Source organism: Aneurinibacillus terranovensis DSM 18919 (assembly GCF_000430625.1).
In the GTDB taxonomy this organism is placed as follows: Bacteria; Bacillota; Bacilli; order Aneurinibacillales; family Aneurinibacillaceae; genus Aneurinibacillus_B; species Aneurinibacillus_B terranovensis.
This window is the reverse complement of record NZ_AUMJ01000015.1, coordinates 115343-171607: the sequence shown is the minus strand read 5'-3', so window position 1 is coordinate 171607 and position 56265 is coordinate 115343. Positions and strand designations below refer to the sequence as shown.

At 46.7% G+C, this 56265-nt stretch carries 56 protein-coding genes, 1 other RNA gene, 1 pseudogene and 1 other annotated feature (1 of these 59 running past the window's edge); of the genes and pseudogenes, 8 read left to right on the top strand and 50 right to left on the bottom strand.

The window, feature by feature from the left end; translation table 11 throughout:
• Positions 1 to 62 precede the first annotated feature (62 nt).
• The 10 genes from H525_RS0103040 to H525_RS0102995 all read right to left on the bottom strand — a co-directional run bounded on the left by H525_RS0103040 (position 63) and on the right by H525_RS0102995 (position 7675).
• Complete coding sequence (locus H525_RS0103040; protein ID WP_027414978.1) at positions 63 to 308, bottom strand: alpha/beta fold hydrolase; 246 nt, start codon at positions 306 to 308, stop codon at positions 63 to 65.
• A 69-nt stretch (positions 309 to 377) separates the two neighbouring features.
• Positions 378 to 815 (bottom strand): GlcG/HbpS family heme-binding protein, encoded by a 438-nt coding sequence (locus H525_RS0103035; protein WP_281172569.1) that lies wholly within the window; start codon positions 813 to 815, stop codon positions 378 to 380.
• Positions 799 to 1119: a 2Fe-2S iron-sulfur cluster-binding protein gene (locus H525_RS0103030; RefSeq protein ID WP_081413193.1), complete on the bottom strand. Its 321-nt coding sequence runs from the start codon at positions 1117 to 1119 to the stop codon at positions 799 to 801. Before H525_RS0103030 ends, H525_RS0103035 begins: the two co-directional genes overlap by 17 nt.
• A 41-nt stretch (positions 1120 to 1160) precedes the next feature.
• Positions 1161 to 2072 (bottom strand): catechol 2,3-dioxygenase, encoded by a 912-nt coding sequence (locus H525_RS0103025; protein ID WP_027414975.1) that lies wholly within the window; start codon positions 2070 to 2072, stop codon positions 1161 to 1163.
• 246 nt (positions 2073 to 2318) lie between these two features.
• A complete protein-coding gene (locus tag H525_RS0103020; protein ID WP_027414974.1) occupies positions 2319 to 2513 on the bottom strand; it encodes a 4-oxalocrotonate tautomerase in 195 nt (64 codons plus the stop codon).
• 22 nt (positions 2514 to 2535) lie between these two features.
• Positions 2536 to 3321 (bottom strand): 2-keto-4-pentenoate hydratase, encoded by a 786-nt coding sequence (locus tag H525_RS0103015; protein ID WP_027414973.1) that lies wholly within the window; start codon positions 3319 to 3321, stop codon positions 2536 to 2538.
• Positions 3322 to 3336: 15 nt separating this feature from the next.
• Positions 3337 to 4365: a 4-hydroxy-2-oxovalerate aldolase gene (gene dmpG, locus H525_RS0103010; protein ID WP_027414972.1), complete on the bottom strand. Its 1029-nt coding sequence runs from the start codon at positions 4363 to 4365 to the stop codon at positions 3337 to 3339.
• Between the two features lie 13 nt (positions 4366 to 4378).
• Complete coding sequence (locus H525_RS0103005; protein WP_027414971.1) at positions 4379 to 5263, bottom strand: acetaldehyde dehydrogenase (acetylating); 885 nt, start codon at positions 5261 to 5263, stop codon at positions 4379 to 4381.
• Between the two features lie 114 nt (positions 5264 to 5377).
• Positions 5378 to 6187: a 2-keto-4-pentenoate hydratase gene (locus H525_RS0103000; protein ID WP_425387635.1), complete on the bottom strand. Its 810-nt coding sequence runs from the start codon at positions 6185 to 6187 to the stop codon at positions 5378 to 5380.
• 12 nt (positions 6188 to 6199) lie between these two features.
• A complete protein-coding gene (locus tag H525_RS0102995) occupies positions 6200 to 7675 on the bottom strand; it encodes an aldehyde dehydrogenase (protein WP_027414969.1) in 1476 nt (491 codons plus the stop codon).
• Between the two features lie 265 nt (positions 7676 to 7940).
• Between H525_RS0102995 and H525_RS0102990 the strand changes: the two genes are divergently transcribed.
• Entirely contained in the window at positions 7941 to 8741 is an 801-nt protein-coding gene (locus tag H525_RS0102990) for an IclR family transcriptional regulator (protein ID WP_027414968.1), read from the top strand.
• 204 nt (positions 8742 to 8945) lie between these two features.
• Here H525_RS0102990 and H525_RS22595 read toward each other — a convergent pair whose 3' ends face one another.
• The 5 genes from H525_RS22595 to H525_RS0102965 form a co-directional block, all read right to left on the bottom strand.
• The gene (locus H525_RS22595; protein ID WP_051330759.1) at positions 8946 to 9521 is read right to left on the bottom strand and encodes a ferric reductase-like transmembrane domain-containing protein; all 576 of its coding nucleotides are present in this window, start codon (positions 9519 to 9521) and stop codon (positions 8946 to 8948) included.
• Positions 9509 to 10462 (bottom strand): FAD:protein FMN transferase, encoded by a 954-nt coding sequence (locus tag H525_RS22590; RefSeq protein WP_051330758.1) that lies wholly within the window; start codon positions 10460 to 10462, stop codon positions 9509 to 9511. The genes H525_RS22595 and H525_RS22590 overlap by 13 nt, the downstream gene beginning before the upstream one ends.
• Before the next feature lie 16 nt (positions 10463 to 10478).
• Positions 10479 to 10895 carry a hypothetical protein gene (locus H525_RS27760; RefSeq protein ID WP_027414967.1) on the bottom strand — a complete coding sequence of 139 codons (417 nt, stop codon included), beginning with the start codon at positions 10893 to 10895 and terminating at the stop codon, positions 10479 to 10481.
• Positions 10896 to 10998: 103 nt separating this feature from the next.
• Positions 10999 to 12336: a sensor histidine kinase gene (locus H525_RS0102970; protein WP_027414966.1), complete on the bottom strand. Its 1338-nt coding sequence runs from the start codon at positions 12334 to 12336 to the stop codon at positions 10999 to 11001.
• On the bottom strand, positions 12329 to 13009 hold the full coding sequence (locus H525_RS0102965; RefSeq protein ID WP_027414965.1) for a response regulator transcription factor: 681 nt from the start codon (positions 13007 to 13009) through the stop codon (positions 12329 to 12331). Before H525_RS0102965 ends, H525_RS0102970 begins: the two co-directional genes overlap by 8 nt.
• 231 nt (positions 13010 to 13240) lie before the next feature.
• On the opposite strand from H525_RS0102965, the gene H525_RS0102960 reads away from it, so the two are divergent.
• The 4 genes from H525_RS0102960 (at position 13241) to H525_RS0102945 (ending at position 18683) form a co-directional block, all read left to right on the top strand.
• A complete protein-coding gene (locus tag H525_RS0102960; RefSeq protein ID WP_081413195.1) occupies positions 13241 to 14761 on the top strand; it encodes an FMN-binding glutamate synthase family protein in 1521 nt (506 codons plus the stop codon).
• 155 nt (positions 14762 to 14916) lie between these two features.
• Positions 14917 to 16446 (top strand): spore germination protein, encoded by a 1530-nt coding sequence (locus tag H525_RS0102955; RefSeq protein ID WP_027414963.1) that lies wholly within the window; start codon positions 14917 to 14919, stop codon positions 16444 to 16446.
• Positions 16443 to 17546 carry a GerAB/ArcD/ProY family transporter gene (locus H525_RS0102950; RefSeq protein ID WP_027414962.1) on the top strand — a complete coding sequence of 368 codons (1104 nt, stop codon included), beginning with the start codon at positions 16443 to 16445 and terminating at the stop codon, positions 17544 to 17546. Before H525_RS0102955 ends, H525_RS0102950 begins: the two co-directional genes overlap by 4 nt.
• Positions 17547 to 18683, top strand: coding sequence for a Ger(x)C family spore germination protein (locus H525_RS0102945; RefSeq protein WP_027414961.1), 1137 nt, complete (start codon positions 17547 to 17549; stop codon positions 18681 to 18683). It abuts the gene before it with no gap.
• A gap of 128 nt (positions 18684 to 18811) precedes the next feature.
• On the opposite strand, the gene hemQ is transcribed toward H525_RS0102945, so the two are convergent.
• From hemQ to mltG, 7 genes and pseudogenes are all read right to left on the bottom strand, one after another.
• Positions 18812 to 19555, bottom strand: a complete 744-nt coding sequence (gene hemQ / locus H525_RS0102940) for a hydrogen peroxide-dependent heme synthase (RefSeq protein WP_027414960.1) — start codon at positions 19553 to 19555, stop codon at positions 18812 to 18814.
• Positions 19556 to 19709: 154 nt separating this feature from the next.
• Entirely contained in the window at positions 19710 to 21521 is a 1812-nt protein-coding gene (locus tag H525_RS0102935) for a peptidoglycan D,D-transpeptidase FtsI family protein (protein ID WP_035099721.1), read from the bottom strand.
• Between the two features lie 72 nt (positions 21522 to 21593).
• Positions 21594 to 21689, bottom strand: a pseudogene (locus H525_RS26900) (uridine kinase); the annotation flags it as partial.
• An 83-nt stretch (positions 21690 to 21772) separates the two neighbouring features.
• A complete protein-coding gene (locus tag H525_RS0102930; protein WP_245590384.1) occupies positions 21773 to 23053 on the bottom strand; it encodes a peptidase U32 family protein in 1281 nt (426 codons plus the stop codon).
• A 12-nt stretch (positions 23054 to 23065) separates the two neighbouring features.
• Positions 23066 to 23992 carry a peptidase U32 family protein gene (locus H525_RS0102925; RefSeq protein WP_027414957.1) on the bottom strand — a complete coding sequence of 309 codons (927 nt, stop codon included), beginning with the start codon at positions 23990 to 23992 and terminating at the stop codon, positions 23066 to 23068.
• The gene (locus H525_RS0102920; RefSeq protein WP_027414956.1) at positions 23989 to 24630 is read right to left on the bottom strand and encodes an O-methyltransferase; all 642 of its coding nucleotides are present in this window, start codon (positions 24628 to 24630) and stop codon (positions 23989 to 23991) included. Before H525_RS0102920 ends, H525_RS0102925 begins: the two co-directional genes overlap by 4 nt.
• Positions 24631 to 24690: 60 nt before the next feature.
• Positions 24691 to 25755, bottom strand: coding sequence for an endolytic transglycosylase MltG (mltG, locus tag H525_RS0102915; protein WP_027414955.1), 1065 nt, complete (start codon positions 25753 to 25755; stop codon positions 24691 to 24693).
• Between the two features lie 420 nt (positions 25756 to 26175).
• Between mltG and H525_RS25320 the strand changes: the two genes are divergently transcribed.
• The gene (locus H525_RS25320) at positions 26176 to 26868 is read left to right on the top strand and encodes a BsuPI-related putative proteinase inhibitor (RefSeq protein ID WP_051330757.1); all 693 of its coding nucleotides are present in this window, start codon (positions 26176 to 26178) and stop codon (positions 26866 to 26868) included.
• 346 nt (positions 26869 to 27214) lie between these two features.
• On the opposite strand, the gene H525_RS0102905 is transcribed toward H525_RS25320, so the two are convergent.
• The 24 genes from H525_RS0102905 to recJ all read right to left on the bottom strand — a co-directional run bounded on the left by H525_RS0102905 (position 27215) and on the right by recJ (position 51105).
• Entirely contained in the window at positions 27215 to 27499 is a 285-nt protein-coding gene (locus H525_RS0102905; RefSeq protein ID WP_027414954.1) for a DUF1292 domain-containing protein, read from the bottom strand.
• A 9-nt stretch (positions 27500 to 27508) separates the two neighbouring features.
• Complete coding sequence (ruvX, locus tag H525_RS0102900) at positions 27509 to 27919, bottom strand: Holliday junction resolvase RuvX (protein WP_027414953.1); 411 nt, start codon at positions 27917 to 27919, stop codon at positions 27509 to 27511.
• 50 nt (positions 27920 to 27969) lie between these two features.
• Positions 27970 to 28230: an IreB family regulatory phosphoprotein gene (locus H525_RS0102895; RefSeq protein WP_027414952.1), complete on the bottom strand. Its 261-nt coding sequence runs from the start codon at positions 28228 to 28230 to the stop codon at positions 27970 to 27972.
• A gap of 83 nt (positions 28231 to 28313) precedes the next feature.
• On the bottom strand, positions 28314 to 30950 hold the full coding sequence (gene alaS / locus H525_RS0102890) for an alanine--tRNA ligase (RefSeq protein WP_027414951.1): 2637 nt from the start codon (positions 30948 to 30950) through the stop codon (positions 28314 to 28316).
• A gap of 336 nt (positions 30951 to 31286) precedes the next feature.
• Entirely contained in the window at positions 31287 to 32363 is a 1077-nt protein-coding gene (locus H525_RS0102885) for an AI-2E family transporter (protein WP_035099719.1), read from the bottom strand.
• Between the two features lie 60 nt (positions 32364 to 32423).
• Positions 32424 to 33602: a trans-sulfuration enzyme family protein gene (locus H525_RS0102880; RefSeq protein ID WP_027414949.1), complete on the bottom strand. Its 1179-nt coding sequence runs from the start codon at positions 33600 to 33602 to the stop codon at positions 32424 to 32426.
• 169 nt (positions 33603 to 33771) lie between these two features.
• On the bottom strand, positions 33772 to 33975 hold the full coding sequence (locus H525_RS0102875) for a hypothetical protein (RefSeq protein ID WP_027414948.1): 204 nt from the start codon (positions 33973 to 33975) through the stop codon (positions 33772 to 33774).
• Between the two features lie 14 nt (positions 33976 to 33989).
• On the bottom strand, positions 33990 to 34193 hold the full coding sequence (locus tag H525_RS0102870) for a hypothetical protein (protein WP_027414947.1): 204 nt from the start codon (positions 34191 to 34193) through the stop codon (positions 33990 to 33992).
• Positions 34194 to 34243: 50 nt separating this feature from the next.
• Entirely contained in the window at positions 34244 to 34393 is a 150-nt protein-coding gene (locus tag H525_RS29255; RefSeq protein WP_211236957.1) for a hypothetical protein, read from the bottom strand.
• 119 nt (positions 34394 to 34512) lie between these two features.
• On the bottom strand, positions 34513 to 35178 hold the full coding sequence (locus tag H525_RS0102865) for a tetratricopeptide repeat protein (RefSeq protein ID WP_027414946.1): 666 nt from the start codon (positions 35176 to 35178) through the stop codon (positions 34513 to 34515).
• Between the two features lie 36 nt (positions 35179 to 35214).
• Positions 35215 to 36363 (bottom strand): cysteine desulfurase family protein, encoded by a 1149-nt coding sequence (locus H525_RS0102860; protein ID WP_027414945.1) that lies wholly within the window; start codon positions 36361 to 36363, stop codon positions 35215 to 35217.
• A 23-nt stretch (positions 36364 to 36386) separates the two neighbouring features.
• The gene (cymR, locus tag H525_RS0102855) at positions 36387 to 36806 is read right to left on the bottom strand and encodes a cysteine metabolism transcriptional regulator CymR (protein WP_027414944.1); all 420 of its coding nucleotides are present in this window, start codon (positions 36804 to 36806) and stop codon (positions 36387 to 36389) included.
• A 76-nt stretch (positions 36807 to 36882) separates the two neighbouring features.
• Positions 36883 to 37002 carry a hypothetical protein gene (locus H525_RS29250; protein WP_483756929.1) on the bottom strand — a complete coding sequence of 40 codons (120 nt, stop codon included), beginning with the start codon at positions 37000 to 37002 and terminating at the stop codon, positions 36883 to 36885.
• An 85-nt stretch (positions 37003 to 37087) separates the two neighbouring features.
• Positions 37088 to 38425 (bottom strand): AAA family ATPase, encoded by a 1338-nt coding sequence (locus tag H525_RS0102850; protein WP_027414943.1) that lies wholly within the window; start codon positions 38423 to 38425, stop codon positions 37088 to 37090.
• A gap of 81 nt (positions 38426 to 38506) precedes the next feature.
• Entirely contained in the window at positions 38507 to 39274 is a 768-nt protein-coding gene (locus H525_RS0102845) for a tRNA threonylcarbamoyladenosine dehydratase (RefSeq protein WP_027414942.1), read from the bottom strand.
• Between the two features lie 355 nt (positions 39275 to 39629).
• Positions 39630 to 39813: non-coding RNA, 6S RNA (ssrS, locus tag H525_RS25980), on the bottom strand.
• Between the two features lie 81 nt (positions 39814 to 39894).
• Positions 39895 to 41679, bottom strand: a complete 1785-nt coding sequence (gene aspS / locus H525_RS0102840) for an aspartate--tRNA ligase (protein ID WP_027414941.1) — start codon at positions 41677 to 41679, stop codon at positions 39895 to 39897.
• An 11-nt stretch (positions 41680 to 41690) separates the two neighbouring features.
• Positions 41691 to 42962 carry a histidine--tRNA ligase gene (gene hisS, locus H525_RS0102835; protein ID WP_027414940.1) on the bottom strand — a complete coding sequence of 424 codons (1272 nt, stop codon included), beginning with the start codon at positions 42960 to 42962 and terminating at the stop codon, positions 41691 to 41693.
• 70 nt (positions 42963 to 43032) lie between these two features.
• Positions 43033 to 43251 (bottom strand) — a binding site (T-box leader).
• Positions 43252 to 43271: 20 nt separating this feature from the next.
• Complete coding sequence (locus H525_RS0102825; protein WP_027414938.1) at positions 43272 to 44858, bottom strand: coproporphyrinogen III oxidase; 1587 nt, start codon at positions 44856 to 44858, stop codon at positions 43272 to 43274.
• A 233-nt stretch (positions 44859 to 45091) separates the two neighbouring features.
• Positions 45092 to 45265 (bottom strand): hypothetical protein, encoded by a 174-nt coding sequence (locus H525_RS27860; RefSeq protein WP_169728838.1) that lies wholly within the window; start codon positions 45263 to 45265, stop codon positions 45092 to 45094.
• Positions 45266 to 45355: 90 nt separating this feature from the next.
• Positions 45356 to 45796 carry a D-aminoacyl-tRNA deacylase gene (gene dtd / locus H525_RS0102815; RefSeq protein WP_027414937.1) on the bottom strand — a complete coding sequence of 147 codons (441 nt, stop codon included), beginning with the start codon at positions 45794 to 45796 and terminating at the stop codon, positions 45356 to 45358.
• Between the two features lie 99 nt (positions 45797 to 45895).
• Positions 45896 to 48085 carry a RelA/SpoT family protein gene (locus H525_RS0102810; RefSeq protein ID WP_027414936.1) on the bottom strand — a complete coding sequence of 730 codons (2190 nt, stop codon included), beginning with the start codon at positions 48083 to 48085 and terminating at the stop codon, positions 45896 to 45898.
• A gap of 157 nt (positions 48086 to 48242) precedes the next feature.
• Positions 48243 to 48758 (bottom strand): adenine phosphoribosyltransferase, encoded by a 516-nt coding sequence (locus H525_RS0102805; RefSeq protein ID WP_027414935.1) that lies wholly within the window; start codon positions 48756 to 48758, stop codon positions 48243 to 48245.
• A complete protein-coding gene (recJ, locus tag H525_RS0102800) occupies positions 48748 to 51105 on the bottom strand; it encodes a single-stranded-DNA-specific exonuclease RecJ (protein WP_027414934.1) in 2358 nt (785 codons plus the stop codon). Before recJ ends, H525_RS0102805 begins: the two co-directional genes overlap by 11 nt.
• Positions 51106 to 51210: 105 nt before the next feature.
• Here recJ and H525_RS26890 point away from each other — a divergent pair, with 105 nt between their 5' ends.
• Positions 51211 to 51426 (top strand): hypothetical protein, encoded by a 216-nt coding sequence (locus H525_RS26890; protein ID WP_155837091.1) that lies wholly within the window; start codon positions 51211 to 51213, stop codon positions 51424 to 51426.
• A 28-nt stretch (positions 51427 to 51454) separates the two neighbouring features.
• Here the strand turns inward: H525_RS26890 and secF are convergent, their stop codons facing one another.
• From secF to H525_RS0102790, 3 genes are all read right to left on the bottom strand, one after another.
• A complete protein-coding gene (gene secF, locus H525_RS27970; protein WP_051330756.1) occupies positions 51455 to 52363 on the bottom strand; it encodes a protein translocase subunit SecF in 909 nt (302 codons plus the stop codon).
• Positions 52353 to 53594, bottom strand: a complete 1242-nt coding sequence (gene secD / locus H525_RS27965) for a protein translocase subunit SecD (RefSeq protein WP_211236955.1) — start codon at positions 53592 to 53594, stop codon at positions 52353 to 52355. Before secD ends, secF begins: the two co-directional genes overlap by 11 nt.
• A gap of 163 nt (positions 53595 to 53757) precedes the next feature.
• Complete coding sequence (locus tag H525_RS0102790) at positions 53758 to 54006, bottom strand: post-transcriptional regulator (RefSeq protein WP_027414933.1); 249 nt, start codon at positions 54004 to 54006, stop codon at positions 53758 to 53760.
• Between the two features lie 100 nt (positions 54007 to 54106).
• Between H525_RS0102790 and spoVB the strand changes: the two genes are divergently transcribed.
• Entirely contained in the window at positions 54107 to 55681 is a 1575-nt protein-coding gene (spoVB, locus tag H525_RS0102785) for a stage V sporulation protein B (protein WP_027414932.1), read from the top strand.
• A 69-nt stretch (positions 55682 to 55750) separates the two neighbouring features.
• Here spoVB and corA read toward each other — a convergent pair whose 3' ends face one another.
• Positions 55751 to 56265: the 3' portion of a magnesium/cobalt transporter CorA gene (corA, locus tag H525_RS0102780; RefSeq protein WP_027414931.1), read on the bottom strand. It continues 457 nt past the right edge of the window; the window shows 515 of its 972 coding nt (coding positions 458-972); the start codon falls outside the window, past its right edge; it ends in the stop codon at positions 55751 to 55753.

Sequence of the window (56265 nt, the reverse complement as noted above, 5' to 3'; positions counted from 1 at the left end):
AACGTTCGGCACACCCCCGTGAGTTTTTCTCAGGTGACCAATGGAAGAAAGTATATGTTGCTTTAACACTGTAAAGCAACATATACTTTCCTTAACGATAAAAAATAAATGACCTGATCGCTAAACTCCTTTGTTTTCTCAATTTGTGTCCAATGGCCGCATTGAGAAAAAACATGCAATTCCACGTTTGGCAACAACTGAGCCATTTTCAAGCTGGTTTCTTGTAAAGGAATCACTTGATCCTCTCTGCCATGATGAACGATGTGTAGGGCTAAAGCACCACCTATTGAATTTCCAATAATGGACACGCTTCGATATACTTCCCCTTTTCAATCATGTAAAATCACCTCATCCCTTTTACACCGACACAGACGTGTTTACTGTCGGTTCAGCATCTCGGTTAAAACGGTAAGAGCAGTTTCAGCACACAAAATATCTTCTTCCTCACTGCCTCCAGAGACACCAATTCCTCCAACGAGATGGTCATCGATATACATTGGCACTCCACCACCAAATATGGTTAACCTCCGGGTGTGTACTATCCCGTGTAAAAGAGAGGGTTCATTTTGAATCATTGGGTACCATTCTGAAGTGGAGATACCAAACGCCGAAGCTGTATAAGCTTTGTTCCGGGAAATTTCCAAGCTTAATAGCGGCGCTCCATCCATACGTATAAATCCTTTCAAGTTTCCTCCATCGTCCACAATGGATACATTTACTCTAACTCCCAGGTCCTCTGCTTTTTGGCAGGCCGCATTCAGCATGTTCATAACAATTTGCTGGGTAATAACTGGTTTCTCATAAAATACATTCAACCTCAGGTTTCCTCCTCCCATCTTCCGTTGAAAAGTCAATCGTCACGTCTGATATCGGCCGGGCCTGGCATGCCAACACGTACCCGGCACCCCGCTCATCATCCGAAAGCGCCGATTTCGCATACATACCGTGCTCTACCTGTCCATCGACGATCAAAATTTTACATACACCGCACCCGCCGCCTTTGCAACCGACCATTACCGGCAGACCTGCAGCGGAAGCAGCATCCAGTAACGTTCGATGAGCGGGAGCTGTTGCTTCTCTTGCCTCGCCGCGTACATATATTTTGTATATATCCATCATTCAGCCTCCGCTTCTATCAAAACTGGTGAGATATGGTCCTTCTACGAATTCACCTTCATGAAGCGTTCGTTTAATTCTCGCTCAAAGTAGAAAATAGCTTTGCCAATTGATTCTTCCGTCCACGTGATCGTAGGGAAGTCCGGGTACGTAATGTAGCCACCAGCGAACACTTCATTGCGGTTGCCTGATGGATCGAAAAAGTAGATGGTCGTACCACGTGTAATACCGTGGCGCGTCGGTCCAATGTCAATCATGACATCGTTTTTCACCATGATGTCGGCGGCTTTTCGCAGTTCCACCCATTCATCAAGGAAGAAAGCAACGTGGTGCAAGCGTCCGTTTGGTCCTTTAACAAACGCGATGTCATGCGCGGTGTTCGTCTTAAACAGCCACGTGGCGAGTTTCACTTCCATTTTGTCATCAACAAGTTGCTCGCTCATATGGAAGTCGAACACGTCCGTAAATAGACGGGTTGCAGCCTCAATATCTTCCCCTGCCACCAACAGATGGTCTAAACGCGGCGGTGCTATGCCCACAAGATGATCCGGCCACGGGTCCGGATTAACAGACGGCATGCCATTGCCAACGACTTCGATTTCGTGATACAATTCAACCCAGTGTTCTGTCGGTAATTGGAACCGAATCGCTTCACCTTCTGCGATGCGCGTGCCTTTCGGAACACGTTTCACGGCCACTCCATAGTCGATTAATTTTTTTTCGTACAGATCAAGATCTTGAGCAAATTCGCATTTGAACGCCATATGCTCCAGACCGGCTATGTCCGCTTTTTCGAGGATAACGCTATGATGATCATACTCATCCCACGCTTTCAGATAGACATGATTTTCGTCGCGGGCCGTTTCGATTAACCCGAGTACATTCTTATAATAAAACACTGATTTTTCCCAATTTGGTACACGAATTTGAACGCGGCCTAAACGCATGATTGCCATATAACTTCCCCCTTTTAATTTTAAATCCCTAGTAGCCATACCCAAGTTAGTAAACGCTTTCTTAATTTTGTATGTTCGGTCAACAAAGTATAGTAGTTTCACTACATTCTGATTATGCCTGTACAATTATTACTACAATTAATATTGAATTTTCTATTATTTCAATACAGCAGTATAGGTTGAAAATCCTATCAAAAAGGAAACCGAATTTTTTGGAACCGAAGTTAAAATGCTTCTCAGGTATGATTATCTACCTGATATCTCTGATACAGGGATTCCACCAATACCCCAGTGAGTTTTCGGAACCTCCGTTACAATAACGCGAACGTTTTCCTTGGGAGCAGCAAGTGTCATACTTACTACTTCCGTTACATTCTGTATTAGTTCCTTCACTTTCTCTTCAGGGCGGCCCTGTAGAATCTGAATATTGACAAGCGGCATTTTACTCACCTCTAATTAACATCTATTCTGTCACTTTAAAACCAACTTCACCCAATCCATCAAGTTTTGCTGTAACGGTATCTCCAACGGCCAACATAACGGCCCCCGTTATACCTCCAGTTAAAATAATATCTCCGGCTTTGAGTTTTTCCCCCTTTCTTCCAAGCATGTTAGCCAGCATGGCAACCGAGTTAGCCGGGTGGCCTACTACGGCAGCCCCCGCTCCTAAATCCTTGATTTCCCCATTAATGGACAGCGTGACCCCCACCAGATCCAGCTCTAAGTTTCCAGGTCGTGTTAGCCGACTGCCAAACACCACTCTTGAAGAGGAAGCATTATCCGCAATCACATCCGGCAGTGTAAATTTAAAATTCTCGTAACGACTATCGATAATTTCAAGAGCCGGCAGAACATATTCGGTTGCAGCAAGCACCTGAGCTCCTGTAATACCCGGGCCTTCTATATCCCTTCCTAAAACAAAAGCAATTTCCGCTTCAACTTTAGGGTGAATCAGATCCCCCATAGAAACGGCTCCGCCTTCAGAGACCACCATATAATCAAATATGTAGCCATAGATAGGCTCTTCAACATTCATCTGTTTCATTTTGGCTTGGCTTGTCAAACCCATTTTCGGCCCGACAATTCGATGTCCCTGTTTGCGTTTCAGCGCAACCAGTTCTTTCAACACACAATAAGCTTCCTCAACCGTCATATCTGGATAATCCGCTGTGATTCGAAGAACTTCCCTCTTATCCATTTCAGCCTTGTGCAAAAACTCGGCCGTGGATTTAACGTTTAAAACACCCATTTTTGCATCCTCCCTTTAGCGGACAACTGATTCAAGCTTTTTCTTTGCGATTTCTGCCGCTACATCCATGATCATATCTTCTTGACCGCCTACGACTTTTCGCTTTCCAAGTTCAATCAGGATATCCCGGGAATCAATATGGAACCGCTTAGCAGCCCGCCTGGCATGAAGCAGAAAGCTGGAATATACCCCGGCATAACCTAAGACAAGACTATCCCTTGTGATCTCCTGTGGAACCTGAAGAATCTGCGCCACAATGTCTTCCGCCAGGTCCATCATCTTATAAAGATCAACCCCTGTGTAGATTCCCAGCCGTTCCAAAACGGCAATGAGTACTTCCGTTTGCGTATTTCCGGCCCCTGCCCCTAAACAACGAACACTGCCATCAATCCGCGTAGCTCCTTCTTCAATAGCAACCAGCGTATTCGCCATCGCCAGGGACAAATTGTTATGACCATGGAAACCAATATGAACACCCACATTTTGCCGCAGAGTACGAATTCTCTCCTTTACTTCATGAGGCAGCAAGGCTCCCGCAGAGTCCACAACATAAACCGTATCCGCTCCGTAACTTTCCATCAGCTTGGCCTGTTCCACGAGTTTTCCAACCGGAGCCATGTGGGCCATCATGAGAAAGCCAACCGTTTCCAACCCAAGTTCCTTAGAAAAAGCAATATGCTGGGCGGAAACATCTGCCTCTGTTACGTGAGTAGCAATCCGAGCCATTTTAGCTCCAAGATCGGCAGCCTGTTTTAGTTCTTTCATGGTCCCGACACCAGGCAGCAGCAATACAGCTACTTTTGCCTGCTCACAAACAGATACTGCTGTTTCAATCAATTCCAGTTCATTTGTGCGGGATAATCCATACTGTAAGGAAGAACCAGCCAGACCATCGCCGTGTGCAACCTCGATATAAGGCACTTGGGCTTCATCTAAAGCCTTCGCCACTTTTAGCACTTGATCTACGGTATATTGATGGGCAATAGCATGACTCCCGTCACGTAAGGCCACTTCGGTAATATAGATTTCACGTTCTTTATTCATAGATACTCCTCCTTTACACCGTTTGTTTAGCCAACTGGTGTTTGGCGAACTCTTCTGCAACCTTTACGGCCGCAGCGGTCATAATGTCAAGATTTCCAGAATACTTCGGCAAATAATCTCCTACACCTTCTACCTCCAGAAATACCGTAATCCTGTTCCCGTCAAAGATCGGCTCCGTGCGCAAACGGTATCCGGGCACATAAGACTGTACCGTTTCTACCATCTCTTGTATCGAGCGAGCAATGGCACCTTCGTCCATACTTTCTTCTTCCACTAAGGCATGCACCGTGTCTCTCATAAGAATGGGCGGTTCGGCCGGGTTTAAAATGATAATGGCCTTCCCCTTTTTGGCCCCCCCGATGACTTCGATGCCGCGGGCTGTCGTTTGTGTAAATTCATCGATGTTTGCACGTGTTCCCGGTCCCGCACTTTTACTGGAGATCGTCGCTACGATTTCGGCATAGCTGACGGCACTCACCCGATGAATCGCATGGACAATCGGGATGGTCGCCTGTCCACCGCACGTTATGAGGTTAACATTATCCTCCTCGATATGTTGACCCAGATTAACGGGAGGAACGACCAAGGATCCGACAGCAGCAGGTGTTAGGTCAAGCACTTTTTTTTCTGCTTCCCTTAATAATTTGGCATGACGAATGTGCGCTTTTGCAGAGGTTGCATCAAATACAATGTCAGCAAGCTCCGGGCGTTCAAGAAACCCCTCAATTCCTGTATCAATCACATCATATCCACGTTCTTTCGCACGATGCAAACCGTCTGAGTCTGGATCGATCCCTATCATTGCGGTTAATTGTAAAACACTGGAACGTTCCAACTTCATCATTAAATCCGTACCGATATTTCCAGAGCCAAGAATGGCTGCTTTAACTTTGGACATCACTATTCACACCTCACCTATCCTCATATTTATCTAACGTTCTAAAGAAAACTTGGCTACGTCAAGCCAAAGGCGCAGGCGATAGCCTTAGTTGCACTTATGCGTGCAGGAAAGTTATACTTTCCTATACGCCTTGGAAAAGCGCACATTCACTTCGCCCAGATGAGCAAACCGTGCCTGAAAGAGATCCCCCGGTTCAGCATTCACTGCGGCAGAAAGAGCACCTGAGAGAATCACTTCTCCCGCCTTCAAGGTAATTCCAAACTCGGATAGCTTATTGGCCAACCAGGCAACACAAGTAGCTGGATGGCCTAAGGCCGCTGCCCCGACCCCCGTGTTTATGATTTCGCCATTTTTGTAAAGAACCATTCCTACCTGAGCCAGGTCGAGTTGGTCAACGGAAAGAGGCTTTCCACCAAGCAGATAAAGTCCGGAGGAAGCATTATCAGCAATCGTATCTTGCAATTTAATTTTCCAGTCTGCCACCCGGCTATCTACAATTTCCAGGGCCGGAAGCACATAATCCGTAGCTTGCAATACATCCATAGCCTTCACTCTCGGTCCCACCAAATCTTTTTTTAGTATAAAAGCAATTTCTGCTTCCACTTTCGGTTGGAGAACCCGGTTCCATGGGATGATTCCTCCATTTTCAATTACCATATCATCCAGCAGGTGACCGTAATCCGGTTGATCCACACCCAACAAATTCTGCATGGCTAAAGAAGTTAACCCAATTTTTTTCCCTACGATATGCTGACCGGCTTCCAGTCTCTTTTGAATGGTAAGCAATTGAACTTGATACGCTTCCTCGGTAGTGATAGCCGGATCAAGTTCGGTGAGAGGTGAAACTCCTTGGCGTTTTATCTCTGCCTGGGCAAGATGCTCAGAAAATCTTCCTGCTTTTTCAACATTTATTGAATTCAAAGCGGCTCCCTCCTATAACTTGATACAAATATTCGTTAATTCACTATAGAATTCGAAGCTGTGCACTCCACCTTCACGCCCAATGCCGCTTTGTTTCATCCCACCAAATGGGGTTCGCAAATCCCGCAGGAACCAAGTATTTACCCAAATAATCCCCGCTTCAATTTGCCCGGCGACACGGTGAGCACGGCGCAAATCATTCGTCCAAAGGGAAGCGCTCAATCCATAATGCGTATCATTTGCCTGTGCAATCACTTCTTCTTCCGTATCAAAAGGAATAATGGTAACAACCGGTCCAAAAATTTCTTCGCGGACGACCCGGCAGGTGCGGTCCAATCCTACGATAATCGTCGGTTCAAGATAGTATCCTTTATTCAAACCTTCCGGACGCTTACCACCGATTAAGATTTGTCCGCCTTCCTCTTGTGCCAGTTGAATATAACTGGTTACGCGCTCGTAATGTTCCTCTGAAATGAGTGCGCCTACTTTTGTTTTTGGATCAAACGGATCTCCCACAACCATTTCTTTTGTTTTTTCCACAAATTTTTCCAGGAATTTGTCGTAGGCAGCGCGCTCAACATAGATTCGTGAACCACACATACATACTTCACCCTGGTTAACAAAACTAGATTTAAGTGTGGTTTCAATGACTTCATCCAAGTCTGAATCCGCAAAAATAATGTTGGGATTTTTGCCTCCAAGTTCATAAGAGAGCCTCTTTAATGTTTTTGCGGCAGCTTGCATGATAATTTTCCCTGTGGTTGTTTCTCCCGTAAAGGAAATCGCGTCTACATCCGGATGCTCCGTTAAAGCAGAGCCAGCAGAATCAGGACCAAACCCGTGCACAATATTGACCACTCCATCGGGCACACCGGCGTCGCGGCAAATTTCACCAAGGAGTGTAGCCGTCATCGGCGTTAATTCAGCTGGCTTGATCACGGCGGTATTCCCGGCTGCCAGGCAGGGTGCTAATTTCCAGGTCAACAATAAAAGGGGAAGGTTCCATGGGTTAATCAACGCTACAACACCGACTGGGCGGCGAATCGCATAATTGATTGCCTGGTCATCCGTTTGATAAGCCTCGGTACCTAAACCTCTTAAGTAGTCGGCAAAGAAATGAAAATTATAGGCAGCACGCGGAATATCGAGCGAGTTTGAGAGCCAAAGAGGTTTTCCGGTATCCAGCGATTCCAGATGAGCCAATTCATCCTTCCTCTCAAGGATGATATCTCCTATGCGCCGAATCACAGCAATACGGTTACTGGTAGACATCTTTTTCCACGGTCCCTTTAAAGCTTTTTTTGCTGCAGCTACAGCCAGATCAATTTCTTCTTGCCCTCCCTCAGAAACCTTACCGAGAATTTCTTCAGTTGCTGGATTAATGTTATCAAATGTTTTTCCGTTGTTTGAGGTCACGTATTTTCCGTCAATAAAATGATTACAATCAAAAGCCTTTACCTTGCTCTTCAATTCGGATTGTGCCTGCATGAAATCGATCCTCCTTTTTATTCGAAAATGTAAATAAGTTTCAAAATATGGTATTTTCAAACTTGTTTAGATTTATATTAAATTAGAAAGAGTTTCTCATACAACACCTATGTTCTCCTATACACAACACATTAAAAATTTTTTTTAGACCATTAAACTTATAGTTGTATTCTATTTATTTTGAATATGTGCTAAGCTAAAAATGTTCTTCTCAGAGGATTGATATTCTTGTATGAGTAACAAATAAAAGGGGATCACTTTCTATATGGAAAATAATAAGAAAAAAGATTATACGCTCTCTTCTGTAAAAAATGCTCTTCTTCTTTTACGCAGCTTTTCTATTGATGAGCCGGAAAAAAAAGTAACCGATTTAGCCTCTTCCTTAGGATTAGGAAAAAGTACGGTTAGTCGTTTATTAGCCACTCTTGCTAGCGAAGGATTTGTTATCAAAGATCCGGAGACGCAAAAATATCGATTAGGACTTTCCATTCTTAATTTAAATACCATCATAACTTCAAACTTGGAAGTAAATCGGGAATCACAGCCTATTCTTCAGAAGCTAGTCCATGAAATTGGAGAGACGGCACATATTGCTGTTTTGGAGGGAACAGATGTTGTCTATTTAAATAAAGTAGAATGCAAACATCCTGTTCAAATTTTATCTCATGTTGGGAGAAGAAATCCCCTGCACTGTACGAGTTCCGGGAAAGTCATCCTTGCTTATCAGGAGAAAGAGTTGATCGAACAATTCATTGAAAAAGGGCTTGAAAAGTATACCGCTCAAACGATAACCAATCCTGAAGATTTTCGAACCGTATTAAACAAAATAAAAGATCAAGGGTATGCGATCAGCATAGAGGAAATTCGAGAAGGAGTGGCGTCGATTGCCGTACCAATCCGGGACTATACGGGAAAAGTTGTTTATGCCCTTAGCGTTATCGGCCCTATTCATCGAATGAATCCGTACAACAGTTCGATGATTGCGAAAATAAAAAGTGCTGCTAAAGAAATCTCAGATAGGCTGGGTTACCTGGAAAGATTGAACCCCGACTTGGCAAGGGCCTAATCGACTTTTTCCCTTTCTTTGCAATGGTAATCGAATGTGAAAAGCAGAAAGAGCAAACAGAGCCGCCAATCCAATAATCATACACGGTTCCGGCTTTGGTGATTTCGTTCTTATTTTCCAATTCGGTTGACGTGATGCCAAGAATACAAACTCCCCCAAAAGCAATGAGCGCAAAAATCATAGAGGACGGTAAAAAGAGCGTTTCTACCCGCGGGCAGAAACGCTCTTTTTTGCTTGAAGCGAGATATTTACACGGAACACAACGAGAATAGCCACTACCGCACCGGTAACAAGATACATGCCGAGGATCCACTCACTTTGGGAATCGGTTCCCATTAACAGGCCATGAAAAAGTGCCGCCAAGTATCCGGGAAATGAAAGAAAATGAATCATTCGCCACATTTTTTTGCCAATCCTTTTCATGAGGTCCGAAGAAAGGATAAGGACAAACATAACATAGAATGTGAAAATACCCAGCGCTGTCTCTATCGGTTTGTAGTGGGTAGAAAACGGAACGAAAATATCTCGTAGTGTGTACCCTACATACTGATCAAACAACAGCAGCAGACCATGTGTCATTCCAAACAGCAGGCCGATCCAGCTTCCATTCGCATGAAAAACAGCAAGTGCCCCTCTTGCCTTTGGCGGCAGCAGCTTCATACTTTGCATAATGCCAGCAACTGTCGCAAAAAACAACAGCAGATAAGCCGTAAGCCCTGCAGCACGTGACGCATCCCAGACCGGTATCCAAGAGCCGATCGTTGCCATTATATTTTCCACTGTAAATCCTCCTCTATCCAGCGTAACCCCATTTCATACGCAGCTTCGTTTGCAAATCGTTTGCCGTGCTTCTCAACGGCGATAACGCCCAAATCAGGCTGTCGGCAAGCCAGCCAGTGCTTCGCTTCTTTTGTACCCAGAACAAGCAGGCACTTGGCATATACTTCGGCCGTTGTTACATCGGGAGCTATAACCGTTACCTGAACGAGATCAGAGGCCGTCGGCTTTCCGGTTCGCGGATCAAGAATATGGTGTTGGGTTGTTCCGGCAGCATCTGTCCAGCGGCGCTTTCTTGTGCTGCTTGTGGCGACACCGGCACAGCCGGATAAGGTAAAACGGGCCAGATTCCGTTCCGGTTCCATTGGATTAGCAACTGTAATTTCCCATCCGCTCCCGCCGTCCTCGTCCCAAGCGACAATATCTCCCCCTGCATTAATCAATCCTCTGGTTATCCCATCTTCTTTAAGCCAACCGCTGATCTTTTGAACGGACCAGCCCTTTGCAATTCCGCCGAAGTCAAGAAAAACACCCGGGGAAAGAGTCACACTTTTCATCATCCGGTTAAACTGAACCGGATGATTTATATCCCTCTGCTTTCTTTGAAGGATTCGGCTATAGATTTGTGCTTCTCCAACAGCCGGGGAAAGTTCTTCAAAGGTTCGATCATACCCCAGACGTCTGATTTCTTCGCCTAAAAATGGCGAAAAAAGCCCATCCGTTTCCCTGTAATACGCCTCCGCCATTCGCAGCACGGTATACAAAAGAGCTGATGGCACGAATGGCTTTCCTCCACTCTGGTTCAACCGGGATAATTCACTGGTGGCCCGAAAGCGGCTGAGTTTATCCTCCACGTACTGAACCCATGATTCCACCTGCTGCTGCTCACGCTGCGGAAGATGCATGGTCCAGAACACTGTGTTCATTGCTTTAAAGGAATGCATTCCATCAGCCTCCTCTTTACGAGGCATGCGTCCGGGCAGCACGATGATGGGTTTTCTTTTTATGATGAAGCGTCGTCGTCTCCGATCCGGTGCTCCCGGACTGGGCGACAGAGGCTGACTGGCTGCCGGAGGAAACACTCGTGCTTCCATCTGTTACGGTTTCATGAGGTTTCTGCTGACCTGCTGCGTCCAGGTTACCCTTAGGTGCTTGGTTAGCCGCTACAGCCTGCCACTCACTTTGTATGACGTCTCCATGCTGCCCCTGTTTAGATGTTGCCGCTTGATTGGTTCCTGTATTATCGACGACAGCTGCCTTCAGATCGGCTGCCGCTTTTTTCTCCGCGTCTGCCTTTCCAGCCAAACCGATAAATCCGGTAAAGGACGCTACACTTGTAAGTCCCATGACCCATTTAACCCAAGCATTTTTCGCCATCCAAAAGCCTCCTTATCTTTTACATATCATCAGGATACCGACTATGTCTGAAAAAAAGCTGAAAACCGGGTGACCTCTTTCTATCCCGTTTCTTTTTCCATGGCTATGTTTCTTTAATGGGTAGAAGTACAGTAAATACACTGCCTTTCCCTAGCATACTATCTAACTGAATCGATCCTTTATGCGCCTTCACAATCCAACTGGCAATCGAAAGTCCCAGTCCCGTTCCGCCCATCTCCCGTGAACGGCCTTTGTCTACACGATAAAACCGATCAAAAATCCGGGCTTTATTTTCGAGGGAAATCCCAACGCCTGTATCTATCACATCAATTCGAACCTTTCGATTTTTTTCTTTCCCCTGCTCACTTACGCGCAGTGTTACGCTTCCCCCTTCCGGTGTATATTTACTTGCATTATCCAGCAAAATATATAGCAACTGTATAACCCTTTCACGATCGGCATACACGATGAGTTCATCCGGTGCCTCATAGGCAAAATGCTGTTTACGTTTAGCAAGCAATGTTTCAAACGAACGGGCAGTTTGTTGTGCGACCGCTGCCGCATCAAACGATTCATAGGCAAGTTCAATAACTCCCGAGTCGGCTCGTGCCAGTGTTAGCAAATACCCAACTAATCTAGTCATCCATTTCAGTTCGTCTTTCATATCATCCATAACTTGAAGGGAAAACTCTGACGCTTTTCCTTTTTCTTCCGTCTCTAATACCTCAAGCGAAGACTGTAAAATAGTAAGTGGTGTCCGCAACTCATGCGAAGCATTATCCACAAATTCACGCTGCCTCGTAAATGAACGCATAATCGGCTGCATCGCCCGATCCGACATGTAAAGGCCCAGCAAAGAAGATATAAATAAAAAGGCCACCGCTACCATGGTCAAAATCGTCACCGTTCGCTTAAGGGCCTGATGCTGTTCAGTAACATCAACCCCTACATAAACGCCTCCCTGATACCGATTGCCAGCATACAATGAACGCCCCGCCATCATAATATACATCGGGTTGCCATCCACCGTAAAAGTTTTCAAACTAATTTCGTCCTGCTTGGGTCTCCATCCCTGAACCTCCTTCACAATCGAGCCGCGCAGCTGGGGTAGCCCCTCATCACCTTTGATTACTTTTCCATTTGCATCCACAACATAATAAAAGAAGTAACGATATTTTTTGTAATAAATAGATGCCTTCACTTCATCATCATGATCATGATTCCTGCCGGCACTTATTCCCTTGTGGTAGTTTCCGGCATTTATAATATCCTTCGCATGATCGTTAAATTCCTCAGCGACAAGTCCCCGTACATTTGCGCGACTGTCTTCGTAAATCATAAACGACAACAAAAAATAGCTTGTTAAAATAAACGAAAGCAAAAACAAAATCATTAAGCCTGTAAATAAAATGGTCAACCGATTGCGCGTTTTCTTAAACATAATCGGCCTCTACTTTATACCCAATCCCCCGAACATTTTGAATTAACTTGCGCTCACCTGGGCGATCGATCTTTTTGCGCAGCAAACGAACCAGAGCATCGAGCGCATTGCTTGTTACTTCTGCATCATATCCCCAGATACGCTCTAAAATCACATCGCGTCGAATAATTTGTCCACGATTGCGTGCCAGCAATTCAAACAACTGATATTCGCGGGGAGTTAATTGAATTTCTTCTCCATTACGATGAATGGTATGCTCTGTGCAACGAATAACCAGATTATCAAGCTGAATCACATCATCCTGTATCGGTGTCTGGCTGCGCCTTGTCAATGCCCGCATACGTGCAAACAACTCTGCAAATTCAAACGGTTTGACGATATAATCGTCGGCCCCCGCATCGAGCCCTTTTACCCGATCATCTAATGCATCGCGGGCGGTTAGCAGTAAAATCGCACCCTGATACCCATCTCGACGCAGTCTGTGGCAAATGCTGACTCCATCTTCTTGCGGCATCATCCAATCCAAAATCAACAAATCGTACGCGGTACCAACCGCATAGTCATACACATCTTCGCCTGTTGTTAACCAATCCACCACATGTTTCTCTTTTTTCAGCATATGTGAAATTAATTTCCCAAGCTTCCGATCATCTTCTGCTAATAAGACATACATTTAAACAATTTCCTCCCTCCTCCTTCCTACTATAGCGATGATTTGTAAAAATTAAATGAAATCTCAAATTGTGATGAATGAGAACCATGTTCTTGATACCAAGAATGGGGGGAGACTTACGTAGAAGGTAACTTCTTCGTCCGTATAAAAATGAAAATAAACGGAAAAATAATCTATGCCCTCCCATGTAATCAATTTCTATATACCTTCAACAAAAAGAGGTAGCGTATGATGAAAAACAACGTAATTTCGTTTTTGATTGGATCTTTTACCGCCGCATTTATAGCAATTATTTGTGCAGGAGTATTTTTCCTTATTTTTTCAAGGCCTTTAATTAAATGGATCGTTGGTCGTTTCATAAAACGATTAATGTCAGATCGTTACCCTGAAAATATATGGGAAATGGTTTCTGCAATGACGAAGATCAATCCTCGAATGGTGGTGGAAAATAGCCTACGTGCTAGTATGGGAAAGATCATCGAAAGACCGTTTGGCAGTCCGCGTAAATTTCTTAATTTTGATGGACTGATTTTTTCACCTGCTCAATTAGCCATCTTACCCGCGCATGAGAATGAACCTGTTAATATGAAGGTTACTATCGGAACGAAGGCAAAAAAACCGTTATGTCTAGATATTCCTTTGACGGTGGGAGCGATGGGATATGGGATCGGGGTAAGTGAAAAGCTAAGAATAGCCATCGCAAAGGGAACGGCTGCCGTAGGTACAGCAACCAATTCTGGAGAAGGCGGGTTTTTACCAGAGGATCGGGCATTAGCCAAATATTATATCCTTCAGTATAATTCAGCTCATTGGTCGAAAGAACCTGAGATTCTCAAACAGGCCGATGCGATTGAAATTCACATTGGACAAGGAGCCACGGCAGGTTCTGCAAGCTTTATTCCACCTGAATTTATGGAAGGGAAAGCTCGAGAAATTTTACAGGTTCCACCAGGAGGGACCGTTGTGATTCCTTCTCGGCACAAGGAAATCAATAAACCGAAAGACCTTAAAAATCTTGTACAAAATCTTCGTAAAGTAACGGGTGGGGTTCCCATTGGAGTTAAGATTTGTGCCAGTGCCAAACTGGAGGCCGATTTGGAAGTTGCTATACAGGGAGGAGTTGATTTTATTAGTATCGATGGCGGTCAAGCCGGAACAAAAGGAGGCCCTCCCATTTTGGAAGATGATTTTGGTCTCCCTACGATTTATGCCTTGTCCCGGGCCGTCCACTATCTTGAGAAACGGGGAGTAAAAGACAGGATTAGCCTTTTGATTGGTGGAGGTTTTGTGAATCCGGGAGAATGTCTAAAAGCCCTTGCCTTAGGTGCAGATGCTGTTTTTATGGGAACAGCTATATTATGGGCAATGACCCATGTTCAAGTAACAAAGGCCATTCCTTGGGAACCACCCACGCAACTTGTTTCTTACCCTGGTAATATGGCAGACGAATTCAATGAAGAAGAAGCAGCAAAATATTTGGAAAACTTTTTTACTTCTTGCATCGAAGAAATGAAGGTTGCCATTCGAGCCCTTGGGAAAAATTCATTGCGTCAAGTAAATAGGGACGATTTAGTTGCCCTGGACGAATGGACGAGTAAAGTAACGAAAGTTCAACTTGCTTATGAACCTTATGAACCCACAAAGTGCAAAAAAACGGAAGAAGCCGTTGAATCTGTTAAAAACCATGAATCCATTCCTGTACGCCAAAAACGTATCACAAAAAGGGTTAAAAAATGGTTCTCCTTTTTCTAAAATAAAACATCATATTTATTGTTCCTACTGTGAACAATCTTATAACCAAAAAAAGTAAAAACTATTTTCCCTATTCATTCCAGGAAAAAGTATATTTCTTCACCCAATCTCTCATAATAAACCGTAGAAAACACAACCGAAAAAAGGGTGAACGTATGGGCTTTTTTCATGATTGGTTAAAAGGCAGGAAGGCATTTTCTACACAGGAACAGGTTGATAATGTATTAAATGGAATGATTTCCTCTTCTCATTCTACAAATTTACATCACTTGTCCATGCTGTTTAGTGAAATTCCAGAACTGATTACACGGACGTTTCAATTAAAAACAGGACAGGAAGCAGCGCTTGTGTATATGGAGGGACTGGTTGATAAAAAGGCCATTACTATGGATATTCTTCGCCCACTTTTGTTTCAGGAATTGAATGAAAATGATTTCTGGGAGTCTGCTGTGTCGATTGGCCACATCAAAAAGGTTCAGAAATGGTCGGAGATTGAACAAGCCCTCCTTAATGGAAAAAGTATTCTGTTTATGGATGGCCAGTTAACCGCGTTGGAGATGGAAACACAAGGGTGGCCACAGCGGGGGATTGAGGAACCAAAGGTAGAATCATCGTTAAAAAGCTCGCACCAGGGGTTTACGGAAACAGCTAGCCAAAACATTGCGCTAATCCGTCGTTATATTCCAAGCCGTGAATTAAAAGTAAGGGAATTTACCGTTGGGGAGCGGGCGAGTGCCAAGATTTCCATGCTTTATCTGGCCGATGTAACGAATGAAGACGTCATCCAGGAAATGGCGTGTCGAATCAAGTCGCTCAAAGTCGATGCCATCCTCAGCACCGGTGGGCTGAAAGAACTCATTGAAGATAACCCGTATACCCCTTTTCCCCAGCTTTCTATAACGGAACGTCCGGATACAGCTGCTTTCAAGCTCCTTGAGGGACGAGTGGCTGTTGTCGTGGACCGTTCACCAGGTGTACTGCTTGGACCGATGACCTTTTCGACTTTTTTTCGCACCATGGATGATTACGGTGTGAGATCGGTCGCTGTTTCTTTTATCCGTCTCCTTCGTTTTATGTCATTTTTTATTGCGATTTTTACCCCTGCTCTTTATATCGCCATGATTTCCTTTCATTATGAAGTCGTTCCGCTTAAATTGCTTCTAACGCTCGGGGAGTCAAGGGAAAAAGTTCCTTTTCCTCCTATCTTTGAAGCGCTGGAAATGGAAGTGGTGCTAGAAATGCTACGGGAAGCAGGCGTTCGGCTTCCTGCGCCTATTGGACAGACCATCGGAACGGTAGGCGGTATTGTCATTGGCCAAGCAGCGGTTCAGGCCGGGCTTGTCAGTAATGTCATGGTTATTGTCGTATCGATAACGGCGATTGCTTCTTTTATTATTCCTGACTTGGAAATGTCGGCGGGGATTCGGCTCCTTCGTTTTCCGATGATGCTCATCGCCTCCGTGTTCGGCATGGTTGGGATTATGATTGGAATGATGGTGGTGATTATTCACTTACTTTCTTTAGAATCACTCGGCGTTCCGTATAGCAGCCCCATTTCACCCCTGCACATTTCGGATATGAAGGATACGTTTATTCGTTTACCACTACGGCTCATGAAGAAACGGCCATTATCTGTTCGTCCCAGACAGTTGAAAAGGCAGGGAAACAAGGAGGAAGGTGGATGATAAATAAACAAGATGGAAAGAATGAGATCTCCTTATTGCAATATATTCTGACCATTAACGGTGTTCAGGTCGGGTTCGGCTTGCTTACGTTTCCGCGGGGATTGGAACAGGTGGCAGGTACAGACGGTTGGATCTCGATTATTATCGGGTGGGCGATGACCACGCTGGTCAGCCTATGCATTGTACGGGTCATGGCCAAACATCCAGGGGATACCTTGCTTGATTTGTTAACACGCTATACGGGGAAATGGATGGGAAAAGCAGGGATGGTGATCTGGATTTTATATTATTTACTTGCGTCTACATCCTTATATATTTCAGTCATCCTTGTTATTCGAACGTGGATTTTGCCGAAAACCCCAGGCTATGCACTCATGCTTTTATTTATCATTCCAACGTATATGTTGATTCGCGGTGGGGTCCGGATCTTTTGCCGGTATGCCGTCTTTGTCTTTTTCTTTACGCTTTGGATGCCGTTCTTGTTAACCATACCCATTAAAGATAGCCATTGGGTGTACCTGCTCCCTGTTTTAAAAGAAGGATGGATGCCGGTTTTATCTGCAGTGAAAGAAACGATAGTCGCTTATCTTGGATTTGAATTCGCCTTTATCCTTTATCCCTATCTTAATAATAAACAAAACGCAGCAAAAGGAATTGTCATTGCCAATACCATTACATTGATCGTTTATCTTCAAATTACGCTTGTTTGTTTCTTGTATTTTAGCCCGAATGAAATTTCAGAATATATCTACCCCACACTTTTCCTTCTTAAACCGATTCATTTCTCGTTTCTTGAACGATTTGAAATTGTCTTTTTGTCGTTCTATCTTTTTATTTTTTCAAGACCAAGTATTTCGTACCTTTTTTCTGCTATGTATGGGATTAACCAACTCGTTAATAAGAAAAGTTGGCTATTACCCACCTACATTTTGTTGCCTTTAATGGTTGTGGTTCTACTTTTCTATACACCTTCTTCTGAGCAGGCGAATGATATGAGGGAATGGTGGGGATTCATTGGTTATTTCGTTGCCTATGCCTTTCCAGTTGTTTTTCTGTTGTACATAACAGGTTATACGTATTGGCAGAGGAGGAAGGGATAGATGATACGGTGTGCTACATTCATCCTGGCTTGTTTTCTGTTACTCATCCTGCCGGGTTGCTGGGATCAGCTTGAACTTGAGAAGCAAACACTATCGCTCATTTACGGGTACGACATAGATGGGGATGATCAATTGATTATTTATCAAATGAGCCCTGAGTTTAATAAGAATGCCAAAAAAAAATACGAAGTTTATGGATCAAAAGTGTATACAACCAGGCAGGCCAAAGAAGTGTTTGACAGCTCAAGCAACGGTATTATTTCTACAGGGAAAGTACAGGTGCTCTTATTTAGCGAAAAAATGTTAAAAAAAGAAGGCGCAATGCCTTATATCGATGTGGTTTATCGCGATCCAAAAAATTCGGGCACTATGCGTGTGGTCGCTGTGGAGGGATCGGTTTCTTCCATTATGAACAGTGAGTTTAAAGATAAGCCCATGCTTCCCGAATATATGACTAACGTAATCGATACAAACAAAGAATACAATCATACAGCTTTTACGATCCTTCAGGAATTTCATAGGCAATCCTTTGGTAAGGGAATCACGCCGGCGATCTCAGAAATAAAAAAAGGAAAAAAAGCTCTTGTTGTGACCGGTTCCGCACTCTTAACGAATCGAGGAATCTATAAGATGTCATTAAATCGCCGAGAAAGTGCACTACTTCTCATGCTGCAGAAGAAAGCAAATTTCCCGGTTTCCCTTACCATGCGTCTGCCCTCTGTGCCATTTAAAAAGATAGATTCCCTTAAAAACATAAAAGGGACAGATTATGTAACGGTGAATGTTGCGAGCATGAACCTTGACCTTTCAACCCACTATAATGAAAATCATTTTGTCTTTGATGTCAAGATGAAGCTGAATGTTAGGCTCGCCGAGCGTACATTTGATATGGATATGAAAAAAAATAAAGAGAAATTATCCGCAATCATTACTGAACAGATTGGCAGGGAGTTAAATGGTCTAATCAAGAAGGTTCAGAAACAGCAACTTGATCCGTTTGGATTCGGGGAGTATGCACGTGCGTTCAGGTATGAGCAGTGGAAAAAGGTTGAGGATAACTGGCCAAATGAGTTTTCGAAGGCGACCGTAACGGTAACCCCAACTGTAAAAATTGTGGACCATGGTGTAATTGAGTAAAGATAGACACAAGGGACTTAAGTTTTGACGATAGTCTTTGTTGCACTTATACGTGTGAGAAGGGTTTACTTTCTCATACGCTCAAAGAAGACTCACGGAAACTTACACCGTGAGTCTTCTTTATTGACTTATACGGATAAATAATCGGCGAGACGGCCTTCCGTTAAACGATTGCCGACAATAAACGTACCGAACTCGCCAAAGCGTGCGCTCGCTTCATCGAATCTCATTTCATATACGAGTTTTTTAAAAACTACCGGATCATCCGCAAACAGGGTAACGCCCCACTCCCAGTCGTCAAATCCGACCGACCCTGTAATAATTTGTGTGACACGGCCCGCATAGCTACGTCCAATCATCCCATGGCTGCGCATCATGCCGCGGCGTTCTTCCATAGAAAGCATATACCAGTTGTCGTTTCCTTCCCGCTTCTTATTCATCGGATAGAAACAAACATGCTTTGTCTTAGGCAGGATTGGTTTGAGACGCGCCTGAATAGCCGGGTCTTCCTCTGGATTTGCCGCCTGGGAAACGTAGCTGCTCAACTCCACAACAGACACATAGGAATAACTTTGCACGGTAAAGGAAGCGAAAAACGTTTTATTAAACGCGGTTTCTACTGCATCCAGCTCTTCCAGAGTAGGGCGCATATGAATGATTGCAATATCCGCTTTATGGCCGACAATGGAGAACATCGAGGTGCTTCCCTGTTTGTTTTCTTCCGTTTTCGCCCACTGGCGGGTGAATTCCATTAATTCGTCCACTGCTTCCTTGCGGTCAGCTTCCGACAATGATGTCCAGGACGCCCAATCTATCGAACGAAAGTCATGCAAGGCATACCAGCCTTCCAGTGTATTTACAGCTTCACTCATTTCGTCATCTCCTTATGTATATATCTTTTTCCACCTGTTATTTTTATGGCAAATTCATTATACCAAATATGGGGAGAAAAACGCAGAACTGATCCACCGATCTTTGTCTAAATCGGGTCATTTTACAAAATAACCACAGTGAAAAACTGACTTCCTACTTGTGTTCGGCCAGGAAATTAACAAGCGAACCGAACATTTTCGTCGCCTGGCTGCTGCCCGTTGTCGGCTGGTCCTCGGCCACAATGGCAATCGCATATTTCGGATTTTCCCGCGGTGTAAATCCGACAAACCATTGATTGTTTCTCTGTTCGCCTCCCACCATGGTCTGGGCGGTTCCGCTCTTCCCCGCAACCGTCCATTTGCAGGACTTAAGGTTGGTTGCGGTTCCGTCGTCCACCACTTTTTCCATAAACCGGCGAAGCGTACGCGCGGTCTGCGGCGAAATTTCAGCACCGTCCAGCGGCCGGTCTTCAAAGCGGTAGAAGGAGGTTCCATTTTGATAATTGATGGACTGAACGATACGTACCTTTTCCTTCTTACCGTCCGCGGCAATAGTGGCAGCCATATTCGCAGCCTGAAGCGGGGTGATTTGCACATCCCGCTGTCCAATTCCTGTCTGCATCAGCACGCCTTCATCATTGGCCGGTGTGCCGGGAACGAATATTTGACCGGCGTCCTCCTGGTCAAACTGGTGGAAATTTCCCATTTTAAAAAACGGCATCTTTTCCCAGCCATTCGGCTGGACGAGGCCCAGGTTAAGCGCGTACTGCTGAAGCTTTTGCGCTCCCACCTTTTTGGCGACTTCACCAAACGTAATGTTGCACGATTGGGCAAATGCGTCCTCAAAACTAATATCGCCGTGCCCTCCTTCCTTCCAGCAGGAAAACCCGTATTTACCATACTTCCCCTGGCAGAAGAAGTGGTCCGTTGGCTTAACGAGCCCTTCTTCCAAAGCTGCTGCGGCCACGACGATTTTAAAAACCGAACCGGGGGCCATTTGTTTGAGGGCCTGGTTTTGCCAGCCTGCTTTGTTTTTATCGGGAGCATTGGGTGAAAAATTCGGCCGGGAGACCATCCCCAGCACTTCCCGGGTATTTATATCCAGAATGACCGCCGCCCCTTTTTTAACCGGTGATTGGTCGAAAATCTCCTCCGTTTTTTTCTGGATAGATGAATCCAGCGTGGTTGTAATCGAGAGCGGATAATAGGAATTCTGCGGCTCCTGAAGGCGGATGTCCAACCCTCCCAACGGGTTACCGTTACCATCAACATAGTAGGAGACAGATTTCTCCCCGATCCCGCCGAGGAACGCTTGAAACGTTCGCTCTAATCCGGTAATTCCTATTTTGCTCGACTCGCGCAGCGTTCCGCTCTTTAATTCACTCTGGTACAATTTTTTGATCAACTCTGGATTTTGTCCAATAAAACCAATCACTTGGTTGGCGGTACCGTTTTCAGGGTATCGGTCGGCGACAGGCAGAGGAATCACACCCGGAAGGTTAAGGCTTTTAATTTCTTTGATCTCGTTTTTATTCAACACAAGATTTTTTCCATCCGGGCTCTTCCAGAAGCCGGCATGCTTGACATTGGAAAGTGTGCGGGACACTTCCTGCCGGTCAATGTCCAGAATCGACGCCAGCTTTTCTATCTTACTTTGATCTCCCAGGGAATACCTGACAAACGGAAACACAGCCAATCCCGTATATTCTTCACCGGTTAAGGGGAGTTCATTTCTGTCATAAATCATCCCGCGACTCGTGTTCAGAACAAGTTTTTCACGTCGCTGTTCAATCGCATTCTCCACCAGATCAATATGATGGGATGAAAAGGAGCGGGTGGTAAATACCTGAATCCAGGCTAAGCGCGTCACAATACCGGCATATAAAAATGTAAAAAATAATAAAGCCCAAAAAATACGGCGCTTTTTCTTTTTCAGCGGCTGATTAGGCTGATTGGTCTCAGACATGAGTAAAGCCCCTTTCCACGGCAGACGGTATGTCACAAGTCTTGCCGTTTAGAAAGGGGCTTTATACGTGCACTATAAAGTGGTGAGGATCGTATTGATTTTCGTTGTCAGCAGGTCAATCGCCACCCGGTTGTGCCCGCCTTCCGGGACAATGATATCCGCATAACGTGCTGGCAGAGTAAACCGTTGTCAAAGGCCACCGTGGTTTTTCCGGAACCGGTTCCTAGCCACCCCAATCACTACAGGCTTACTCATTTTACGATTTTACCCTTCCTCATCATATCATTCGGAGATACCGGCTTGTCCACACGCAATTTCACCGTCATCATAGCATGGGGAGCCGAGCTAATGGCTTCCCCTTTATCGTTCCACATTTCCTTTACAACCATAGAAAAGCGCTCCATCGTAGGCCCGAAGAACTCTACGGTATCGCCTATACTGAATTTATTGCGCTGCTGGATGGTCGCTACCTGACTTGGTGCATCATAGTCTGTCACAAGTCCGGCGAAATCATACAGAGGGATGTCCTCATTTTCAACAAATAACTGGTCTTTTTCCGTCGGTACGCCATAGAAAAATCCAGTGGTTAATGAACGGTGGGATGCCTTCCAAATCTCTTCCATCCATTCCGGATTCATCGCGTAATGGTCAGGGTCGGCGCAGAAAGCATCGACTGCGCGGCGATATTGATTGGTCACCGTAGCGACATAGTGAATGCTTTTCATCCGGCCTTCAATTTTGAAGCTGTCTACCCCCGCCCGGATCATATCCGGCAGATATTCGAGCATACACATATCTTTAGAGCTCATGGTAAACGATTCACCGGATTCACCGGTCCCTTCGTTTCTCTCGTCCTTCGGCAACTGTTCAAATAAATCATACTTCCAGCGGCAGGACTGTGAACAGCCCCCGCGATTGGAATCGCGCGCTGTAAAATGGTTGGACAGCACGCAGCGGCCGGAATAAGAAATGCACATCGCCCCATGGACAAACGCTTCGATCTCCACATCGACATGCCGCTTGATTTCCCGGATTTCTTGCAGGGATACTTCGCGCGCCAGCACGATCCGGCTCAACCCTTCTTCTTTCCAGAACTGCACACTCTGCCAGTTCGTTGTTGAAGCCTGCGTGCTCAGATGCAGCTCAAGGCCCGGCGCCGCCTGTTTGGTCCGCTCAATTAAGGCCGGGTCCGCCACAATAATCGCGTCAATACCAACGCGCTCCAGGTTCCGCATAAAATCATCCACCTGTGTCAAGTCTTCATTGTGGGCGATAATATTCGTCGCCACATACACTTTCGAACCGAACGAGTGGGCAAACTCGGCCGCTTCCTGCATTTCTTCAAACGAGAAATTATCCGCATTGGCGCGCAGGCCGAGGCTTTGCCCGCCGATATAAACCGCATCCGCCCCGTAACGGACGGCAAACTTTAATTTTTCAAGGTTCCCCGCTGGCGCCAGTACTTCGGGTTTGTGCAGAAGAGGGCCGCGCGGGGTCATAATTTGATTGGATAAGATGCCTGTATTACTCATTCCTGTCACCTCTTAATAAACTTGCTCTTTGAAGAAAAATCCGGTCGTCAACGGCTGTTCTTCCGGATGGAACGTACGGATTTCTTCCATCAGACCTCCAGCAACCTGCGCATACTCATCAGGGTTTTCGAAATAAGCATCAATCGCCCGGCGGTACACCGATACCATCCGCACATTATACGCCGCGTCCTTCATGATGCTTTCAATTTTCAGACTGTCAATTCCGGCCTCCATCAGCTCGTCCAGGTTCTCCAGGATGCAGGTGTCTTCAGCGCTCATGACATGCGTACCGTTGTAGTCTTCATAGATGGGATAACGCATGTCCTCCCTTTTTTCCTCGGTAATGGACATCCTGCGGTCAAGTCCGGCATTCGCATCTTCCATCCCCTGAAACTGCCGGTAATTCGTCACAAGATCGCGCCGCGAATGAAAAATACAGGTAAGCCCCTGTACCTGAACCTGAATTTCTATATCAGCATTTTCTTTGATTTCAAGAATCGCATCCATATTTAATTCCCTGGCCAGATACGCCCGGACGGCTCCTTTACGCCCCCAATAGTTAATGGTTTCAACATTGGTCGTCAATGTCTCGGCATTCCAGTGGAGCTTTACCTCCGGCGCCACCTGGCGCGCGGTCATTAAAACAGCCGGGTCACCGAATACGATGGCGTCCACCCCGCAATCCGCCAGAGCCTTCAAATAATCCGAAAGTTCTTTTAGATCATCGTTGTGTAAAAGAGCATTGACGGAAACATAAATGTTAACATGGTGGCTGTGCGCTTCCCGCACAGCTTCAGCAATTTCATTCAGCGAAAAATTACCCGGCAGCCGGAGGCCAAATCGCTCATGCCCAATATTCACCGCATCGGCACCGGCGTGGATAACCTGCAGCAGTTCATCCAGGCTGCCGGCGGTGCAAAGTAATTCCGGTTTTTTCACGTTCGTCCCCCCCGTTTTAAGCTTACAGCAAGCCCGTCCCCGATAGGTATAAAAGAAGTTTCCAAGCCTTTGTGGCGGGCGAGAAATTGATTGAAATCACGCATTCTAGCAACCATGGAACGTTTTTTGCGGGAGACTTCTTCTTCCGCCACCATGCCCTGATAAAAAACATTATCACAAACAAGCAGACCGCCATGGATAAGTGAAGGCATATACCGGTCAAAAAATAGTTGGTATTGGCCCTTGGCCGCATCCATAAAAATAAAATCAAACGCATGTTCACCGGGCAGTCCGTCCCGCGCATCCTGATGATGGACGGTAACCCGTTCACTTACACCGGCGCGGACAAAATTGCGCGCAGCCCGTTCCACCATAGTTTCGGAGATTTCAATGGAAGTGATGTGAGCATCAGGTGCAGACTGCGCAAGCCAAATTGTTGAATAGCCAATGGCCATGCCAATTTCAAGAATGCGTTTGGGCCGATGCATCTGCAGCAGAAAATGAATGAACTGAATGCTTGGCAGTTGAATAATTGGAATATGTTCTTCCGCTGCTTCCTGTTCCAATTGCTGCAGCAGTTCGCCCCTTTCCGGAATTAATGTATGCAGATACTCATTTATTTTTTCGGCGGTAATCAATGACTTCACTCCAGTTTTCTTTTAAACTTCTTAATAATAACATAGCCACTGTTTAAAAATCTATTTTTGATTATGTCTGCTTTTTGTGATGTTTTTCAAGTGGTCACTAAAGGTAACGGCAAAATAATGTTCACCCGTTCCGTCCTGTTTCGCCACATAATAAAGAAAATGGCTCATTTGCGGATTTGCGACCGCGTCGATAGAGGGTTCCCCGGGATTGGCGATTGGTCCCGGCGGCAATCCTTTGATTTTATACGTATTATAAGGGCTGTCCAGTTTCAAATCGCTAAAGGTCACCCGTTGTTTTTGCTTCTTGAATACATACTGCAGCGTGGCATCCGCCTGCAGCGGCATTCCCTTCGCCAGACGATTGTAGAATACTTCTGCGACCTCCGGGCGTTCCTTATCGACGCGCACCTCACGTTCCACAATCGAAGCCAATGTTAATGCCTGATGAATGCTAAGATGATGCTGTTTAAATTTCACATCCCACTCCGTCTTCCATACCTTTTCCGTCTGTTGGAGCATCTCATCGATGATTTGGTGTTCCGTCATCCCCTTCTCAAATTCGTATGTGTCAGGGAATAAATACCCTTCCAACCGGTGTTTGATTCTCGGATCCGCCGGAATGCCTTTTACAATATCCTCAGTAAAAGTCCCCTTATCGACTTCCTGAAGAAAACGGTTTTTGTTTACCAGCCCCTTATTTGCGAGCCTGTCCGCTATTTGTTCCACCGTATACCCTTCAGGGATAGTAACCTGATACGTATCTTTATAGATTTCGCCTTTGGTCAATGTAAGAATGATAGCATCGGTCGTTTCCCCTACGGTCAATTTATATTTTCCCGCTTTAATTTGAGAGCCAATCCCTTTTAGTTTAGCGTATAAGCCGAACATTCCAGCGCTTCTAATCAGCTTATTTTCTTCTAATATTTTTCCCACTGCTCTCGTAGAGGAATTGGGGGGAATTACGACAATTTTCTCTTTTCCTTTTTCTATTTCGACAGGTTGGAGACCCGTCCAACCGTAATAAACAGCCCCTCCGCCGATGATAAGCAGCAAAGCGATAAAAAGGATTAAAAAACGAGACTTACGTTGGAAAGCCCTCTCTCGTTGGTAGGCCATACAGCAGCTCCTTTCTTTTAGTAAACTACCAATTTAACACCCGTCCTATTATACAACAAAATGAGAAAAAAAAAGACTGCCGTCAAATGACCGCAGCTAAGGGAATGAGTTGGGGTTTAACTATGATGAATGGTAGGTGAGAGAGAGTCTTACAAAATAAGGATGGATTATCCACTAGAAAATATGTGATTTTTTTCACATGATTTTCTTACTTTTATTTTACCAAGCTTATTACAAAAAGCAAAGAGTAAATCACTATTTTCTCCCTGAAAATTCGACAACATTCACATGATAGACATAATGATGCACGTTTGAGATGGTATATACGTTTTATGCTCTTGTCTATCAACTTTTTTGTTAGAAATTCCGTCTGTAACTATAACTACTGGTAGAACTCACGAATGAAGGAGGAAAAGTCCCATGAAGGGAAACGCACTCAAACACATAGTGCTGGGAATGACGATTGGTCTGACAGTGGCCGGCGGAACCGCTTATGGGGCAGGTACATTACGATCTATCGAAGTGAGTATGGAGCCGATTTTTTTAGTGGTAAACGGGCAAACTGTCGTCGACGGTACAAAAACCTCAACTTTTTTCAACGGAAAAACCGACGTGCCGCTATCGTTGAACTATGAAGGGACAACATATGTACCGCTTCGGTTCATTGGTGAAGCAGTCGGAAAAAATGTAAAGTGGGAGAATGCAACAAATACCATTACACTAACTGACAAGCCTGACAACTCTGGCAACTCGCCTTCAAATCCTGCAAAACCGCCGATCATTGCCGGGGAGTTGGCTGCCTCGCTAAAAATAGACAATGGACAGTTTGTTTTTACGGTAAAAAATCAAACGGAACAGGTCAAAACCTTTTTATTGCACGTAGGACACCCGTTTGACTATCTAATCAACAATGAAGCGGGAGAAAAGGTCCTGCAGTATAGCGACGGAAAAATGTTTGCGCAGTCCATTGTAGAAAAAACGTTAAAGCAAGGCGAGGAAATGACGTTTACCGAACCTATCCCACAATTAAAACCGGGTACCTACACGGTGGACTTCTGGATGTATCCTCCCGAATTAAATATGAAAAGTTCGCTCTGTTTTCAGGTGAAGTGAACTCGGAAGTATGCGAATGGAATGGTCCGTTTTTATTTTTTGCAAAGTTTTCCCTTGCAGGGAAGGATGAACTGTCCGCGTTGTCTCCTCTTTTTTTAAAACACGGACACCCCAAGCTTCCACGCAAGGGAATACCCCGCAAAAAATAAAAATGCTCCATTTCATTGCCTGCCACATTCGGTGGATCACACGTTTCGTCAAACTCAGCATCGCAGGTGGAGTTAAGAAAGCAGGCAAGTCCGACGATAAAATCAAAAAAACAGCCCGTAATCACATAAAAAATGCAAGTGATACGAGCTATTTTTCAAAAGGGCTAATTCGGGGTTTAGGTTAGGCTTTTTTTTGCTTAATCGTCTTCCTTTTCAAGTTCATCCATAATGGTTTCAAAGGTTGCCTCAACCTGCTCCCATTCTTCATCGGATTCGATCGGATGAAGAGTGTCCGTCCCGTCATAACGAAGGAAGTGCACTTCATATTCTTCTTCCTCTTCCTGATCCACAGGCACAAGACAGAGGTACGTACGATCTTCGATTTCGAAAATGTACATAACGGTAAAATCTATATCCTGACCGCTTTCTTCATCCGTCAGGGTGATGACTTCTCCAACATCAATCTCATTTTCCAATTCCATAAAGCCCTCCTATTTTTTAGCGTCCAGGTAATTCTGCAAAATCATTACCGCCGCCATTTTATCGATGACCTGTTTTCTTTTTTTGCGGCTTACGTCGGCGGAAATCAGCATCCGCTCTGCCGCCATTGTCGTTAAACGTTCATCCCACATTCTGACCGGCAGATCCGTCCTTTGCCGGAGGGAACGGGCGAAAGCCTCACACGCCTGCCCGCGCGGTCCGATACTGCCGTTCATGTTCTTGGGAAGCCCCACAACGATTTCTTCAATATCATACTCTTTAATCAGTTCTTCTAAGCGGCCAAAATCTTTATTTTTTCCTTCCCGCCGGATCGTTTCAATGCCCTGTGCCGTCCAGCCCATCTCATCGCTGACGGCCACACCTATTGTTTTTTCCCCGACGTCAAGTCCCATTATTCTCATTATTCTCCTACCTTAACCTGAGTAAACACAATCCGAAATCAACATATACCTTAACGATGCTGACGAAGATAAGACCGGACAAGTTCCTCAATTAGTTCATCGCGTTCAAGCTTGCGAATCAATGTGCGTGCGTTATTGTGACGGGGAATATAGGCCGGATCGCCGGAGATCAGATATCCAACGATTTGGTTAATCGGATTATATCCCTTCTCTTCAAGCGCTGTATAGACGGTGAGCAGCACTTCTTGAGCTTCTATTTCCACATCATCCTGTTTAAAGTTAAACTTCATCGTATGATCCATGGAACTCAATGTCCAGCACCTCTTTCCAAGGTTCTTATCCTCATGTAATTCGCCACTTCTATGTTGAATTCCTTTTTCGCATAGAGAAAAAGTTAAAGTTGAGTCTGCACCCATTCATTCGTAAATGCTAGCGCATCGGACAATTCGGCCGCATTTTTTCCGCCCGCCTGAGCCATATCCGGCCGGCCGCCGCCACCGCCACCGCAGCGGGTTGCCACTTCTTTTACTAACTTACCGGCATGTAACCCTTTTTTAACCAGATCGGCGGTTACTCCGGCGACAATGTTTACCTTGTCCTCTTTTACCGACCCGAGTACGACAACAGCGGAACCGAGTTTATTTTTTAAATCATCGACCATATTACGCAGGTTATCCATATCCACACCGTTCACTTTTGCCGCAAGCACTTTAACACCGGCAACTTCATTCACCTGATCGGTTAACGTGGAAGCCTCCATATGGCTTAACTTGGCACGGAGAGATTCATTTTCACGCTCTTTTTCCTTCATTTCCAGCTTCAATGTTTCAATGCGCTGCGGAACATTTGTAATGGTCGTTTTCAGTTCATTGGCTACCGACTTCAATGTGGACAACTGCTGGTTCAAATATTTATATGCCATCCGGCCGGTAACCGCCTCAATGCGGCGTGTGCCCGCACCGATTCCCGTTTCGCTTACAATTTTAAACAAACCGATTTCTGCCGTATTGTTTACGTGACAGCCTCCGCACAGTTCAAGGCTGTAGTCGCCTACTTTTACAACGCGAACAACGTCGCCATATTTTTCCCCGAACAACGCCATGGCCCCCATAGCTTTTGCTTCCTGCAGCGATTTATGCATAATCGAAACATCAATATTACGCCAGATTTGTTCGTTTACAATCGATTCAATACGATCCAGTTCTTCATCTGTTATCGCACCGAAGTGTGAAAAGTCAAAGCGTAAACGCTCCGGAGCCACAAGGGAACCAGCCTGATTAACATGGGAGCCGAGCACATCCTTTAACGCCTGGTGAAGCAGGTGGGTACCGGTATGGTTCTTTACAATGTCCGTACGGGCTGCACGATTGACAACAGCCTCCACCTTATCGCCTACTTTTAAGGTTCCCGATTCCACTTTAATGGTAGAAATATGCTGCCCATTGGGCCCTTTTTGCGTATCAAACACCGTAGCCTGCATTTTTCCGGCTTCTAGTAAGCCTTTATCCGCAACCTGTCCGCCGGATTCCGCGTAGAACGGAGTACGGTCGAGAATCACCTGGCATTCCGTTCCAGCTCCTACCATATCAACCGATTCGTTCTCGTGAATCAGAGCCACGACCCTCGCGCTCGTTACAATCTCCGTGTACCCGACGAATTCGCTCTTAACTTTGATGTCACCCAAGACTCCGCCCTGCACCTGCATGCTTCCTTCATCATGGCGTGCAGCCCGCGCCCGCGCGCGCTGTTCTTCCATCGCCGCATCAAAGCCTTCACGGTCCACCGTCATTTCCTGTTCAGCCGCAAAATCCTCTGTCAAATCAAACGGGAAGCCATACGTATCATACAGTTTAAATGCTTCATCCCCGCTAATTTGCGTATGGCCGGCCTGTTTCGCATGTTTAACCATTTGCTCTAAAATATGCAGACCTTCGTTCAATGTTTCATGGAAACGCTCTTCTTCATTTTTAATTACGCGCTCAATAAATTCGCGTTTTTCCAGCACTTCCGGATAGTACGATTTCATAATTTCGCCTACGGTTCCCGTTAAGGTATACAGGAACGACTTTTCAATGCCCAGCACTTTTCCGTAGCGGACAGCCCGGCGCAACAGGCGGCGAATGACATACCCTCTTCCTTCATTGGATGGCAGGGCGCCGTCTCCAATCGCGAATACGACGGTCCGGGAATGGTCGGCGATGACTTTCAGCGCGATATCGTGCTCGAGCTTTTGCCCGTATGTGACACCAGCAATTTTACATGTAGCTTCAATAATCGGAAACAGTAGATCAGTTTCATAGTTGTTGTCCACGTCCTGAATCACAGATGCCATCCGTTCAAGGCCCATCCCGGTATCAATGTTTTTCTTTGGAAGCGGCGTATAAGAACCGTCCGGATTATGATTATACTGCGAAAATACAAGGTTCCAAATCTCCAGGTAGCGCTCGTTCTCTCCTCCTGGATAGAGTTCCGGATCGGATGGGTCATTGCCGAATTTCTCGCCCCGGTCATAGAAAATCTCACTGTTCGGCCCACACGGCCCTTCTCCGATATCCCAGAAGTTCCCTTCGAGACGAACAATCCGATTTTCCGGGATGCCGATTTCTTTGTTCCAGATTTCATGGGCTTCGTCATCTTCCGGGTGGATGGTCACGTACAACTTGTCCGCTTCAAAGCCGATCCATTCCGGGGCCGTTAGGAATTCCCACGCCCAGTGAATCGCTTCCCGCTTAAAATAGTCGCCGATGGAAAAGTTGCCGAGCATTTCAAAAAATGTATGGTGGCGCGCCGTTTTCCCCACGTTTTCAATATCGTTCGTTCGAATCGACTTCTGTGAATTCGTAATCCGGGGGTTCTCAGGAATCACCCGGCCGTCAAAATATTTTTTGAGCGTTGCGACCCCGCTGTTGATCCATAGAAGGGTCGGATCATCGACCGGAACAAGCGAAGCGCTTGGTTCAATCGCATGCCCTTTGCTTTTAAAGAAATCCAGAAACTTCTGGCGTATTTCAGCCGATGTCATCGTTTTCATTCATAATCCCTCCACTATTTATATGCATAAAAAAACTCCCATTCCCTGTGTTCAGGGACGAGAGCTGTTATCTCACGCGGTACCACCCTGCTTACCCGCTCGCAGTCCTACACGAGGTACGGGTCGCTTGTTTAAAAGAAATAACGGGCTTAATCACCCGGCAGGATTTTACCCTGCTCTCCGGAGTAGCGTTCGGCAACTCTTCTTTTAGCGGTGCTCTCAACCTGGGTACCGCCTCTCTGTAAAAGGACGCTGCTTACTTTCTCCATCAACGAGTTTGCTGCCTATTTGCTTGTCTTATCATTTTTTCATTATACAAAATCGACTTGCCGGAAGTCAATCTGGCACATCCGGGCGCCTTCTGTACCGGGGCCAGACATGCTGCAGGATAACCTTGCCGGCGGCGACAACCGGAACCGCGAGAATCAGCCCCGGGATGCCGGCTATTTCTCCTCCCACCATGACCGCAAAAATAATGAGGAGCGGGTGCAAATGCAGCGACCTGCCAACAATCAGGGGAGAAAATACGTTTCCCTCCAGAATTTGCACAACAACATTAATTCCGGCCACATATACAGCGGTCTTCCACGAGATCGTTAAAGCGAATAGAAGGGCCGGCACTGCCCCGATGAACGGCCCAATATATGGGATGATGTTCGTCACCGCAACCAGGGTAGCAAATACAACCGCATACGGAAGCCTGATAAAAAAATAAGCCAGATATACGATTACAGCAATCACGCCGCATACGGTCAACTGACCGCGAACATACTGTTCCAGCGCGAGATTCACTTCATGTAAAATTCGGGTAACCTTCAGGCGATGACTGCGCGGAATCATAAGCAAAAAACCGCGCTGAAACGGTTTCATATCTTTTAACAGATAAAAAACAACAAAGGGCACAATCGCAATCAGGAGAAGCTTATCAAGCAAGCCTTGCATGCCTGTAAACAGGCCATCCACATATCCTTTCACCGCGATTTCCATCGTTCGCATCGTCTGGGCTACACCGCTGTGCAGGGAATATGGCTGAGCGGCCTGTTTAAGCCTGACCCTCGCCATCCAGTTCTGGTACATTTCCATGAGCCCTGGTATTTTCTCACTAAGTTCTCGGAACTGCCGTGAGAATACCGGACCGAAATTAATAATCACAAAAGCGATAAACAGAAAAAAAATGGTGTAAATCAAAATGATGGCCACACTGCGCGGAAAATGGTGGCGGCTTAAAAAACCAACAACGGGATTCAACAAATAAGCAATGATCAACCCGAGTAAAAAGGGCGTAAGTACTTTTTTTGTGATAGAAAAAAAACCGACAAAAAAAGTACTCACTTTCCCTAGCATAAAAATAATCAACAGGATAAGAAGGGTGATAAGCAGTCCTTCTATCCAGTTTCGTTTCTCCAGTTTCATACTGCTCACCCCAGCTCTTTACATTTAGTATGGCCGGAAGTGCGCTGGATATGACCCGAATTACCTGAGAACGCGCAAGCCTTTCTCCAGGTCGGTGATGATATCTTCCGCTTCTTCAATCCCGACGGACAGGCGCAGCAGCCCCATGGTAATCCCAAGCTCCTGCTGTCTTTCGTATGATAACGCGCGGTGGGAGGTCTTAAGCGGATGGGAAAGTGTCGTTGCCACACCGGCAAGCGAAGGGGCAATCGTAATCATATTCAGAGCCCGGAAGAATTGATTGAGCAGCTCGGTGTCTTCACACAAGCGAAAGCTAATCATCGCTCCGTTACCGTTAAGTTCCATTTTTCTTGCAACAGGATAGGTCTCATGAGTGGTAAGGGATGGATGGTAAACCTTCTGTACGGTCGGATGCCCTGCGAGGAAAGCCGCCACATTATCCGCATTGGCCGAATGCTGGCGCATTCTCAGTGCGAACGTTTTAATGCCTCGCTGAACAAGCCACGCCTCGAAGGGTCCGAGACAGCAGCCCATCAGCACCATCCGCTGTCTCGTGATGGCTATGGTTTCCGTCGGTCCAACAACAACCCCGGCGGTCACATCATTGTGGCCGTTTAAATATTTGGTTGCGCTGTGAATGACAAGGTCAGCCCCCAACTCTAAAGGGCGAACGACATAAGGCGAAGTAAATGTATTGTCAACAAGTACCTTTGCGCCCCGTTCATGAGCGATAGCGGTCACCATTGGGATGTCAATCACACTGATTAACGGATTCGTTATGACTTCGGTCACGAGCAGTTTGGTAGAGGGCTGAAGTGCCTGTTCTATCGATTCGGCGGAATGGAAGGGAGCAAATGTGCAACCGATGCCGAGCCGCTGCAATTCCGTTTCAAGCAGGGAAGCGGTCGCCCCGTATATTTCGTTGGAACACAGCACGTGGTCCCCTGCCTGCACGAACGTGAGAATGCCGCAAAGAATAGCGGACATTCCGGATGATGTGGCCACACAATCCTCTCCCCCCTCAAGCGCTGCCACAGCCTTTTCAAGCGCTGTCGTATTGGGGTTGCTGTTTCTGCTGTACAGATAACGATCGTTTCTTTCGGTAAAATACCCTTCTAAATGGTCTAAATCGTCAAACGTAAAGACTGATGTTTGGTAAATCGGCATCGCTTCCGGACGATTGGAAACCGGGACATGCGAACCGGCATGTACGGATAACGTCGCAGGGTTCTTTTTCACGGATTAAAACTCCTCTCGAATGTTCCCATTTCATTTTATGTAATATAACGTAACATTATAAAGAAAACCCGGGATGCGTCAAGCGCCACGTTGTTCATAATAAAGAGGCGGGAACATGATGTCCCCACCCCTTTCGTCAAACAACCCTAGAATTCAGGATTTCTCATTGTTATCCGGCCATATTTCGCATGAAACGTCTTCCAACCCGGGCAAGCATGCGCGAGGAACGTGTAACACCAGCAAAGTTCATGTTGCGCCACATTCTTCTCCCCATTTTCATCGTGCCAAACATACCATTTCTGCGGCCGACCATCATCCTAATTAGCGCATAAGCGGCGATAAGGATACCACCCATCAAGAGAGAGCGCATCATCAGACCTCATCTCCTCACATGTTGGTTTCAAAAGGTGGCGGGCAGTCATCAAAAAACAAATCATTCAGCGAATGAAGACTTCCATCTTCTTCAACCTGATATACGGAAGAAACTTTATTTCCGGCGGCGATAAATTCGATAAAACATTCCCAGCAATAGAACTGGTTGGTTCCGATTTTGCCAATATTTTTAGACTGGCAGTTCGGGCAGGTAAGCATGGTTCATCCTCCTGTTCATATGGACCTTTCTTTGTCTCCATTTCCGATCATTACAGATTACATTCTGTCCATCTCCGGAAAAATGTAAACCTCTGTATTGGAGCAGACAGGTCCGCAAGAACGGTAGAAACTGAACGGCCGCTTACGTTGCCTGCATTGTGCCGGCTGCACGCAGCGTGCCCTACGTTTGTATCGGACATCGCCATACAGAGAAAACGGAAGAAAAAGCCCACCTTTTTTCCCCTTTTTTCATCTGTGAACCGGTCATGTGTTCACTTCCGTATTCCTAGTATGCAGGGAAAAGATCGTTGGCATTCAATTAGGCCTTGTTAATTTCGGCCAATGCATTCTGTGCCAGTATGTGGCGGGGATTTATCGAAAGACACCGTTCAAAATGCTGTTTGGCTTCTTCCATTTGACCCAAAAACCCGTACGCCACTCCCGAATTGAAGAGGGCATCATCATGGTCAGGGGTTATTTCCAGTGTTTTTAAAAACGCATCGCGCGCTTCTCCAATCCTGTTCAAACGGGCGAGACACATTCCTTTATGAAAATAAGCCTCCGCATCTTCAGGCTCAACGCTCAAACACGCATCAAAAAATTGAACGGCCCTGTCCAACTGCTCGGACTGCATATAGGCCATAGCAATCATAAAATCTAAATCATGGTGCTTCATCCCTTTTTCTTTTGCTTTTTCAAAAGCAACGCGCGCGGCCTCATAATTTCCTGCATTAAAATAGGAATTTCCCAATCCATAGTAAGCCAGTTCAAGCCCGGGATTCAGTTGAATCGCCCGGGTAAACCACTGAACTGCGTCATCTTCGTTGCCGGTTGCGGCAAGGAGATTTCCGATATTGCAGTACGGCCGGGCGTATGATTCATCCGCTTCAATCGCCTGTTGAAAAAGCTTGAGCGCTTCTTCGAAGTGCCCCTGCGTTAATTCCTCAAGCCCCAAATCATTAAGGTCTTCCGCCTTTTTCTCCATCTAAACTCCCCTTTCATGCCCGTATAAGCATGTCCATTATGCCTTGGATTGTCTCATCCGCCGCACAATTTCTCCGACCTTGACCGCAGCATCACGAATCTCCGCTTCTTCATTTCCATAGCCAAAACTAAAGCGAATGGCGGACGCCAGCAAATCATCCGGCAGGTTCATAGCCTGCAGAACGTGCGATACCTGGAAGGAGCCTGCTGTACACGCCGAGCCGCTGGAGGCGGCAATGCCGGCGATATCAAGGTTCATGAGCATCGTTTCCGTTTGTACGCCGGGGAAACTTACATTCAGGATATGCGGGAGATGATGGGACGGGTGGCCGTTTACAACATAGTGAATGCCCATTTCTTCCCATGATTTGAGCATAATCGAGCGATCATTCTCATACTGTTTACGATGCCCATCCAGTTCCGCAGCAGCCAAGTCCGCAGCTTTGGCAAAGCCGATGATGGCCGGCACATTTTCTGTGCCCGGCCGGCGCTTCTTCTCTTGGTTGCCACCGTGCAAATAAGGGTCAATTTTAACCCGGCGATTCATATACAGGGCTCCGATCCCTTTTGGACCGTTAATTTTGTGAGCCGAAATGGAGAGTAAATCCACCGGTAATACTCTGACATCCAGCTTTTCCACACCGAGTGCCTGAACGGCGTCCGTATGAAAATAAACTCCACGCTCATGGGCGATGGCGCCGATTTCCGCCACCGGCTGCAGCGTTCCGACTTCATTGTTCCCGTACATCACACTAATCAGCACGGTATCCGGGCGGATGGCGGCGCGGAGTTCATCGAGTATAATCGTCCCCGTCTCATCGACAGGGAGATATGTCACTTCATAGCCAAACTTTTCAAGGTACTCACACGTATCAAGCACGGCATGATGTTCAATTCTGCTGGTGATAATATGCTTCCCCTTATCCCTGTTCGCAAGCGCCACCCCGATGATGGCTGTGTTGTCCGCTTCTGTGCCGCCGCTCGTAAAAACGATTTCTGCCGGGGAGGCATGCAGACAGACAGCGATTCGCGCACGCGCTTCATCCACCGCATGCCTCGTCTGCTGCCCAAAGCTGTGGAGGCTCGAAGGATTGCCGTGCCTTTCACGAAGATAAGGCAGCATCGCCTCAAGAACTTCCGGGCGCACTGGTGTCGTTGCAGCATGGTCCAAATAAATTCCTTTCATAGTGGCCTTGCATCTCCTATTTATTAAATGTAAAACATATAGGAATCATGATTTCCTTTATCTTCATATGTAATTAAATCGTATAGTGTCGTCGAATCCAACACCTCGCTAATGCTGTCACGAATCCGAAGCCATAAATCACGTTTTGCCGGATCTTCCTCTTCCTCAAATTCTACGGGGCTGATAGGGCCTTCCAGCACGCGAATCACCTCACCTGCCGTGATTTCTTCAGGGCCGCGTGAAAGTATATAGCCGCCGTACGCTCCGCGAATGCTTTTTACGAGCCCGTGATTGCGCAGGGGCGCGATTAACTGCTCAAGGTAATGCTCAGATAATCCATGCTTCTGTGCGATTGATTTAAGCGAGAGCTGTCCTTCACCGTATCGTTTCGCCAACTCCATCATGATAGTCAGGCCGTAACGCCCCTTGGTCGAGATTTTCAACCGAATCACCTCTTTTTCTAATTTTAAGCACAATAGTATCCCAGAAATAAATCGACCACTGTAATTTCCATCAGAATCATACGAAAATCATGTTTAGGAGAGTGGCAACGGTGGGTCGCTGTCTGGTGAGAACCACCGTTGCCGCAATAAGAATCAGGCCGAGTATTTGACTCCATGTTCCCATGGTTAAGCCAATCGTTTGTGCGAGTCCAACGTGCAGAATGTCCCAGGGAGATAAACCGAGATGAGCTTCGATACCGATTCCGGTAGCCCTTTCGATATCACTGTTTATTCCCCTTTCGTATGGTATTTAAATACTCTTTCATGTGCCGTTCATAGCCGATTTCTTTCGGTTGATAAAAGCCTCCCTTTACATTATCGGGCAAATATTGCTGTTCGACGTAGCTGTTCGGATAATCGTGCGGATACAAATACCCTTTCCCATGGCCCAGCTTTTCCGCGCCTTTATAGCTTTTATCGCGCAAATGAACGGGGACCATTCCATGGCCCTGCTGCCGGACCTCCGCAAGCGCTTTGTTGATGCCCATATAAGCGGCATTGCTTTTCGGTGCAGCCGCCAGGTACGTCGTTGCCTGGGCGAGCGGAATACGCCCTTCCGGCATCCCGACAAGCTCCAGCGCCTGAAAAGCGGAAATCGCCACCTGCAGGGCGCGTGGGTCGCCGTTTCCCACATCTTCGGACGCGGATATCACCAGGCGCCTTGCGATAAAGCGCGGATCCTCGCCGGCATCAATCATCCGTGCAAGCCAGTATAGCGCCGCATCCGGATCAGAGCCGCGAATCGATTTTATATAGGCGGATATCGTGTCATAATGATTATCCCCTGATTTATCGTAGCGTACCGCACGTCGCTGAATGGAATCAACCGCAACATCAAGCGTGATGTGCAGCGTCCCGTCAATGCCGACAGGCGTGGTCGCCATCGCTAATTCCAGTGCATTGAGCAGGCGCCGGCTGTCTCCTTCCGCATACCGGATAAGATGGGCTCTGGCGTCTTTTTCAATGTTAACGCAAAGCTCTCCATACCCTCGTTCTTTATCGTGCAGGGCGTTGTCAAGAACGCCGTTTAACGCTTCCTCTGTAAGAGAATGGAGCTGAAACAACTGGGAGCGGGATAAAAGCGCGTGATTCACTTCAAAGAAAGGATTTTCTGTTGTGGCGCCAATCAACCGGATGGTTCCATCTTCTACGTAAGGCAGCAGCGCATCCTGCTGGGCTTTATTAAATCGATGGATTTCATCAACGAACAGCGTGGTGCCCTGTTCATACATACCCTGCCGCTGTTTCGCCTCCTCTACCACTCTGCGAATATCAGCCACTCCCGCAGTCACCGCGTTGATATCGGTAAAATACGTGCGTGTGGTGCGGGCAATAATTCGTGCGAGCGTCGTTTTCCCCGTTCCGGGCGGTCCATAAAAAATAAGCGAGGTAATCCGATCCGCTTCGATAGCCCGCCGTAGCAATTTGCCTGGCCCTACAATATGTTCCTGTCCGATAAATTCATCGAGCGTCCGCGGCCTCATCCGATCCGCAAGCGGCTGGTTTTTCCCCCTGCCGCTATTCTTATCTTCTTCATCAGCATAAGAGAATAAATCCATGTCATTCCCTCGCTTTTGTATAAATTCGGTAAATCCTACTAATTATAGAGGAAAAGGTGGCTGAAGTAAAGTAAGACGGGCTTAATCATCCCGTCTTACTTCAATCCCTGCTTTTTTTAATAAATCGTTAACAACGACACCAGCCATGATTAGACCCGCAACCGACGGGACAAACGCATTGCTGGCAGGAGGTTGAACCGCCTTACGGATCGGTGAATTCGGATCTTTCACAATGTCGTTTAAAACCTCCTCCCGCGAAATAATCGGTGGCTCTGTCGAATAAACTACCTTTACCCCTTTCGTGATTCCCTGTTTACGCAGTTCCCGACGCAGAACTTTCGCGATCGGATCATATGATGTATCGAACAAATCTGCGACTTCAAAGCGGGTTGGGTCCATTTTATTGGCCGCTCCCATGCTTGAAATTAACGGAACATTCCGCTTTCGACACTCTTTAATGAGATGCAGTTTAGCCGAAAGCGTGTCCATTGCATCCGCTACATAATCCAGATTGTAGGCAAACACTTGCCCGAAGGTCTCCTCGTTATAAAAAAACTTTAACGTAACCACTTCACATTCAGGATTAATCGTTGCGATTCGTTTTTTCATAATCTCAACCTTTTCCTGACCGATCGTTTCCAGAGTAGCCGGCAGCTGCCGGTTGACGTTGGTAATATCCACATCGTCCTTATCGATTAAGACAAGCTTGCCGATTCCTGTACGCGCCAGGGCTTCTACCGTAAATGAGCCTACGCCTCCTACGCCAAGAACGGCAACCGCGCTGTTTTTAAACAATTCAATTCCTTCGCGTCCAACCGCGAGCTCTGTGCGTGAAAATTGATGAACCATATAAATCTCCTTTTAACTCTAATTGTTTCACGGAAAATTGAACTCCCTTTTATATATACCATATTTCCGCTGTCGGGTGCATCGAAATCCGCAACAGACACGGGGAATGGAGTGAAATGGATCAATTTTTATTTTTTCTTTTTCCCGCTACCCAGTGTTTCTCTGGAGTTTTGGGGTGTTTTTAGGCCCGATTGACTCCATCTTCGAAAAACCCTTATGTTTCAGGCTGCCCCCGAACGGAGGATGAGAAACACGAACAGTTTATACTTCCCCGCAAGGGAAAACTTCGCAAAAAATAACAACGGTCCATTCCATTGCCACACTACCCCTAAGATTTTGTGTTCGAGAAAATAAGAAGAACCCCACGCATGCCGTGATAACCTGTGTTTTGAACCTGCTACAGCAGGTGGGAGTTTCTACTCGTCAGTTCGCAGGTCCGCTGCTGAAGGCGGCATCTGCTCCCTGACCGAGACTCCGATCTCCCTAAGTTAAGATGTTGGCTCAAAACTTAGGACACGTCACGAACATCATAGGGTTCTTGTTTGTATATTTATCTTAGCTCAAGTTGAAAACGATTTCAAGAGGCAAATAGTCCCGAATAATGTACCTTAGTAGCTTTTTTAGGACTTTTGATTCGGTGGAATAGAAATACGAATCGAAAGTTCTTCAAGCTGTTTCGCATCGACTGCATCCGGCGCGTTCGTCATCAAGTCTTTGGCGCTTGCTGTTTTAGGGAAAGCAATCGTTTCGCGGAGGCTGCTCGCCCCGGCAAGAATCATGATGATTCGGTCAAGGCCGAATGCAATTCCGCCGTGCGGAGGCGTGCCATATTCAAACGCCTCAAGCAGGAACCCGAATTTTTCATTCGCTTCTTCCTGGCTGAAACCAAGCGCTTTAAACATTTTTTCCTGTATATCCCGTTTGTAAATCCTCATGCTGCCGCCGCCGATTTCATATCCATTGAGAACCATATCGTAGGCCTGCGCACGGATCTGGCCAGGCTCTGAATCAAACAGGTGCAGGTCTTCCGGACGGGGGCGGGTGAACGGATGGTGGAGCGCAACATAACGTTTCGCTTCTTCATCCCACTCAACGAGCGGGAAGTCTACTACCCATGCGAAAGCAAATTTGCTTTCATCGATTAAACCGAGTTCTTTTCCGAATTTCAAGCGGAGCGCACCAAGTGAGTCGGCAACCACTTTAGCCTTGTCAGCGACGAAAAGCAGCAAATCGTTGTTTTCCACCTGCAGCCGGTCTTTTATCGTCGCAATTTCTTGTTCCGTGAAGAATTTCGCGATAGGCCCCTTGATTTCATCATCTTTAAACGCCATCCAGGCAAGCCCTTTTGCCCCGTATTTACCAGCGAATTTCATTAAATCGTCGACATCTTTACGGGAATAGTGGGCACATCCTTTAACGTTAATACCCCTTACCTGTCCTCCGCGGTTAACGGTCCCGTTAAACACCTGGAATCCGCACGTTTGAGCGATATCGGATATATCGACCAGTTCCATCCCGAAACGTAAATCCGGCTTGTCCGAACCATAGCGATCCATAGCGTCCGCATATGTTAAACGCTGAAAAGGAGTCTCGATCTCAATTCCCTTTAATTCTTTTACGATTTTGGCCATCATTTCTTCCATCATGGTTAATAAATCTTCCATGTTTAAGAACGATGTTTCAATATCGACCTGAGTAAATTCCGGCTGCCGGTCGGCGCGAAGATCTTCGTCCCTGAAACAACGTACAATTTGGAAGTAGCGTTCATAACCGGCCACCATGAGAAGCTGCTTAAAAAGCTGTGGCGACTGCGGCAAGGCAAAAAATTCACCCGGGTGGACGCGGCTTGGCACGAGATAATCACGCGCCCCTTCCGGCGTGCTTTTGGTCAGCATCGGTGTTTCAATTTCAAGGAATTCATGTCCGTCAAGGAAGTCGCGGAACATTTTCGTGACTTTATGGCGCAACTGCATCGTTTTAAACATCTGCGGGCGGCGCAGGTCGAGATAGCGGTACTTCAGGCGCACCTGTTCATCCACATCCACATCATCTTCAATAAAAAATGGCGGCGTCTTTGCCTGATTGATAATCTCGATTTCCTCAACCTGAATTTCAATTTCGCCTGTCAGCATATTGGGGTTGATCGTTTCCGGATCGCGTTCCACGACTTTCCCTTTAACACTAATGACATATTCGGTGCGTACTTTATCACCGATTTCATGGGCCGCAGCATTAATTTCCGGGTTAAATACGGTCTGAACAATGCCGGTCCGATCCCGTAAATCAACGAAAATAACGCCCCCAAGGTCACGGCGCTTTTGCACCCATCCGTTTAACGTTACCTCGCTGCCTACGTCAAATTTACGGAGTGTTCCACAGAAAACCGTCCGCTGTTGAAATTCCATCTTTTGCTCTCCTACCTTCCATCCTCTGTAATTTGTTTAACACTCTCTACAATCGCATCAAGAGCAACTTCCTGCTGTTTACCGGTGGTCATATTTTTCATAACAGCAACATTACGTGCAAGTTCGTCTTCCCCGACAATAATTACTGCTTTTGCCTGTAAACGGTCGGCAGACTTAAGCTGCGCTTTCATCTTGCGCCCGAGGTAATCTTTATCCGCAGACAAACCGTGGCTGCGGAGGGTATCCATCAAGGTAAATGCCTTTGCATCCGCTTCTTCCCCCATGCTCACAAGAAAACAATCAAGCGACTGTTCAATTGGGAGCTCTACCCCCTGCGTCTTTAAAGCAAGCAGAACGCGTTCGATACTCATCGCAAAACCGATACCAGGCATGTCCTGGCCGCCGATTTGCTCGACCAGCCCGTTATAGCGCCCGCCGCCACATATTGTGCTGACCGCACCGATTCCGCGCTCCATAATTTCAAACGCGGTATGCGTATAATAGTCAAGTCCGCGCACAAGGCGGGGATTCACTTCATACATGATGCGCAGATCGTTCAAGTGTTTTTTAACCCTTTCAAAATAAGTGCGGGACGACTCGTTTAAGTAATCAAGCAGTACCGGAGCTGTGGCCATCTGTTCTTTCCTCGCATCCTTTTTACAGTCAAGAATACGGAGCGGGTTGCGGGCAAGGCGGGACTGGCAATCCGTACAGAACTCGCCGATATGCGGGGTAAAATGGTTAATAAGCGCTTCCCGGTATGCCTGCCTGCTTTCCATATCGCCCAGCGTATTTAATTCGACATGCAGATTTTTAAGGCCTAATTCTTCGTAGAACCGCATGGCGAGTGCAATGGCTTCCGCATCGATTGCCGGATCATGGCTCCCGATTGCTTCGATGCCAAACTGCGTGAACTGGCGCATCCTTCCAGCCTGCGGGCGTTCATAGCGAAACATCGGGCCAATATAGAAAAGCTTGGTTGGTTGCTGGGGAGCACCATACATTTTATTTTCTACATACGAACGCACCGTTGAAGCCGTACCTTCAGGCCGCAGCGTCAGGCTGCGGTCGCCTCTGTCCGTAAACGTGTACATCTCTCTTTCAACAATGTCCGTCGTTTCTCCCACACCCCGCTGAAAAAGCTCGGTATGTTCAAAAATCGGCGTTCTGATTTCTAAGTAATTATAGCGCCTGCAAATATCGCGGGCTTTATCTTCCACATACTGCCACAGTTCGATTTCACCTGGCAAAACGTCCGCTGTTCCTCTTGGGACCTGAATCATAAAAGCTACCTCCTGTACGTATCACGACATTTCGTTGTGAAACTAAAAAATCTCCCGCCACTGACTTCATGTCAGGGACGAGAGATTGATAACAATTCCCGTGGTACCACCCTAATTGGATAAATAAATCCCACTCAAGAAATCCCTTAACGCGGGATTTAACGCCTGGTGTTTTCCACCCGTCTTCCAGGTTGTCTTTCATCAAGGTTTTACAGGGAGGGCTTACAGCCTTGGCCTCTCCTCTCTGCACTGCAATCATCCTGACTACTTTCCCCTTCATCAGATCCGTATACTTTTGTCACAATTGTTTTATATGTTAACGCGTTCGACAGTTTTTGTCAAGCTGTGCATCGCTCTGCTATATAATTCGTCCAGTACCGCTATTTTAGCCTGTGTCAGCTTTTCGTACGCTTCAATATAGCTGCGCGGGTCTTTCGGATTCGGCCAGCGGGTGAGCTTTTCCGTTCCAGGTTGAATCAGCTTGCTCACCGCGCCGCACCCCAGACCAATAATCGTTTGCTTTTCTTCCATGATCACGATGTTGTAGAGACTCTCCTGGCCTGGAAACGAGTAGCCAACGTTCTCCAGGTTGCCCAGGATGTTTTTCTGGCGGTACAAGTAATAAGGAACATATCCGTGTTCAGCCGTCCATTGGCGGGCCATCTCCATCATATAACCGATTTCTTCCCGGTCAGCCACGTTATACTTCTCCCTGTTTTTAGTCATTGCAGAAGCGCGTTTGAATGAGAGGGTGTGAACCGTGAGCGAAGCAGGCCGCAGCGCCCCGATACTTTTAAGAGAATTCAACAGCTCACCGCGCATTTCCCCGGGCAGCCCGATAATCAGGTCCATATTGATGTTATCCAGCCCTTTTTCCTTTGCCAGATGGTACTTCTCCACCGTTTCGGCTACCGTATGATGGCGGCCGATAATATCAAGCGTATCCTGGGTAAAGGACTGGGGATTGATGCTAATCCGGTCGGTTTTCCATTTTTTCATGACCTCAATTTTGTCGGGCGTGATTGTATCGGGGCGGCCTGCTTCCACCGTCAACTCGCGCACACGTTCCATATAAGGAAAATAAGCATACATCGATTCAAACACCGCGTCCATCTGCTCCGCCGTTATACTTGTCGGCGTTCCTCCGCCGAAATAAACCGTGGTAACACCTAGTCCTGATTTCCTTAACCAGTTTCCAATTTCTTTAACTTCATAGCGTAGACCGGTAAGGAATTGTTCCACAGAGCCCTGCTGCCCCTGAATAGAATAAGCGGGAAACGTACAGTAGGCGCATTTTGTCGGGCAGAATGGGATTCCGATATAGATGCTGACTTCTTTTTCGTTTAGTTCATGCAGGTCAGGAATCACTTGGAGCTGACGGTCTACGATGGACTGTAGCAGGGTAACTTTTTCCCCGGTAACGAGCCGCTCTTCCAGCAGCACACGGTGGGCTTCCTCCTGACTTATGCCGTTATGAAGCATCGTGTGCAGAAGCTTTGTCGGGCGAATCCCGGTAAGAATACCCCACGGCTGGATGATGCCTGTGCTTTGCTCCAACGCTTTAAGTATGGCGTAATTCATCGTCCGCTTTGCCATCTTGCGCCACTCTTTTTCATCGGCTACCGCATCCGTCGCCTGCTCGTGGGAAGTCGTTATCGCTTCCCCGCCTTCTTCACAGTAAACAACGCTGGCCTTAACAGGATTTTTCCCCGTAAGGTGTACGATTAAATAGGATTTATCACCTAAATAGGATTTATCACCAGTTTTATCTTTCGGCTTATCATCCGTACCTGTTTCCATATAAAACTCAGCCTCTACCTCCTCAAAAAAGAGGTGAAGTATATTTTCAATGTCGTGTGTATAATCGTGTCCCTGGCAGTATACATTTATGTTCATACGGGCTGATCCCTCCTTCTGCTGCATGTAAGGAATTATAGTACAGGAAAAGCCGGTGTAAAGAACGGGCTTAAACGCTCGTTTTTTTTGATTACTCCCCGAAGGTTTCGAAAACTGCCGCAGAAAATTTTTTTAGCGAATTAGCCTTCACTTCATTGCAAGGGAAGACCTCTCAAAAAAGAATAACGATCCATTCCATTGCCCACCACAGTTTAGATTTATGTTAGGACAAGCTAACGCCTCATCTTCTCCCTTAGCGTCCGAATGTCTTGCAGGGTGATCCCCATTTCCTGGGCAAGTTCAATATCGGAGAGTTTTGCCTCGTTTTCAAGAAACTCGTGAAAGTCGATATTGAAGAGCCGGTTATTGATTTGATTAGCTGTTGTTTCTTTTTGGCTTTGCCGCATAGAACCATTCACTCCATGTCTTAGACGTTGGAATTTCTGGTTACTATCTTCTCCAAGATAGACGCAGCTTACACTGCAAAACATCCGCATTCATCTGCTCTCCACGATAAGTGTAACCGGCCCGTCGTTGACGAGCGAGACTTCCATCATGGCACCGAAAATTCCGGTTTCTACAGTCAGGCCCGCCTCTCTGAGTTTTTCATTGAACTGCTGATACAGCGGCTCGGCATGTTCGGGGCGGGCGGCTTCGATAAAACTCGGCCTGCGCCCCCTTCTCGTATCTCCGTAAAGCGTGAACTGCGAAACTGAAAGAATCGCTCCGCCTGTATCCAGCACGGAGCGGTTCATTTTGCCCGTTTCGTCTTCAAAAATACGAAGGTTTGCAATTTTATCCGCCATATACGCTACTTCTTCTTCCGTATCGGTATGGGTGATACCGACAAGAAGAACGAGTCCGGCATCAATTTGCCCAACGACTTCACGTTCTACTATAACCTTCGCCTGTTTGGATCGTTGAACAACTACCCGCATGATATAACTCCTCTATCTGTAAGTGAACCTGCATAATAGTAAACCTGTGTAGTAACCAACCGACATCAACCTGCATGATTTGACGTACACTAATAATGGCTACGTGTTCAACACGCGGCGTACTGAGTACACATCACGAATCTTTTTAATTCGCTCCACCACTTTATGCAGGTGGTCGACATTGTGAATTGTAATGGTCATATTGATTTTAGCCACACGGTTTTTATCCGTTTTACCGGAGACCGCCGATATGTTGGTCTTCGTATCCGCAACCGTCGCCAGCACTTCGTTCAGGAGACCGCTGCGGTCGTTTCCTGTGATTTCAATATCCACGTTATACTCGTGCCGTAAATCACTTTCCCATTCCACATGAATAAGGCGTTCTTTCTCTTCCGGTGACGACCGGGTAACATTCGGACAGTTTTCCCGGTGGACAGACACTCCGCGCCCGCGTGTAATAAAGCCGACAATATCATCACCCGGTACCGGATTACAGCAGCGGGAGAACCGTACGAGCAGATTATCGACCCCTTTCACAACCACTCCCTGATCGGGCCGCTTCCGCCGTACCTCGCTTTTTATTTCCGTGACATTCGGGCGGCTCTCTTCACGCTCTTTGCGCAGCTTATCTGATAAACGTGTCGCAATCTGGGCCCCGGTAATTCCGCCATACCCGACCGCCGCAAACATATCCTCCTCGCCCTGGAAATTGAATTTGCCTGCGACTTCCAGCAAGTTTTCGGCCGTCATCATTTCTTTAGGCTCAAAATTATTCCTGCGCAGCTCACTTTCGACCAACTCGCGGCCTTTGGCAACGTTTTCTTCACGTTTTTCTTTTTTAAACCATTGCTTGATTTTATTGCGCGCATGTGAGGATTTCGTAATTTTCAACCAGTCTCGGCTCGGCCCAAAGCTATGCTTAGAGGTAAGAATTTCCACAATGTCTCCAGTCTTGAGCTTATGGTCAAGCGGAACGATTTTTCCGTTAACTTTCGCGCCGATCGTACGATTACCTATCTCGGAGTGAATCCGGTAGGCATAATCCAGGGGGACAGAACCCTTCGGCAGTTCGATAACGTCCCCCTTCGGTGTAAAGACAAACACAAGGTCCGCAAATAAATCCATTTTAAGCGATTCCATAAACTCATGCGCGTCCCGTGTTTCATTCTGCCACTCAAGAATTTCCCGGAACCAGGAAAGCTTCGTTTCAAAATTCTGTTCTCCCGGAACCGGCTTCCCTTCTTTATACGCCCAGTGTGCCGCGATCCCGTATTCAGCAATCCGGTGCATCTCTGCCGTGCGAATTTGAACTTCTAGCGGTTCACCGTTCGGGCCGATGACCGTTGTATGGAGGGACTGGTACATATTTGCCTTTGGCATGGCAATATAGTCCTTAAAACGGCCCGGCATTGGTTTCCAGAGGGTATGAACGACGCCTAGTACCGCGTAACAATCGCGGATATTCTCCACGATGACCCGAACCGCCAGCAAATCGTATATTTCATTGAATTCTTTATTTTGCTTGACCATTTTCCGGTAAATACTATAAATGTGCTTAGGCCTGCCTGAAATGTCCCCGTCAATTTTTATCTCATGTATTTTTTCAAGAAGCGTTTGAATCACCTGTTCGATATATTTCTCCCGCTCTTCCCGCTTCTTTTTCATTAAATTGACGATTCGATAATATTGCTGGGGATTAATGTATCGCAGAGCCGTGTCTTCCATTTCCCATTTAATAGACGCGATTCCCAGTCGGTGTGCAAGCGGCGCGAAAATTTCTAGCGTCTCGTCTGAAATCTGCCGCTGCTTCTCCTCCGATAAATGCTTAAGCGTCCGCATGTTGTGGAGGCGGTCAGCCAGCTTGATCATCATTACGCGCAAATCCCTGGCCATGGCGAGAAACATTTTACGGTGATTCTCGGCCTGCTGCTGTTCCTTCGATTTAAACTTAATACGCCCGAGCTTCGTTACCCCTTCAACAAGCAGAGCCACCTCGTGGCCAAATTCTTTTTCTATCTGTTCGCTCGTTACTTCCGTATCTTCTACCACGTCATGCAAAAATGCGGCAGCGACAGTTACGGCATCCATTTGGAGATTAATCAAAATCCCGGCGACTGCAATGGGATGAATAATGTACGGTTCTCCGGATTTGCGGACCTGCCCGCCATGGGCATCCTTGGCAAACTCGTAGGCACGGACGAGAAACTCGATATCTTTATCGGGTAAATATTTCTCAGCTTGATCTATGACATTATCGACAGCGGTTTCTATCGCCGTTTCGGTACTCATTATAAGCAATCTCCTTTACCACACCCTTGGATATTATTCTTTATTATCATTGAATTACCTGGGAAAGTAAAGAGGATGCCTCCCGAGATATAGAAAAACCAGCAGCTTTTTTAAGGAACCTGCTGGTTTCGATTGCGCTTATCCAACCGGATGTGTGTTAATATTTTACAAGGGAAAAAATATCGTATTCGTTTCCCACTCGCTTCCGGCCGTCAAGGTAGGTAAGCTCGATAAGGAAAGCGAGACCAACAATTTCTCCGCCCAGTTGTTTGACAAGATTAATCGTCGTTTCGATCGTGCCGCCAGTTGCGAGTAAGTCGTCAGCAACTAATACACGCTGTCCCGGCTGAATGGCGTCTTTATGCATCGCAAGCGCATCATTTCCGTATTCGAGACTGTATGAAGCCTGAATGGTTTCACATGGAAGCTTTCCTTTCTTACGGACCGGAACGAAGCCGGCATTCAATTCAAGAGCAAGTGGGCACCCTACTACGAAGCCGCGGGCTTCCGGGCCAACAACCATATCCACATGTTTATCTCTGGCGAAATCCGCTAATTGCTGGATTGCCGCTTTATAAGCTGCCCCGTCTTTCAGCAGAGTAGTAATATCTTTAAAACGGATTCCTTCTTGCGGATAATCCTCGATAACGCGTATTTTTTCTTTAAAATCCATGGACAATTTCCTCCTCGGCTGTCGGATGGTGACAGCACTGTTTAATAAAGTGACTTAATGAAGAGGGGGGCGAATACAGCAATTCCGTTTCCAGTTCCAATGCTTTCCTCTTCTCCTGGTAAATAATGGACTCGGTTAAATCCTTCTTCATTGGATTTTCTACAAGAGTATACACACCGTCTAGTTTATGCAAAAATCCAAGATCATGAAAAACGTCCAGTATGAAAGAAACGGACGACGGGGTAAGTAAGGTTGCTTTGGCAAGCAAGGGGATATCCTGCGTACGTACTTTCTTGCTTCGTATGATCCCTTTATAGACTTCTTTAAAGTGATCCCTCGTCGGGAGAGATGACAGCGAGCCCGGTTCTTCCCCAAACAAACAATAAATTCGCTCCACGCCCGTATAAGGCGAGAGGTAATCGTGCAGGTTTTGTAAAGAATGCGGCAAATCGTACAGGACGAGGCGGCGAACATGGGAAACATCGGCTTCAATGGGGGCTGCCATTACTTCAAAACCACCCCGGTTTTGTCGCGACATTAACAAGGACTGGTGATTTTTCCTGCGAAATACAAGGATATGTACCGTTTCGTCCGCATCAAGCTGAGCCAGGCGTTCTTCTTTATTACGGGCGCCCCGCCAGTCAAATACCTGCAGGCCGGGAATGGCAATATCTTTAATAGTAAACTGCGCCCGCCGATTATTATTCCACTCATTTACATGCAGTTCACCGACGATATTTGCTTCTGCACTACTTGATAGGTTTGGCACGACTTCTGCAAGTTTAAACCCAATGCCGTCAAGAATATGTTCACCCTGCCGCAGCTGGCATTTCAAATGGGTTTGTTCCTGACCGATCGTTCGAATATCGCCTAGCTCCACCTTCTCTATTAAAATGCGCGGACTTGGATTTCCCATCCCGAAAGGGGCCAACTGCTCCAATTCATCAACCGTTTGCAGCGTCGCATCTTCCAGCGTGCAGACCGCATCCACGCGGGTGACCGGAATATAATCTTCTGGCGTCAGCCATTCCCGCGCGATATTGTTTAGACGCCAGCGTAAATCATTCACATGCTCCAGCGCAAGGCTCATCCCGGCGGCCATTGTATGGCCTCCAAAGTGAGGCAGAATATCACGGCAGGTGGTCAACGCTTCATAAATATTAAAACCGGCAATACTGCGTGCTGAACCTTTCGCCTTGGTCCCGTCTTCGGAAATACTCAACACGATCGCGGGACGATAGAACTTTTCGACAAGACGGGAGGCGACAATTCCGATGACCCCTTCGTTCCAGCCTTCTTTGGCAACGACAAGTACATTCGTTTCATCCTCAGGCATGGCCAAGACCAGTTCCTCGGCTTCGGCCGCTATCTTCTGAACAAGCGCCTGCCTCTCCGTATTTAATTCATCAAGCTCCCGCGCATACTCTTCCGCTTCTTCCTCCTTGTTCGTAACAAGCAGTTTCACCGCCCGGTCCGCGGTCTCAAGCCTGCCTGTCGCGTTAATGCGCGGTCCCATACCAAACCCGATATGATAAGCCGTGGCTCTGCCGTCGATGCCGCATACTTTTTTTAAGGCTTTAATGCCGGGATTTGCCGTACGGTCAATCGCCTGCAGGCCGTGTTTGGCAAGCAAGCGGTTCTCATCAACGAGAGGAACCAGATCGGCAATGGTTCCAATTGCGGCGATATCGAGCAGATGATGCGGAAATTCCCCGAGCAGCGCATGCGCAAATTTGAACGCGACACCTGCGCCCGCCAGCATGTCAAATGGATAGGTACAGCCGGGTTTTTTAGGATTAATCACGGCGTAAGCATCAGGAATTTGGCTTGGGGGCTCATGGTGGTCGGTGATAATAATATCAAGCCCCCATTCTTTCCCCTTCTCCACTTCATGAATCGCGCTGATTCCGGTATCAACGGTAATCACGAGTGAAAACCCCTTGTCCGCTGCCCGTGCGAGGGCTTCTTTATTTAACCCGTAGCCCTCTGTAAAACGGTTTGGAATATAGTATTGAAACGATGCCCCCGCCTGGCGCATCGTGTGAACCATGATGCTGGTGCTTGTCACGCCGTCCGCGTCATAATCCCCATAAATTAAAATCGGCTCCCCTGTTTCAATCGCTTCCTTTGTCCGGGTAATGGCTTTCTCCATTCCATCAAGTAAAAATGGGTCATAGAAATCACTAATCCCGCCGCGCAGGAATTTTTCTGCTTTCGCAGCGGTATCGAGTCCCCTGCCTACCAAAAGACGGGCAACCAGGGGAGAAATATGTAACTGATGCTGCAGTTCTTCTACAGATCTATCATCTATGTCTTCAATCTGCCAGCGTGTTTTTGATTGTAACACCCGGTTTCACCTCTCTCTAACACTCGTTTATTATACTAGAGAGTAGAAAAGTGGGGCAAGCAGGAAAGGAAGGGGATTGGCCTGAAACATCCGGGTAACTCGAAGATGGAGACAATTGTCGGTCTGATCGACCTTCCGGCCACACGCTCCACATTGAAAAAGCAACGTTCGGCACACTCCCGCGAGTTTTTCTCGGGTGACCAATGGAAGGAAAGTATATGTTGCTTTAACACTGTAAAGCAACATATACTTTCCTTAACGGTAAAAAAGGCTGTTGACATTCACTATGCCAACAGCCTTTGGTGTTACTATTTACTATAAAACCACTACCCTAATATTACTACTCTCTTTACGCCTGTTTGGACGGGGCCAGTTTCTTCTTTTTGATCTCGTTTTCTTTCAACTGCACCCAGATTTGGCTGGCGATAAAGATAGAAGAATAGGCACCGAATGTGAGGCCGATGAGAAGGGCCAGCATAAAGTTTCGAATGCTTTCGCCGCCGAAAATATAGAGGGCAAGCGCGGTAATCAGTACGGTGATAACCGTGTTGATCGAGCGCACGATTGTTGAACGGATACTCTTGTTTACGAGATCCTCGACATCCTGGGTCGTTTTAAGTTTCGTATGCTTCAAGTTGTCACGGATGCGGTCAAAAATGATAATATTATCATGGATCGAATACCCGACAATCGTTAGAATGGCCGCAATAAATGGCAGATCCACTTCAATCCGGAATAAACTGAACATCGTCAGCACAAGAAACACGTCATGGAACAGAGCCAGTATCCCGGAGATAGCAAATTTAAATTCAAAACGAATCGTAATGTAGATAACAATCCCAACGGAAGCAATCAGCACAGAATACAGGGCGGACTTTGCCAACTCCTGGGACACCATTGGGTTCACGGTACTTTCCGTTAAGTCTACATTATTGCCGTATTTACTTTTCATTTCATTCGTCAGCTTCGCGTATTGATCTTTCGTAATCGTTTCGGGAAACTGGATGACAGCCAGGTCTTTCTTATCGCCCGCGGTTGTTACACTACCGGGATTAAGACCGATTTTCGTCACGGTCTGGGCGACCTCGTTTTCCGAAAACGTCTTTCCGATCGCAACCTGTACCCGCGAACCGCTCTTGAAATCAACGCCAAGGTTCAATCCCATACTTAGCAGAGAGATAATTCCCGCGATGATCAGAATACCGGAAAAAAGAAAATAGTATTTCCGGTGTTTCACATAATCAAATTTAGAGGTCACGGATATCACGCTCCTTTACACCGAAGAACCACGGTTTATTAAACGCGTTGGAGCGCACGGCAAGATTCAGCATGAACCTTGAGCCAACAACGGCTGTAATTAAGCTGACCACAATACCGAGAATCAGCGTCGTGGCAAACCCGCGAATCGAACTGGAACCAAAGTAGTAAAGAACCATAGCCCCAATGATACTTGTTACGTTCGCATCCAGAATCGTGCTTAACGAACGCTGTGATCCGGCTCGCATCGCCGACAAAATCGTCTTCCCGCTCCGCATCTCTTCCTTAATCCGCTCATACATAATAATATTGGCGTCAACAGCCATCCCGACCCCGAGAATAAACGCCGCGATCCCCGGCAGGGTAAGGGTGGCGTGCATAAGATTCTGCAGCAGCATAAGAAGATAGATGTAAGCAACAAGTGTAACGCATGCGACAACACCCGGCATACGATAGAAGAAAATCATAAACAGGAAGACGATCACCGTTCCAATGATACCGGCTTTTACACCTGCATCAAGCGCTTCCTGTCCCAACTTCGCGCCTACGCTCGTCGAGAAAATTTCTTTCAACTGTACCGGCAGGGCACCCGCGTTCAGCATCGCGGCAAGGTTTTTTGCATCCTCAACAGAAGGCTGCCCATCAATTTGCGCATTTCCTGCCGGGATAACCTGATTTATTGTCGGTGCTTCTAACAACTTATCGTCAAGAAAAATCCCAACCCGCTGGTTTAGATACTTCCGGGTAATATCCGCAAACTTGGCCGGGTCTTTAAATTTCAATGTAACAACCGGCTGCTGGGTATTTTGGTCGAAGGACACCCCCGCTCCGTCTGGCGCAAGATCCCGACCATCCATTAAAACGGTCTTCCCGTCAGGACTACGGAACGTTAACCTCGCCGGTTTACCGATCAGGTTCCGTGCTTTTTCCTGATTATACGCGCCGGCAATCCGCACACGAATCCGGTTCGTGCCTTCTACCTGGATTTCAGGCTCGGACACACCAAATGCGTTAATCCGTTTTTCAAGGGCGCTTACCGTCGCGTTCAGCGTCTGGCTTGTCAGCTTGTCTCCCTTGTCCAGCGGTGACGCTTCATATAGAATTTCAAATCCACCCCGCAGGTCAAGACCAAGCGTGGTACTTTTCGCTACTTTTAGTCCCGTCGCCCCCACTATTCCAAAGACAATGACTGTGACGAGAAGAAAGGTAACGATTTTACTCCATTTAATCATGTACCGTACTTCCTCCTTTAACATAACTAAAAGCCAGTTGACCGCCGAACCGCGCAGCTGCATGGCTTCTACTCTCTACATCGTTTGACTATCTACTTTTTCATAAATGGACTTCCCTATTATACAACAAAATTCACCCTTGCTCCAAAACTATCTTTTACCTCTATTTATCTTTTTCACCAAATAAATCCCCTTTGTATGCCTGAATGGTCAACCAGTTCATCCATCTGTCCGGCTTCAGGGAAAGGATGTCATTCGTTAAACGGTGTAATGGCGGCAGTTCCTTATATTTCCGTGATACACAGTCCCAGATGTCTTCTGCATCCGCCCCCTCATATCCGAGCATGGAAAACTCACTCGCTTTAATCCGGCACAAATAATCAATCTCTTGCTGTAGAGCCCCTTTTTCCATCCCTTACACCATCCTTTTTTTCAAGTATTCTTCTGGCATGTTTGGAAGTAGTACATGCATATGCTACATAAAAAGAGTAAAAGAGGGGACACAAAAGCTGATGAGTAAATCATTTATTCAAGGTACGCTTGTACTCGTCTCAGCCGGCCTTATCGTAAAAATACTTGGGTTTATAAATAGAATCATGCTCGCCCGTATCATTGGCGCCGAAGGACTTGGCCTCTACCAAATGGCTGTTCCAACCCTTATTCTTATTATCTCGCTGTCCACGTTCGGCTTGAATGTTTCGATTTCAAAAATGGTCGCGGAAGCGGAAGCCCGCAATGATAAGGAGAAAATTCGTGCGATTTTACAAATTTCTCTGCTCATTGTATCCGCGCTTAGCCTGGTGTTTACCACACTTATGATCGGAGGAGCCTCCGTCATTTCCAAAATATTCTTAACGGACGAGAGAGCCTACTATTCCCTGATTGCCATCGCCCCTATCGTACCGATCGTCGCTGTTTCCTCCGTACTGCGCGGATATTTTCAGGGCAAACAGAATATGATACCACCGGCAAGTTCACAGGTGGTCGAGCAAATTGTCCGTATGTTTACCGTGATCTTATTTGCGAGGTGGCTGATGCCCAGAGGAGTGGAATATGCGGCAGCCGGAGCGATGGCAGGCGTCGTAATCGGCGAAGCGATGGGTATGCTGAGCCTGTTTCTTCAATTTCGCAGGCAGCGCATCCCCGCCCTATTCAAGAAAAGAAATATTACAACAATTATTTCCGGCAACCGTGACACGCTGCGTGGGCTGCTCGATATTTCACTGCCGGTTACAGGGAGCCGCATCGTCGGTTCGATTACATTTTTTATCGAGCCGATTGTTGTGGCCCAGAGCCTCGCGTTTGCAGGCATTACGGCAGGTTCGGCCACCAGCTTTTACGGGGAACTCGCCGGAATGGCAATTCCACTGCTGATTTTTCCAACGTTTATTACGTATTCGCTTTCCGTTTCCCTCGTTCCTGCCGTAGCCGAAGCAGCGGCACAGAAAAACCATGCGCTCGTGTTTCGCCGGATTTACCAGTCTATCCGCATCGCGCTCGTAATAGGAGCTCCGTTCGCGGCGCTGTTGTATGTTTTCGCCGAGCCGCTTTCCAACATTTTATATCACGATAACAATGTAGGCCGGTTTCTTAAAATGATGGCACCGTATTCCCTGTTTCTCTACTTCCAGGGACCTCTGCAAGCCGCACTGCAAGGGCTGAATTATGCAAATGCAGCGATGCGCAACACCATTATTGGTGCGATCTTAAAAACAACCGCCATCCTCCTTCTCGCCTCGCGCCCGGAATTCGGGGTAGATGGGGTTGTTCTCTCTGTCAATATCAGCATTCTGTCCGTGACGCTGCTGCATTTCTTCAGCATCAGTAAAATCATCGGGTTTACTATACAATTCCAGGATTTTATTAAAGTCCTTGTAAGCGTACTCCCGTCCAGCTATATGGCGCTGTACCTTTCCAGGTACTGGTCGAACAGCATGGCGTTGGGAACCGCAATCATATTCGGTTCATGCCTTTCCTTTCTGATTTACTCCGCGCTACTCGTGTGGTTAAAAGTTCTCGGTCGCCAGGATGTCCAGCGAATCCCCTGGATCGGCAAATCGCTCGCCCCTTATTTCCCGAAACGGTAAGCCGGGTACGTGCAAATCAACCGCGCTGCACGCTGCGCTCCACACAATGGGCAGCGGTCATGCGCGCGGTCACAACCAGCGTTTCTTCTTAAAATACAGCAGCATGAAGAAAGTCAGACCTGCTAAAAACGCCACAATGAGCCAAAAACTGTGAATCCACCTCTGGCCGGGAATGGGCACATTCATCCCCAATAAACCGGTAATGAACGTCAATGGCATCATAATCGTTGATATAATGGTAAGCACGCGCATCGTTTCCGTTGTCTTCGCGCTCACGATCGAATAATACGTTTCAAGCGCCCCGTTTACAAGGTCGCGGAACGTTTCGGTTGAATCCGCGATTCGCTCTAAATGGTCAACGAGGTCAATAAAAAACGGAACATTTTCTTCCCGGATATCGAAAGACATGCGCCCGTTGATATTGGCAAAAATCCGCTTCTGCGGCATGATTACGCGCCTGACCAGAATAATCGTTCTCTTTAAGGCCAGGAACTCCTCCGTAATCTCCTCAACCTGGTGCTCATAAATTTCGTCTTCCAGTTCGTCAATCCGGACGCTAATGCGATCCATAATCGGAAAGTATT

What these genes read in the sequence shown, in the direction of transcription:
- H525_RS0102870 (WP_027414947.1), bottom strand. Translation starts at nt 34,193, where the DNA reads ATGCTTACCTGCCCGAACTGCCAGTCTAAAAATATTGGCAAAATCGGA.
- H525_RS0102970 (WP_027414966.1), bottom strand. Translation starts at nt 12,336, where the DNA reads ATGTTTAAGAAAACGCGCAATCGGTTGACCATTTTATTTACAGGCTTA.
- H525_RS0102965 (WP_027414965.1), bottom strand. Translation starts at nt 13,009, where the DNA reads ATGTATGTCTTATTAGCAGAAGATGATCGGAAGCTTGGGAAATTAATT.
- hisS (WP_027414940.1), bottom strand. Translation starts at nt 42,962, where the DNA reads ATGATTCAGGTCCCAAGAGGAACAGCGGACGTTTTGCCAGGTGAAATC.
- aspS (WP_027414941.1), bottom strand. Translation starts at nt 41,679, where the DNA reads ATGGAATTTCAACAGCGGACGGTTTTCTGTGGAACACTCCGTAAATTT.
- H525_RS0102875 (WP_027414948.1), bottom strand. Translation starts at nt 33,975, where the DNA reads ATGATGCGCTCTCTCTTGATGGGTGGTATCCTTATCGCCGCTTATGCG.
- H525_RS0102845 (WP_027414942.1), bottom strand. Translation starts at nt 39,274, where the DNA reads ATGGTTCATCAATTTTCACGCACAGAGCTCGCGGTTGGACGCGAAGGA.
- H525_RS0103025 (WP_027414975.1), bottom strand. Translation starts at nt 2,072, where the DNA reads ATGGCAATCATGCGTTTAGGCCGCGTTCAAATTCGTGTACCAAATTGG.
- dmpG (WP_027414972.1), bottom strand. Translation starts at nt 4,365, where the DNA reads ATGAATAAAGAACGTGAAATCTATATTACCGAAGTGGCCTTACGTGAC.
- H525_RS0102885 (WP_035099719.1), bottom strand. Translation starts at nt 32,363, where the DNA reads ATGAAACTGGAGAAACGAAACTGGATAGAAGGACTGCTTATCACCCTT.
- H525_RS0103030 (WP_081413193.1), bottom strand. Translation starts at nt 1,119, where the DNA reads ATGATGGATATATACAAAATATATGTACGCGGCGAGGCAAGAGAAGCA.
- alaS (WP_027414951.1), bottom strand. Translation starts at nt 30,950, where the DNA reads ATGAAAACGATGACATCGGCTGAAATACGCCAGAAGTTTCTGGATTTC.
- H525_RS29255 (WP_211236957.1), bottom strand. Translation starts at nt 34,393, where the DNA reads ATGTCCGATACAAACGTAGGGCACGCTGCGTGCAGCCGGCACAATGCA.
- H525_RS0102905 (WP_027414954.1), bottom strand. Translation starts at nt 27,499, where the DNA reads ATGGAATTGGAAAATGAGATTGATGTTGGAGAAGTCATCACCCTGACG.
- H525_RS25320 (WP_051330757.1), top strand. Translation starts at nt 26,176, where the DNA reads ATGAAGGGAAACGCACTCAAACACATAGTGCTGGGAATGACGATTGGT.
- H525_RS0102860 (WP_027414945.1), bottom strand. Translation starts at nt 36,363, where the DNA reads ATGAAAGGAATTTATTTGGACCATGCTGCAACGACACCAGTGCGCCCG.
- H525_RS0102995 (WP_027414969.1), bottom strand. Translation starts at nt 7,675, where the DNA reads ATGCAGGCACAATCCGAATTGAAGAGCAAGGTAAAGGCTTTTGATTGT.
- mltG (WP_027414955.1), bottom strand. Translation starts at nt 25,755, where the DNA reads ATGGCCTACCAACGAGAGAGGGCTTTCCAACGTAAGTCTCGTTTTTTA.
- H525_RS27760 (WP_027414967.1), bottom strand. Translation starts at nt 10,895, where the DNA reads ATGGCGAAAAATGCTTGGGTTAAATGGGTCATGGGACTTACAAGTGTA.
- H525_RS0102950 (WP_027414962.1), top strand. Translation starts at nt 16,443, where the DNA reads ATGATAAATAAACAAGATGGAAAGAATGAGATCTCCTTATTGCAATAT.
- spoVB (WP_027414932.1), top strand. Translation starts at nt 54,107, where the DNA reads ATGAGTAAATCATTTATTCAAGGTACGCTTGTACTCGTCTCAGCCGGC.
- H525_RS0102810 (WP_027414936.1), bottom strand. Translation starts at nt 48,085, where the DNA reads ATGAGTACCGAAACGGCGATAGAAACCGCTGTCGATAATGTCATAGAT.
- H525_RS0102935 (WP_035099721.1), bottom strand. Translation starts at nt 21,521, where the DNA reads ATGTCTGAGACCAATCAGCCTAATCAGCCGCTGAAAAAGAAAAAGCGC.
- H525_RS0102930 (WP_245590384.1), bottom strand. Translation starts at nt 23,053, where the DNA reads ATGAGTAATACAGGCATCTTATCCAATCAAATTATGACCCCGCGCGGC.
- H525_RS0103005 (WP_027414971.1), bottom strand. Translation starts at nt 5,263, where the DNA reads ATGTCCAAAGTTAAAGCAGCCATTCTTGGCTCTGGAAATATCGGTACG.
- secD (WP_211236955.1), bottom strand. Translation starts at nt 53,594, where the DNA reads ATGATTAAATGGAGTAAAATCGTTACCTTTCTTCTCGTCACAGTCATT.
- dtd (WP_027414937.1), bottom strand. Translation starts at nt 45,796, where the DNA reads ATGCGGGTAGTTGTTCAACGATCCAAACAGGCGAAGGTTATAGTAGAA.
- H525_RS0102850 (WP_027414943.1), bottom strand. Translation starts at nt 38,425, where the DNA reads ATGGATTTATTCTCTTATGCTGATGAAGAAGATAAGAATAGCGGCAGG.
- H525_RS0102865 (WP_027414946.1), bottom strand. Translation starts at nt 35,178, where the DNA reads ATGGAGAAAAAGGCGGAAGACCTTAATGATTTGGGGCTTGAGGAATTA.
- H525_RS27860 (WP_169728838.1), bottom strand. Translation starts at nt 45,265, where the DNA reads ATGCGGCAAAGCCAAAAAGAAACAACAGCTAATCAAATCAATAACCGG.
- H525_RS0103015 (WP_027414973.1), bottom strand. Translation starts at nt 3,321, where the DNA reads ATGGGTGTTTTAAACGTTAAATCCACGGCCGAGTTTTTGCACAAGGCT.
- H525_RS0102955 (WP_027414963.1), top strand. Translation starts at nt 14,917, where the DNA reads ATGGGCTTTTTTCATGATTGGTTAAAAGGCAGGAAGGCATTTTCTACA.
- H525_RS0102825 (WP_027414938.1), bottom strand. Translation starts at nt 44,858, where the DNA reads ATGAACATAAATGTATACTGCCAGGGACACGATTATACACACGACATT.
- H525_RS0102945 (WP_027414961.1), top strand. Translation starts at nt 17,547, where the DNA reads ATGATACGGTGTGCTACATTCATCCTGGCTTGTTTTCTGTTACTCATC.
- hemQ (WP_027414960.1), bottom strand. Translation starts at nt 19,555, where the DNA reads ATGAGTGAAGCTGTAAATACACTGGAAGGCTGGTATGCCTTGCATGAC.
- H525_RS22590 (WP_051330758.1), bottom strand. Translation starts at nt 10,462, where the DNA reads ATGCATTCCTTTAAAGCAATGAACACAGTGTTCTGGACCATGCATCTT.
- H525_RS0102805 (WP_027414935.1), bottom strand. Translation starts at nt 48,758, where the DNA reads ATGGATTTTAAAGAAAAAATACGCGTTATCGAGGATTATCCGCAAGAA.
- ruvX (WP_027414953.1), bottom strand. Translation starts at nt 27,919, where the DNA reads ATGAGAATAATGGGACTTGACGTCGGGGAAAAAACAATAGGTGTGGCC.
- H525_RS0102960 (WP_081413195.1), top strand. Translation starts at nt 13,241, where the DNA reads ATGAAAAACAACGTAATTTCGTTTTTGATTGGATCTTTTACCGCCGCA.
- H525_RS0102790 (WP_027414933.1), bottom strand. Translation starts at nt 54,006, where the DNA reads ATGGAAAAAGGGGCTCTACAGCAAGAGATTGATTATTTGTGCCGGATT.
- H525_RS0102990 (WP_027414968.1), top strand. Translation starts at nt 7,941, where the DNA reads ATGGAAAATAATAAGAAAAAAGATTATACGCTCTCTTCTGTAAAAAAT.
- H525_RS0103020 (WP_027414974.1), bottom strand. Translation starts at nt 2,513, where the DNA reads ATGCCGCTTGTCAATATTCAGATTCTACAGGGCCGCCCTGAAGAGAAA.
- H525_RS26890 (WP_155837091.1), top strand. Translation starts at nt 51,211, where the DNA reads ATGGAGACAATTGTCGGTCTGATCGACCTTCCGGCCACACGCTCCACA.